Origin of the sequence: Bradyrhizobium elkanii WSM2783, assembly GCF_000472865.1 — a bacterium.
Lineage (GTDB): Bacteria > Pseudomonadota > Alphaproteobacteria > Rhizobiales > Xanthobacteraceae > Bradyrhizobium > Bradyrhizobium elkanii_A.
Genome location: NZ_AXAP01000004.1, coordinates 1 through 57671 on the forward strand (window position 1 = coordinate 1; position 57671 = coordinate 57671).

At 62.6% G+C, this 57671-nt stretch carries 46 protein-coding genes and 1 tRNA gene (1 of these 47 running past the window's edge); 28 read left to right on the forward strand and 19 right to left on the reverse strand.

What is annotated here, in order from left to right:
* Nucleotides 1-446: 446 nt before the first annotated feature.
* A complete protein-coding gene (locus YY7_RS0105395; RefSeq protein ID WP_028162328.1) occupies nucleotides 447-677 on the reverse strand; it encodes a hypothetical protein in 231 nt (76 codons plus the stop codon).
* Nucleotides 678-896: 219 nt separating this feature from the next.
* Nucleotides 897-1988: a hypothetical protein gene (locus YY7_RS0105400; protein WP_155255050.1), complete on the reverse strand. Its 1092-nt coding sequence runs from the start codon at nucleotides 1986-1988 to the stop codon at nucleotides 897-899.
* Between the two features lie 132 nt (nucleotides 1989-2120).
* Here YY7_RS0105400 and YY7_RS0105410 point away from each other — a divergent pair, with 132 nt between their 5' ends.
* Entirely contained in the window at nucleotides 2121-2567 is a 447-nt protein-coding gene (locus tag YY7_RS0105410; RefSeq protein WP_028162331.1) for a DUF2924 domain-containing protein, read from the forward strand.
* Entirely contained in the window at nucleotides 2564-3949 is a 1386-nt protein-coding gene (locus YY7_RS0105415; RefSeq protein ID WP_080663591.1) for a recombinase family protein, read from the forward strand. The genes YY7_RS0105410 and YY7_RS0105415 overlap by 4 nt, the downstream gene beginning before the upstream one ends.
* A gap of 333 nt (nucleotides 3950-4282) precedes the next feature.
* On the opposite strand, the gene YY7_RS57800 is transcribed toward YY7_RS0105415, so the two are convergent.
* The 3 genes from YY7_RS57800 to YY7_RS0105440 all read right to left on the reverse strand — a co-directional run bounded on the left by YY7_RS57800 (nucleotide 4283) and on the right by YY7_RS0105440 (nucleotide 11527).
* A complete protein-coding gene (locus YY7_RS57800) occupies nucleotides 4283-5008 on the reverse strand; it encodes a hypothetical protein (RefSeq protein ID WP_245287201.1) in 726 nt (241 codons plus the stop codon).
* A 399-nt stretch (nucleotides 5009-5407) separates the two neighbouring features.
* Nucleotides 5408-10711 carry an AAA family ATPase gene (locus tag YY7_RS0105435; protein ID WP_028162335.1) on the reverse strand — a complete coding sequence of 1768 codons (5304 nt, stop codon included), beginning with the start codon at nucleotides 10709-10711 and terminating at the stop codon, nucleotides 5408-5410.
* A 726-nt stretch (nucleotides 10712-11437) separates the two neighbouring features.
* Nucleotides 11438-11527 (reverse strand) — tRNA-Ser (locus YY7_RS0105440).
* A gap of 198 nt (nucleotides 11528-11725) precedes the next feature.
* On the opposite strand from YY7_RS0105440, the gene YY7_RS0105445 reads away from it, so the two are divergent.
* Nucleotides 11726-12061, forward strand: coding sequence for a hypothetical protein (locus tag YY7_RS0105445; protein ID WP_196237226.1), 336 nt, complete (start codon nucleotides 11726-11728; stop codon nucleotides 12059-12061).
* A 619-nt stretch (nucleotides 12062-12680) separates the two neighbouring features.
* Here YY7_RS0105445 and otsA read toward each other — a convergent pair.
* The 3 genes from otsA to YY7_RS0105460 all read right to left on the reverse strand — a co-directional run bounded on the left by otsA (nucleotide 12681) and on the right by YY7_RS0105460 (nucleotide 16679).
* A complete protein-coding gene (otsA, locus tag YY7_RS0105450) occupies nucleotides 12681-14126 on the reverse strand; it encodes an alpha,alpha-trehalose-phosphate synthase (UDP-forming) (protein ID WP_028162337.1) in 1446 nt (481 codons plus the stop codon).
* Between the two features lie 207 nt (nucleotides 14127-14333).
* Nucleotides 14334-15170, reverse strand: coding sequence for a trehalose-phosphatase (gene otsB, locus YY7_RS0105455; RefSeq protein WP_028162338.1), 837 nt, complete (start codon nucleotides 15168-15170; stop codon nucleotides 14334-14336).
* A 6-nt stretch (nucleotides 15171-15176) separates the two neighbouring features.
* Nucleotides 15177-16679 carry an MFS transporter gene (locus tag YY7_RS0105460; protein WP_028162339.1) on the reverse strand — a complete coding sequence of 501 codons (1503 nt, stop codon included), beginning with the start codon at nucleotides 16677-16679 and terminating at the stop codon, nucleotides 15177-15179.
* A 186-nt stretch (nucleotides 16680-16865) separates the two neighbouring features.
* Here YY7_RS0105460 and YY7_RS57805 point away from each other — a divergent pair, with 186 nt between their 5' ends.
* Nucleotides 16866-17252: a DUF3175 domain-containing protein gene (locus YY7_RS57805; protein WP_080663592.1), complete on the forward strand. Its 387-nt coding sequence runs from the start codon at nucleotides 16866-16868 to the stop codon at nucleotides 17250-17252.
* Between the two features lie 165 nt (nucleotides 17253-17417).
* On the opposite strand, the gene YY7_RS0105470 is transcribed toward YY7_RS57805, so the two are convergent.
* On the reverse strand, nucleotides 17418-19418 hold the full coding sequence (locus YY7_RS0105470; protein WP_245287202.1) for a methyl-accepting chemotaxis protein: 2001 nt from the start codon (nucleotides 19416-19418) through the stop codon (nucleotides 17418-17420).
* A 292-nt stretch (nucleotides 19419-19710) separates the two neighbouring features.
* Between YY7_RS0105470 and YY7_RS0105475 the strand changes: the two genes are divergently transcribed.
* The 4 genes from YY7_RS0105475 (at nucleotide 19711) to YY7_RS0105490 (ending at nucleotide 24693) form a co-directional block, all read left to right on the forward strand.
* On the forward strand, nucleotides 19711-20196 hold the full coding sequence (locus YY7_RS0105475) for a (2Fe-2S)-binding protein (RefSeq protein WP_028162342.1): 486 nt from the start codon (nucleotides 19711-19713) through the stop codon (nucleotides 20194-20196).
* Between the two features lie 84 nt (nucleotides 20197-20280).
* Nucleotides 20281-22620 carry a xanthine dehydrogenase family protein molybdopterin-binding subunit gene (locus tag YY7_RS0105480; protein ID WP_028162343.1) on the forward strand — a complete coding sequence of 780 codons (2340 nt, stop codon included), beginning with the start codon at nucleotides 20281-20283 and terminating at the stop codon, nucleotides 22618-22620.
* Between the two features lie 15 nt (nucleotides 22621-22635).
* Nucleotides 22636-23436 carry an FAD binding domain-containing protein gene (locus YY7_RS0105485; protein ID WP_028162344.1) on the forward strand — a complete coding sequence of 267 codons (801 nt, stop codon included), beginning with the start codon at nucleotides 22636-22638 and terminating at the stop codon, nucleotides 23434-23436.
* Nucleotides 23437-23586: 150 nt separating this feature from the next.
* Entirely contained in the window at nucleotides 23587-24693 is a 1107-nt protein-coding gene (locus YY7_RS0105490) for a CaiB/BaiF CoA transferase family protein (RefSeq protein WP_028162345.1), read from the forward strand.
* Nucleotides 24694-24803: 110 nt separating this feature from the next.
* On the opposite strand, the gene hppD is transcribed toward YY7_RS0105490, so the two are convergent.
* Nucleotides 24804-25919, reverse strand: a complete 1116-nt coding sequence (gene hppD, locus YY7_RS0105495; protein ID WP_028162346.1) for a 4-hydroxyphenylpyruvate dioxygenase — start codon at nucleotides 25917-25919, stop codon at nucleotides 24804-24806.
* Between the two features lie 121 nt (nucleotides 25920-26040).
* Between hppD and YY7_RS0105500 the strand changes: the two genes are divergently transcribed.
* Both YY7_RS0105500 and YY7_RS0105505 read left to right on the forward strand, forming a co-directional pair.
* Entirely contained in the window at nucleotides 26041-26517 is a 477-nt protein-coding gene (locus YY7_RS0105500) for an Lrp/AsnC family transcriptional regulator (protein WP_028162347.1), read from the forward strand.
* Nucleotides 26518-26602: 85 nt separating this feature from the next.
* Entirely contained in the window at nucleotides 26603-26914 is a 312-nt protein-coding gene (locus tag YY7_RS0105505; RefSeq protein WP_028162348.1) for a DUF1272 domain-containing protein, read from the forward strand.
* A gap of 42 nt (nucleotides 26915-26956) precedes the next feature.
* Here the strand turns inward: YY7_RS0105505 and fahA are convergent, their stop codons facing one another.
* The 5 genes from fahA to YY7_RS0105535 form a co-directional block, all read right to left on the reverse strand.
* The gene (fahA, locus tag YY7_RS0105510; protein WP_028162349.1) at nucleotides 26957-28228 is read right to left on the reverse strand and encodes a fumarylacetoacetase; all 1272 of its coding nucleotides are present in this window, start codon (nucleotides 28226-28228) and stop codon (nucleotides 26957-26959) included.
* 130 nt (nucleotides 28229-28358) lie between these two features.
* Complete coding sequence (hmgA, locus tag YY7_RS0105520; protein ID WP_028162350.1) at nucleotides 28359-29705, reverse strand: homogentisate 1,2-dioxygenase; 1347 nt, start codon at nucleotides 29703-29705, stop codon at nucleotides 28359-28361.
* A 2-nt stretch (nucleotides 29706-29707) separates the two neighbouring features.
* Entirely contained in the window at nucleotides 29708-30664 is a 957-nt protein-coding gene (locus YY7_RS0105525) for an MBL fold metallo-hydrolase (RefSeq protein ID WP_028162351.1), read from the reverse strand.
* Between the two features lie 12 nt (nucleotides 30665-30676).
* The gene (locus YY7_RS0105530; RefSeq protein ID WP_028162352.1) at nucleotides 30677-30907 is read right to left on the reverse strand and encodes a DUF2783 domain-containing protein; all 231 of its coding nucleotides are present in this window, start codon (nucleotides 30905-30907) and stop codon (nucleotides 30677-30679) included.
* Nucleotides 30908-30914: 7 nt separating this feature from the next.
* Nucleotides 30915-32528, reverse strand: a complete 1614-nt coding sequence (locus YY7_RS0105535; RefSeq protein WP_028162353.1) for an FAD-dependent oxidoreductase — start codon at nucleotides 32526-32528, stop codon at nucleotides 30915-30917.
* Nucleotides 32529-32661: 133 nt separating this feature from the next.
* Between YY7_RS0105535 and YY7_RS0105540 the strand changes: the two genes are divergently transcribed.
* Entirely contained in the window at nucleotides 32662-33195 is a 534-nt protein-coding gene (locus YY7_RS0105540) for a MarR family transcriptional regulator (RefSeq protein ID WP_028162354.1), read from the forward strand.
* Nucleotides 33196-33576: 381 nt separating this feature from the next.
* On the opposite strand, the gene YY7_RS0105545 is transcribed toward YY7_RS0105540, so the two are convergent.
* The gene (locus YY7_RS0105545) at nucleotides 33577-34383 is read right to left on the reverse strand and encodes an N-acyl homoserine lactonase family protein (protein ID WP_028162355.1); all 807 of its coding nucleotides are present in this window, start codon (nucleotides 34381-34383) and stop codon (nucleotides 33577-33579) included.
* 369 nt (nucleotides 34384-34752) lie between these two features.
* Here YY7_RS0105545 and YY7_RS0105550 point away from each other — a divergent pair, with 369 nt between their 5' ends.
* The 4 genes from YY7_RS0105550 to YY7_RS0105565 all read left to right on the forward strand — a co-directional run bounded on the left by YY7_RS0105550 (nucleotide 34753) and on the right by YY7_RS0105565 (nucleotide 41276).
* Complete coding sequence (locus tag YY7_RS0105550; protein WP_028162356.1) at nucleotides 34753-36240, forward strand: caspase family protein; 1488 nt, start codon at nucleotides 34753-34755, stop codon at nucleotides 36238-36240.
* Between the two features lie 147 nt (nucleotides 36241-36387).
* A complete protein-coding gene (locus YY7_RS0105555) occupies nucleotides 36388-37047 on the forward strand; it encodes an OmpA family protein (protein ID WP_028162357.1) in 660 nt (219 codons plus the stop codon).
* A gap of 153 nt (nucleotides 37048-37200) precedes the next feature.
* Nucleotides 37201-38133, forward strand: a complete 933-nt coding sequence (locus tag YY7_RS0105560; protein WP_028162358.1) for an efflux RND transporter periplasmic adaptor subunit — start codon at nucleotides 37201-37203, stop codon at nucleotides 38131-38133.
* Nucleotides 38133-41276 carry an efflux RND transporter permease subunit gene (locus YY7_RS0105565; protein ID WP_028162359.1) on the forward strand — a complete coding sequence of 1048 codons (3144 nt, stop codon included), beginning with the start codon at nucleotides 38133-38135 and terminating at the stop codon, nucleotides 41274-41276. The genes YY7_RS0105560 and YY7_RS0105565 overlap by 1 nt, the downstream gene beginning before the upstream one ends.
* A 2-nt stretch (nucleotides 41277-41278) precedes the next feature.
* On the opposite strand, the gene YY7_RS0105570 is transcribed toward YY7_RS0105565, so the two are convergent.
* On the reverse strand, nucleotides 41279-41953 hold the full coding sequence (locus YY7_RS0105570; protein ID WP_028162360.1) for a Crp/Fnr family transcriptional regulator: 675 nt from the start codon (nucleotides 41951-41953) through the stop codon (nucleotides 41279-41281).
* 192 nt (nucleotides 41954-42145) lie between these two features.
* Between YY7_RS0105570 and YY7_RS0105575 the strand changes: the two genes are divergently transcribed.
* Nucleotides 42146-44164 carry an AsmA family protein gene (locus YY7_RS0105575; RefSeq protein WP_028162361.1) on the forward strand — a complete coding sequence of 673 codons (2019 nt, stop codon included), beginning with the start codon at nucleotides 42146-42148 and terminating at the stop codon, nucleotides 44162-44164.
* 748 nt (nucleotides 44165-44912) lie between these two features.
* A complete protein-coding gene (locus tag YY7_RS57810) occupies nucleotides 44913-45098 on the forward strand; it encodes a hypothetical protein (RefSeq protein ID WP_080663593.1) in 186 nt (61 codons plus the stop codon).
* A gap of 77 nt (nucleotides 45099-45175) precedes the next feature.
* Here the strand turns inward: YY7_RS57810 and YY7_RS0105585 are convergent, their stop codons facing one another.
* On the reverse strand, nucleotides 45176-45607 hold the full coding sequence (locus YY7_RS0105585; RefSeq protein WP_028162363.1) for a DUF1772 domain-containing protein: 432 nt from the start codon (nucleotides 45605-45607) through the stop codon (nucleotides 45176-45178).
* A gap of 76 nt (nucleotides 45608-45683) precedes the next feature.
* Between YY7_RS0105585 and YY7_RS50850 the strand changes: the two genes are divergently transcribed.
* From YY7_RS50850 to YY7_RS0105615, 6 genes are all read left to right on the forward strand, one after another.
* Complete coding sequence (locus YY7_RS50850) at nucleotides 45684-46178, forward strand: MarR family winged helix-turn-helix transcriptional regulator (RefSeq protein WP_035689378.1); 495 nt, start codon at nucleotides 45684-45686, stop codon at nucleotides 46176-46178.
* Between the two features lie 104 nt (nucleotides 46179-46282).
* Nucleotides 46283-47287: an SGNH/GDSL hydrolase family protein gene (locus tag YY7_RS0105595; protein ID WP_155255054.1), complete on the forward strand. Its 1005-nt coding sequence runs from the start codon at nucleotides 46283-46285 to the stop codon at nucleotides 47285-47287.
* A gap of 532 nt (nucleotides 47288-47819) precedes the next feature.
* On the forward strand, nucleotides 47820-48242 hold the full coding sequence (locus tag YY7_RS0105600) for a hypothetical protein (protein WP_028162365.1): 423 nt from the start codon (nucleotides 47820-47822) through the stop codon (nucleotides 48240-48242).
* A gap of 10 nt (nucleotides 48243-48252) precedes the next feature.
* Nucleotides 48253-48402, forward strand: a complete 150-nt coding sequence (locus tag YY7_RS61795) for a DUF5989 family protein (RefSeq protein WP_165435635.1) — start codon at nucleotides 48253-48255, stop codon at nucleotides 48400-48402.
* A 10-nt stretch (nucleotides 48403-48412) separates the two neighbouring features.
* On the forward strand, nucleotides 48413-50245 hold the full coding sequence (locus tag YY7_RS0105610; RefSeq protein ID WP_028162366.1) for a carbamoyltransferase family protein: 1833 nt from the start codon (nucleotides 48413-48415) through the stop codon (nucleotides 50243-50245).
* A gap of 140 nt (nucleotides 50246-50385) precedes the next feature.
* Nucleotides 50386-51267 carry an efflux RND transporter periplasmic adaptor subunit gene (locus tag YY7_RS0105615; RefSeq protein WP_035689380.1) on the forward strand — a complete coding sequence of 294 codons (882 nt, stop codon included), beginning with the start codon at nucleotides 50386-50388 and terminating at the stop codon, nucleotides 51265-51267.
* 108 nt (nucleotides 51268-51375) lie between these two features.
* Here the strand turns inward: YY7_RS0105615 and YY7_RS0105620 are convergent, their stop codons facing one another.
* On the reverse strand, nucleotides 51376-52212 hold the full coding sequence (locus YY7_RS0105620; protein ID WP_028162368.1) for a caspase family protein: 837 nt from the start codon (nucleotides 52210-52212) through the stop codon (nucleotides 51376-51378).
* Nucleotides 52213-52596: 384 nt separating this feature from the next.
* Between YY7_RS0105620 and YY7_RS0105625 the strand changes: the two genes are divergently transcribed.
* The 5 genes from YY7_RS0105625 to YY7_RS0105645 form a co-directional block, all read left to right on the forward strand.
* Nucleotides 52597-54321: a hypothetical protein gene (locus YY7_RS0105625; protein ID WP_028162369.1), complete on the forward strand. Its 1725-nt coding sequence runs from the start codon at nucleotides 52597-52599 to the stop codon at nucleotides 54319-54321.
* 77 nt (nucleotides 54322-54398) lie between these two features.
* Nucleotides 54399-55124 (forward strand): thermonuclease family protein, encoded by a 726-nt coding sequence (locus tag YY7_RS0105630; RefSeq protein ID WP_028162370.1) that lies wholly within the window; start codon nucleotides 54399-54401, stop codon nucleotides 55122-55124.
* A 40-nt stretch (nucleotides 55125-55164) separates the two neighbouring features.
* A complete protein-coding gene (locus YY7_RS0105635; protein ID WP_433994489.1) occupies nucleotides 55165-56004 on the forward strand; it encodes an LssY C-terminal domain-containing protein in 840 nt (279 codons plus the stop codon).
* Between the two features lie 74 nt (nucleotides 56005-56078).
* The gene (locus YY7_RS0105640; protein ID WP_028162372.1) at nucleotides 56079-57263 is read left to right on the forward strand and encodes a pyridoxal-phosphate-dependent aminotransferase family protein; all 1185 of its coding nucleotides are present in this window, start codon (nucleotides 56079-56081) and stop codon (nucleotides 57261-57263) included.
* Between the two features lie 196 nt (nucleotides 57264-57459).
* Nucleotides 57460-57671: the 5' end (the start) of a S9 family peptidase gene (locus YY7_RS0105645; protein WP_028162373.1), read on the forward strand. Its footprint extends 1903 nt past the window's final position; the window shows 212 of its 2115 coding nt (coding positions 1-212); the start codon lies at nucleotides 57460-57462; its stop codon lies beyond the right edge, outside the window.

Consider the following 57671-nt stretch of genomic DNA (forward strand, 5'->3'; position numbering starts at 1 on the left):
CATCGGACGCTCGGTGACCTTGAGATGGAACAGCCGGCGGCCTTCATGCAAAGTGGTTTGGACGGTGGTCCGGCAGACGCCGGCAAGCGCGGCTATTTTGTCGATCGGCAAATCGCATACGCCGTGGTGCTTGATCTCGCCTGCGATGATGCAAAGAACAGCCCGCTGTCCTTCGGTATAACAATGCCGAAGCGTATCGGGCAGAGCGCTGGACCCACCGAGCCGCCGCCGTCGATCTCGCGAAGCTTGGCGATTGGGTGACCGCGGCCGTTGCCGCGGAACTAAACGAGAGGCTTTTAGTGGCTTCGGAGAAGCCGCAGGCGGCGCCCCCGGCTTCGTGGCTATCGAGCCCTGTTCATACGCCTGGACGATGGACTCATTCCATGGACGAGCTTTCAGCCGCTCAATGCTCGCGGCGAATTCAGGCGCGCGTGGGATATAGGAGGTCATTGCGCGCTGTCGGCCATCGTGGCCAGCGCGGCAGTGCGTTTACTGAACCTGCTGATGCGCCGCTGACCCACCTCGTGGGCCTTACGTTGCTCCCCGGCGATGCGCACGTATAGTCGGAGGCTCCCGCGTCCGATGTTGACTGAACGCTCCAGGGGCTTGAATGGGCTTTGCACGAAGCGCGACGTCGTCGCCGGCTTGTGCGACCACTTTGCAGATAACCATTTCATTGGGACGCTCGAGGAACTGCGCAGTCACAAGCGTCAGAGCGTCGCGAGAACCGATAGCGCGCACATTCCGAGGAGAGCGATAAAGAGAACTTACCTAATACGGCGAGGCGACCTCGCTCCGTCGTATGCAATGATTCACTGTCTACTGCGGACATCAACCGCTCTCCTAGAGGACAACGGCTTGCAGCCTGGGCTAACTTGATGATTCGGGCTTGCTGTCTACCCCCTGTTCTTCGTCCGAGGTTGACGTTTTGCTACACGTCCCAGGGCAGGCACGAATATCGATTCAAGTGCTTGCTTTTGCTTGCTAAACTCGCGCTGTCGCTCGCGAAGTTTAGCGCACTCTGGGTCGTCGATTGCGAGGTCGCTGATTTTCATTTCGATAGCCCAAAATCCCTCATCTGCCATCTGGTATTGATGGAGCGCCGTTATGAGAGAACGAATCTTATGGGAGAGGGCCGCGCTATCCTCGTCATGTTCGCCCGTCGCGTGTTCATAGACCCTATGAACGAACGTATGAAAAGGTGCTCCCTCAGTCGAGCTTGCGGTCCGCGGATGATATGAATCAAATAGGTCAAAAGCTTCTCGAACGAATCTTGTTTTTGCGGTCCCTAAAAAGTGTTCATCATGATTCTGCCGTCCACCACGGTCGTCGGGCAGGGTCAACAGTACACTATGGATTCTACTCGCTATTTGCGCAGCGCCCTCAGCGAACCCTCCTCGACCGAGCCCTGCGACTGGCGGTAGCAATTCGAGGTCAAACCGCGGTTCCGATGAGCTCTGAAGGTGTAGCCGTGACCAGTCGTCGAGCGAAGCGAGTTCACCGCAGATATCTAGCAGTTTGCTGCGAAGTCGCTTCAGGTTAGCCTTGATTTCTTTGCTTCTTGGCGCGAGATGCGCGCGGTTCAGCAACGAGTTCAGATACTCGGCCAAACCTTCCACGGAAGCCCTGGCTAACGTCTCTGGATCCATTGAAAGCAGTTCACTTGAATCAATGCCCGGCCGCTTTTTGGGACGATGCTTGAACGGCGCGAGCAGCGCGACAGCTTCCTCACGCGCTCGCAGCGGCCCCCGTGCACACCCTGCATGCGTAGGGGTTTCGAACGTCCACCGCTTTTTCACTTGCCTCTCCCGATGAACCCCGCGGTCAACCTCGGTTGACGAGCGGCCAGGTTGACCGCCGGACAAATTGTCCGGATCGGCTTCAGTCCTGAGCATGGCAATAGAAACCGATTCGTGGATCACTGGAAAACGCGACCCTGGGGGAAACTCCTCGCACGGCGACCAGGCGATCGTTGAAATTGCCGACATTTTGGCGGCCGGCTTCCTGCGTGTTTTGGAGCGGAAGTCCAGTCAAATCTTGCACGGCAAAGCGAATTCTCCGCTCGACTGTAGGAGCCTGTCTGAGGGTGATGTCGCCGCCACGAACCAGGACTTCGCTCCATGAAAGAGACCGTTTTGTCGCAACTGGCGGCCCTGAAAGGCGCCCCCATTACCGCTTTGAAAACCCGTTGGCGAGAGCTCTTTGACACCGAGCCCCCCGCCTACAACCGCCGATTCCTGGAGAACCGGCTAGCCTATCGGATCCAGGAGTTGGCCTATGGCGGGTTGAGCCGGGAGACCCAGGAGCGGCTGAAGGCGATGGCCAAGCAGTACGCAGACCAAAAGCCGGCGGATCGCAAGGCTCGGCCGATCCTGCGCCCTGTTGCCGGCACCAAGTTGATACGGGAGTGGGAAGGCGTGGAGCACTGTGTCACCGTCAGGCACGACGATTTCGAATACCTAGGCCGTCCCTATAAGTCACTGTCTTCGGTGGCACGGCAGATCACCGGGACAAAATGGAATGGCTGGGTCTTCTTCGGCCTGAAGAGTTCACAGGACCGGAAATGACCTCCCGTAGCCGGCCAAAGAAGGCCGACAAAGGCTTCGCCAGTCCTTTCGAGAACGGCTCTTCGGCCCGCATCCCGGCAGTCAGGAAGCTCCGGTGCGCCATCTATACACGCAAGTCCAGCGAGGAAGGCCTCGACATGGATTTCAACTCGCTGGATGCGCAGCGGGAATCTTGCGAGGCCTACGTTGTCAGCCAGAGAGCCGAAGGCTGGTCTCCGGTCTCAGATCGCTACGATGACGGGGGTTTTTCAGGGGGCACACTGGAACGGCCAGCATTGAAGCGGCTTCTGGCTGACGTCAAAGCCGGCAAGATCGATGTGATCGTCGTCTATAAGATTGATCGGCTTTCCCGCTCCATGCTCGACTTTCTCAATCTCGTCGAGCTGTTCGAACGCCACGGCGTTACCTTCGTTTCCGTCACCCAGTCATTCAACACCAAAGATGCCATGGGGCGCATGGCCCTCAACATCCTGGTGACCTTCGCGCAGTTTGAGCGGGAGCTCATCGGCGAGCGCATCCGCGACAAGGTCGCAGCCTCGCGCAAGCGCGGCAAATGGATGGGTGGCTGGACGCCACTCGGCTATGAGGTTCGTGACCGCAAGCTGATCATCCACGAAGGGGACGCGGAACGCGTCAGGGCTATCTTTCGGCGGTTCGTCCAGCTGAAGTCCGCAACCCGGTTGGCACGTGAGCTGATGGCCGCCGGCGAGACGAATCGCTATGGGCACCTCCTCGATAAGGGCGTGCTCTACAAGATGCTCAACAATCGCGTCTATATCGGCGACGCTGTCCACAAGGGAACGTCCTACCCCGGCGAACATGAGCCCATCATCGACCGTAAGCTCTGGGACGAGGTCCACGCCATTCTGAAGGAAAGCCCGCGCAAGCGAGCAAACAACACCCGCGCGCAAACTCCCGCGCTCTTAAAAGGCTTGCTTTTTGGTCCCGACGGCGCCGCGATGTCCCCGACCCACACCCGGAAATCGGGACGGCTGTACCGGTATTATATTAGCCAGAGCGCGATGAAGCGGGGGAGATCCGACTGTCCCGTCCCGCTTGCGCCGGCCGCCGAACTCGAGCGCATCGTGGTTGACCAGGTTCGCGGGCTTCTCAAGACGCCCGAAATCATCGTCCAGACCTGGCGCGCTGCTCGTAAGCAGCGCAAGGACATCCGCGAATCCGACGTGCGGAGCGCCCTTCTCGGGTTTGACGAGCTTTGGGACGAGCTATTTCCCGCAGAACAGGCCCGCATTGTCGAGCTGCTCGTCAACCGCGTCGATCTCGGCCCGGAGCAGCTTGACATCACCCTGAACATTTTAGGGTTGACCTCCCTGGTCGCGGAGCTGGGGACGCAACCGACGTTTCAAGAAGCCGCCGAATGAACAGACCGACCACCATCACCCTTGGGCCGCTTGGAAGGCCGAAACTGAGCCGCGACGGCCGGACCATGGTCGTCAGCATCCCGATTTCATTCCGTCGCCAGGGCGGCCGCAAGCGCGTCGTCACCCCGGCAGCGGCACCAACCTGGTCACCTCCGCCCCCCCGGGTTAACAATACGCTGGTGAAGGCTTTGGTGCGCGCTTATCGATGGCGCAACATGCTCGAGTCAAATCTATTTGCCTCGGTGCGCGAGCTCGCCAAAGCTGAGAAGATCAACGAGTCTTATCTCTGCCGGGTGCTACGGCTAACACTGCTATCGCCCACGCTCACTGAAGCTATCCTGAATGGCTCACAGCCAGAAGGGCTGGACCTCGCGCAGCTGCTGAAGTCCATTCCGATCGAGTGGCACGAGCAAGAAGCGATGTTTCGCACATAGGCTTAGGCCCCGCGTGCTGCCGGGGTGCTCGGCCCCGGTTCGCCCATCGAATGTTGGAAGGGCCATCCCACCGGCCCGCAGTCCAATCGCTAGATATAACGTGCATAGTCAGAACTATTTGTTCGGTCGGTCGCATATTATGAACTTCGCCGCCCGCCCTCGCAGCACGAATGGGAATGGCCAGCTTCTGGTTCATTTGGGTTGAATTCCAATTTACCTTGGTCAGCGCCAAGACTTCAGCCGCTATCTGCGCGATGGTGCTGTCGTGTCCCTTATAAGGACATAAGAGCAGTGGCCGCGGATCGTAAAGTCCGGAATACGTGCCGTAATAGGGGATGCTGCCGTTTGTGTAGAGCAAACCCTTGCCGTCCAACTCGACGAAGGTGCCACGCATCACGGGATAATTGCCATCACGCAGCACTTTGACCGAATACGACTCTTGAACCCAAACCAGATCCCGCAGCTCGGCTCCGGCTTCTTCGATCGCTGCCAAAATGCCTTCGGCTTCCTTGTCGCGAAACCGCGAAGTCTTGAGAACGATGACACGCGCGGGAAAGTTTTGATGATGCTTTTTGTAAGCAGCAAGCGCCCCAGAAATCAATTCGTGCGCATCCTCCTTCGTCATGTAGGATGCCGTTCCCGGCTCTCCTCGGCACGCTTTTTCTTCAAGATAAAGCCGCGCCCATGTTCATCGAACATTTGCGTCGCGCTGGTGACGAGCTGTTAGCCTCCCACTTCGCGGTAGAAGCTGACGCGAATATAACACGCGGTGAACTCGCCCTGCGTGGATGTCTTCCGCCACGGGATGCGCCCCGTACCCTTATAGTAAAGCGCCGTCATGAAGTCGCCGCCCCACCTGAACAGACCGGGCGAGATGAGCGACGCGCACCATTCAGGAGATCCAGAGCTGCGGACTTAAGCTACCTCTGTCCGGACTCTAGGCATTATCTTCTGCAAAAACTTTTGATCTATAATAGAACACTGTCACCGTAATTTTGGATGACCGCGCCTAAGGATACGCGGCTCAACGAACGGACCCTTGGACACGACGAAATGCCTCATCTTGTTCAAGCGCCGCGCTACGCCGGTCGCCAAGGTCGATCAGCGCGTCGAGAAGCCTTAAGAGGCCGCGTGCACGGTTAACTTCGAGGGGGTAATTCGCTTCTGCGAGGCGCTGGATGATTGCCGCGAGCCGCGCAGGCAGTGATGTCCCGACCCAACTGCCTTTTGCGTATTCGATAGAGTCCAATGCCGCCCCGGACTGATCGATAAACGCATCAAGGGCGTATGATGCCCCGGCTTTCTCGCACAGGGTCAGGTAGTTTTGCATGACGAAGGTTGACCAGCCGGTCGCTTTCATGAGCTTCGTGACGAGCGGGATGATGACCGCTATCTCACTCCAATCGCCGTTGACGAACCGCGCTGCGCCCGGACATTCGGCTTCGACGTTCACAAACAGGAGCGCCTTGATGAGAATCGGCATGTCATAGCCGTGCACTTCCCCCGCACGGTAACCGTTCGGGCTGAACGTTCTGTCGTCGATCACGCGCTGCACACAGTCGTGGAGGACAGGCAGTGCATTGGCGGGGACGTCTTTGGCATCCAAGACATGCCGTCTGACAGTGCTGTCCGCGAACTCTGCAAGCACGCGCAACGCCTCTTCGTCGTCCTGCGAGAACGGCTTAAGAAAGTGCTCGCGAATCCATTGCAGATCGAAAAACGGTAAGACGCGGGCGAACATGGTGCCTAAGGCGTGGTCCCATTCGAACAAATTCGTTTGTTTGTCACGGCGCTTCTTATCGTCCCACGATGGCATCAGCCGGTCGGCCGTCCAGCGCGCAAGATCGACGAGGAGCGGTCCGATTTTCACGCGGTAAACATCTGACCGGCACCACTCTTCAAGCGGAAAGTGCGCGAAGAGCTTGGCGGCATATTGCCCGTCAAACGAGCGCTTTGGGTCGGTCCAATAATCCCCTTCACGTCTGCTGCGCTTCGGTGCCTTCACCCATGCCGGCGGTAACGGCTCGAAGCCCGTCTCGGCTTCAACACCAAGGGCATTCAACGCTTTCGCCACAGCTGCCTTGCGTGCGTCGCGATCTTCCGTGTCATCGCGCTCAAAGGTCGTTTCGTTCTGAATGGGATCGATGTAATGCGCGAGGTCGAACGCGAAGTGCGCCGCTACCCACTTCACATGCGGGTCCGGGTCCAAAAAGAGGGCTTGGAAAGCCATGAGCTGCACATCTTCGTTCGTATGGCTCGCAAGCTCAATGAGGCTGGCTGACGCCTCCGAACGGGGCGCGCTACTCTTGCGGTCGTGGAATAGCGCGGAAATAAGATGAAAGGACGGATGCCACGGAATCTTCGAGCCCCCATAATCCCCGGGCTCGCGCATCTTCAGAACGCGGTCCATCACATTCCACGCCCATGGCCGATCCGCCGAATCTTTATCGGCATATCGGATAACGCACGCGGCGATAGCGGAGACGCCGCTTTGGACCGCGTGGGGCCCGACATCGGCGCGCTCATCGAAGAGGTCATTGCGGTCGTGCTTCTTGGCGTATTCGATTGCCTTATCTAACGACCAGCCCTCGGCAGGCTTGCCTTCATTCAAGGATTTCATGGCCCAATTCAGCACACGCGTTTGGCCCAAGGACTCTGAGGCCTTGGCGGCCTTCTGTTGCGTGGCTTCGGGCAGCGGTTTCGGCGGCTCATAGCCGATGGCGACTTGATCGCCTTGCATCTCGTAGCGCCGATAATTCTCGATATCGCCAAGGCCGGACCAAAGCTCGGCCTTCTCCTTCAATTGCTGCGCCAGCTTCGGGTGTTCGCGTTCTTCTTCGAGCTCGAACGGTAGGTTTGCCGGGAACGCCGCCAGCGCCTTCTTGAAGCGATCCCGCAGGCTCGTGTCGCTGCTGATGGCAAAATGCATCGCCAGTTCACGCACATCGTGTTTGCGGTATTCGCGGCTTTCGAGGAACGCTTTCGCCTTCGCTTTTTCACCCGTCAATTTCGTGAGAAAACCGAACCCGAAAAGGTCGACATCCTTCTGCGGCTCTTGAATGAGCCGCGCCATATCATGCTCCCACAAGCGCTGGCACGTGACGATGGGCAGCGTCGTTTCAGAAACCTCGAACGTCTCGATGGCAAGACGCAGGCAAAGGCCCAGCGTGGCATAGCACTCGCTGCCTTCGAGGATTTCCTTGATCACGTCGCTGGTGGAGCGGCCTTTCTCGATCTCCTTGAAGGCCCAATAGGCGAGCGACAGATAGGCACACTGGAGCAATTCGGAGCCCAGCATACCAAGGCCCCAGCCGAAGACGTGCCAGTCACCCCAGAACTCCTGCTTGCCCCACGGGAAGTCCAGGACGATAGGAATCGGCGTGCAGTGTTCGCGGCGGCCGAGTTTATGGATTTGACGCCAGCCGGTGGTCGCGTGGTTCGTAAGTTTCTTGATGAAGCGAAGGCCAACGGCGGGACTCTTCGCGAGCAGGCTGGCGAACGGTTCGTGCAGCGCCGATGAAGGGTGGAAATAATGATTGTGGGCGTCGAGGCCGACGTCATCCAATCGGAACTCGGACATGCTCGTCGGAAAGTGGACCGACGACAACGCCATCTGTTGATCGCGCGTGCGCTTCTCCTCCGGAATTGCCCCGATCTCTTCGCGCCACTTTGCGTGTTCAGCTTCTTCGCGGCGGAGCCGGTCACACTCGTCCTGCGGCAATTCTTGCAAGAGCTTGGCTTCAGCGACCTTTTCAACCGCCTCCGGCGCAACTTCCGCCATGACCGGCGTAAAGCCCATCAGATCGTCGAATGCGGGCCGCAGCATGTGCTCATTGTTGGCGGCGCGTTCAAAAAGCGCGACCGCGAACTCGGGATAACTTCGGGCCGATCGGAGAAGCATGTTACGCAACCCGGTGGCGAGACTCTTCTGCGCTTCGTGGCCGAGGACGTCCCATTTGCCGCGCGGGCGCGCATAGCCCTCGGCGTAGATTTTCGCTTCGAGATCGACGAGCCACGAACTGCACGTCGCCAGAATGTCCTTCGAGCGTTTGTTCTTAATGTCCGATAGCGCGTTCTGCCAAACCCCTAAAACCTCGAGCGCTTGCGGGACAAGACGCGGTGGGAGCCTGTCATGACGCGTGATGATCCAGTCAATAAGGCGTCCCCATGCTTCACCGTCCGAAGGCCATCCAAGTAGATCGGCCAAGCGAATGGAGTCCATGCCTTCAATCTTGATCGCCCCTTGCATGATGATGGGGCTCGGCACGGTGTGCTGCGCCTGAAACCACACGAACAGCTTTTCGCACAAAGCGAAGTTCTCGGCCTCGACACGCTGCGTGAACTCGTCGATGGCCTTCTCGAATGTGTTCGTGAAGGGTGGCGCCGTGAGCCATTCGCGCTTCCACTGGGCGCGCAAAGAAGAGCTTTCCAGCTGGGCCAATCCGGCGATCCAACGTCCGGGTTCGGTGAGCGCGTCTTGAGCCAGCAAACCCACCACGCGACCAAGCAATGGCGGTTCGCCGGCGGCGGAAAGCGCCGAAGGCCATGTGTCGCCGAGCTCGATGAGCAGCCGGAAGAAGACCCACTCAAAGAAGATGTCGTGCGTGAATGAAACCATCGCGCCTGCGCGCGCAAGACGAATGATGTTATCTGCCTCCAACGCAGTCAGTTGAGCGACGGTCTCCGGCTTGAGATTGCGGACCAAGATCTCCTTGCCGAGATTACGCACGCCTTTTTCAGCAAGGTCGATGAGCGCGCGCTGGCGTTGCGGCACCGTTTCGGCCATGGCGTCATGTCCGGCGCGCAGCCACCACGCGTTGATCAGATCGGCTTCGGTTTTCGGTTCGGCGTCTTGCGGAATGGCTTTGGCAAGCACGGACGCAAAAAACGGACGACGCGCGATCTGCTCCACGGCTTGGCTGGGACTGAACAGAAGGCGGCGCAGATTGGGCTTCGATTTAGCTAGTCGTTCCGCCTCGTCTTCGGAGAACCCCTTCACCGAAACGCTGCCCATGCCGTTCGCGGTGTAAAACTGCCGGGGAAACCAATTCCGGTAGGCTTCGAGACCTTGATCGCGCGAACTCGCGAGAACCTTCCAGTGCTGGAGGTTCGGGTCGGCCTCCATGGCGCGGAGGAGATCGGTGATGATGTGTTGCTGATCTGGCCGGATACGATCGATACCATCGATAAAAAGGATGGGCGTACCTGAAGCCCCGATTTCGGCGAGAAGATCGGACGCTCTGGCGTGGCGCACACCGAGCGCTGTCGCGAAAGTCGTCCAGCTCGTTCCAAGTAGCCGGTCATTCTTGAGAAAGAGGATCGGGCCCGACTTCGCGGCGTTGGCTCCGAAGTGCTTCAGAACGGCAGATTTGCCGCAACCCGGCAGGCCGCCGATGGAAACAACCCGATGCTTCTCCAGCTGCTTCGCGACTTTCTCCTGCAAACCGTCGCGCGCGACATGAACGTCATCGACCGTTTCGGACACATCGTTGAGCGCATCGAGCGAGGCGGCATTCAGCCGTTTGATGTCGTCGCTGAAGTTCGGTGTAATTTTCAGTCGCACCGAGCCCTTCAGTTGGGCGAGCAGGGACGAACGCGTCCATTTGGCGGCGTTCGCCGCGCCTTCGCGCGCGATGCGGCAGAGGCGATCGAAAAGAAGGATGTCCTGACCGTCGACATTATCCGCGACGATTTCTTGCAGACGATTGACGATCTCAAGGCGGAGCGCACCGCCATCTTCCAGCCCAGCCAGATGGAGCGCGGCGAAATTCCGGTAGAAGTTGACTTCCTCCTCCAGATTGGCCGCGCCAGTAAGGGGCAACAACGCTTCGCGCAGTCCCTTGTCGTCAGCACCCGCCGTGCCGCCCGGCGCGAAATACTGTTCGAAGTCTTTGGCGTCCGGGCTCGCTTTTGCTCTGGCGATCACCCGTGAAAGGCTGCGGAAGGTCGAGTCCGTGACATGCTCGACGACAAATCCACTCGCGTCCGAGTTTTTGATGAAGGTAGCGGTAGCTTGCGTCTTCACAGCCGCCGCGACGATCTCTTTGAATTTCTCATCGGCGCCGCTGATGGTGACGGAGCGCTTAACCTGAAGCTCAAGCGATTTATTCGTACCGGCATGGTCGAGACCGACGATAACATCATCCATGGGATGGCCGTGGCCTTGCCGCTGAACAGCGACGCTGGTGACAATGCCACGCTGGCCTGCCGCGCGCTCTTGCCGAAGCAGATGCGCGAGGTAATAGGCGACGACCGTGTCTTCATATGTAAACCCCGCGCCGCCGGTCAGTTCGGTGGAGGCCGGTTTTTGTTCAAGTGTGTCGGTCAAGGCATCCCGCCCCCGGGAATCGATTTTCTGAATTCGTTATTGTGCGAGCGAGCAATATTCGCGGCGGAAGGCCTTTATTTAGGCGGCAATTGAGGCGCGGCAAGGGATTGGTTGTGGGGATAGGATTTGAACCTATGACCTTCAGCTTATGAGCCCTGACGAGCTGTCGCAACCTAGCATCATTCCACTATCGGGCTGATAAGCTATTGTAAAAAGCTTATCAGCCCGATAACGGACTGCGTCGATCGCCACGCAGTGGCTGATCGAACCAAAGTCTCCGGCCTAAGTCTCCCAAAACGGGAGTTTTCGCGGAACTAGTCGGAGACTTCGGCAATTCACGCTCCCGGCCACGCGAATTGCGAGTGCGGAGACGGAAACGAATACGCGAAACCCGCAGTTTCCGGGCCATTTGCGCATTTGTCGGGCCAAAACTGAAGGCCGGAGTGGACAGCTGGGCAAGGAGGTATCGAACTCGCAGACGGCGGATTTTTGAGTTGGTTGAGCGAGAGAGATTCAAAACCGGCCCCCATGAGGGCCTTGTTTTTCGCCGAAATGCCGTACTGTACCAATTCCCGACGTTCTAGGATTCGGAGAAAAACGCGTTCTCCAGCCCCATTCGCGGCTCGTTTTCAGTACGACCAGCATTCTCCAGGGCAAAAAGATTCACGAAAACGGCCGAGTTTTCGGGCCCGTCTCCGTTTCGAGGTACGAAATGTCGAAGCAAAGTGGCGGAGAGAGTGGGATTCGAACCCACGGTACGGTTTCCCGCACACACGCTTTCCAAGCGTGCGCCTTAAGCCACTCGGCCATCTCTCCGGAAGCGCCCTCTCTTGAAGGGATGGGGCGGATTTTGCAAGGGAGACAGGGGGTGGAAGTGGAAATTTCCTTAAGTTTTTGGAACAGCTTGGGTTTTTGGCCGGGTTGACGGTCCGGACCGGGGCGCGGATTCGGCCTGTTGAACCCGAATCCTTGCCGCGCCGACGACTGCAAGGCAAATCAGTGGTGGAGGGCGGCGTGAAGCGGACATTTGCGATTCTCGGCGTGGTCGTGGCGGCGGCTGCCGGCGCCGGCCCGGCGCTGGCGCAGAGCTGCACCAAGGCGGGGACGGACGTGAGCTGCGACGACGGACGGCACGGGGTGCTTTCGGGCGATACCATCATCTGGAGCGACGGCACGCGCTCGAGCCTGACCTCGCCGCATCCGAGCGTGATCGTCGGCAACCGGTCATCGGTCAGGGTCGGGCCAGGCGTGTTCGTCGGCAAGGGCAGCGGCGTCGTGCCGATGGAGAATCCAAGCGACCCGCGGCGGGCGCGCTGCCCGGTGCTCGACGGCGTGCCGTACTGTTATTGATTGGATGAACTGTCGGCGCTTGTACGGACGTCGTGCCGCCTCATCCCGAGAAGCCGCGCAACTGGCGTCTCGACGGATGGACCCCGGCGGGACTCGGGCCTCATGGTTCGAGACGCGCGAAAACGCGCTCCTCACCACGAGGGTCTAAGATCGCATGCGCGGCGAGGCGAATTATGCAAGCGTTTCCAACGTGATTTGCCTCGTCCACTCCTGCAGCGAAAAACATTCCGCTTCCGTCGTCGGGCAAATCAGTGATTTAACTTCGCGCGTCTCACGGCGGATGAGGGGCGGGTCGCGATCATCACGAACGTTGCGGTGGGATGCGGTGGACGCGATGCGTGTGACTGACGAGCACGCGCAGTGCGGACGGCGAAGTCGTGTGGTCCTGGCGCCCCGACCCTGGCGCTAAGCTTCTTACGAAGTGACGGTGGCAAGAAAGCCCGGTCACCGGCCGGTCACCGGGGAGAGCACGAAGGAAGCCGTAAACGATCGCGCAGGAATACTGGATCGTCCGGTCAAGCCGGACGATGACAGCGGAGAGCTGTTTTACATCTTGAATCAGAAACGTTCCCCGTCATCCCGGCTTTCGCCGGGACGACGGAGGTGTGGTGGTAAGCGGCTAATGAATGCGCGCGCTGCGATAGGGCCAGTGCGTGGCTTCGGCTAAAGGCGGCGAGCGCTCTGGCTGTTCGTCGCCGGTGTCCTGCAGCGCCTCGACGAAATCGGCGAACCACTGCTGAATCGTATGGGTGCAGATCTTGTCCATCATCGATTCCCAGCGCAGCCGCCGTTCGGCGAGCGGCATCGACAGCGCGGTGGCAATGGTGCGCGCCATGCCGTCGACGTCGTGCGGGTTGACGATGAGGGCGGCCTCGAGCTCGTTGGCGGCGCCGGCGAATTTCGACAGCACCAGCACGCCGGGATCGGCCGGGTTCTGGGCGGCGACATATTCCTTGGCGACGAGGTTCATGCCGTCTTGCAGCGGCGTCACCACGCCGACCTGCGCCGTGCGGTAGAGGCCGGCCAGCACCGCCTGGCTGAATCCCTTGTTGAGGTATCGGATCGGCGTCCAGTCGACCTCGCCATGGATGCCGTTGACGTCGGTGACGAGCTTTGCCACCTCGCTCTGCAGATTGCCGTAGGCCTCGATGCCGCCGCGCGAAGGAGTCGCGATCTGCAGCAGCGAGATCGTGCGCTTCAGCGAGGGATGCATCGTCCACATCCGGTCGAAGGCCTTGATGCGGTTGATCAGGCCCTTCGAATAGTCGAGCCGGTCGACGCCGATCGCCAGCCGCTCGCCGTTGAGACTGCGTCGCAAGCGCGAGACGTCGGGATGGGTCGTCGCCTTGGTCGCCTGCTGCGCGAATTTCTCCGGATCGATGCCGATCGGGAAGACGGCGGCGCGGCTGCGTCCATAGCGCGAGGTCACGCTGCCATCGCGCACCACGAGGCCGAGATCGGCTTCGACATAACCGAGGAAATTCTCGCAATCCTCCTCGGTCTGGAAGCCGATGAGATCATAGGCAAGCATCGCCTCGATCAGCTCGCGATGATGCGGCACGCCCTCGATCACCGCGCGCGCCGGCCACGGCGTGTGCAGGAAGAAGCCGATCGGCTTGTCGATGCCGAGATCGCGCAGCTCCGCGCCGAGCGCGAGGAAATGGTAGTCCTGAATCCAGAACACCGAATCGTCCTTGCGGAAGCGCAGCAGAGCGCGCGCCATGAAGGCGTTCACCTCGCGATAGCTGGCATAATCCTCCTCCGAGGCGCGGATCAGGTCGGCGCGCGAATGCAGCGCCGGCCACAGCGCGGAGTTGGCAAAGCCTTCGTAGTAGCCGCCGTAATGCGCGGCCGGAAGATCGAGCATCGCCAGCGCACCGGCGCCGAGCGCTTCCACCTCCGCGAAAGGTTCCTTCTGGTTCCCATCGCGGACACGGCCGCTGGAGCCGACCCAGATCGCGCCCGACTTCTCGACGACAGGCAAAAGAGCGGCGGCGAGGCCGCCGGTCATGGGTTCATTGGGTTTTCCACGCGCTACGCGGTTCGACACGACAACGAGGTTCAAATGGTCCCCTCCCGTTGGGCATTCGCGTATTAACAACCATTCATCAATATGGTTCCTGGCCACGCTTTCTCCGAATTGAAACCAAATTCAGGCAGGCCCGCATGGAACCGGGGCGTCAACTCACAAAAAGAAAATTTTTTGCGAGCAGGCGGCCGCCCACAGCAGGAACTGCGGTTATTCCGCGCCAATTTGCGGTTGAGGTTTCGGCTAAGGCGCGGCGATTTCGCGCTCGTCGTCGAGCAGATGCGCAAGGAATTCGCGCACGTCGCTCGGCGCATCGAAATGACCGGCCACTCCCTTGGCACGACGGCCGACCGAGAAAGCGAGCCCTTCGAGCTCGGGCATGATCGCAAATACCGTCTCGTCCGTGACGTCATCGCCGATGAAGAACGGCTTGCGGCCCTTGAACGGCGGATGCTTCATCAATTCGCGCACGCCGGTGGCCTTGGTGAAGCCCGCGAGCTTGATTTCGCAGACCTGCTTGCCCGGCAGCACCTCGATCGGCGCATCGGGCAGATCGGCGCGGATCAGCGACACCGCCTCATAGATCGCCCTCTCGGCATGCGGCGCAAGGCGATAGTGCAACGCGAGCGAATAGCCCTTGTCCTCAAGCAGAATGCCCGGGCTCAATCTGGCGATGGCGGCCAGACGGCGCTTCAGCTCCTTGTCGAGCTGCAGCGCGGGGCCTGCTTCTCCATCGCCTTGCGGATCGAGGCGCATCTCCGCGCCATGACCGCCGACCGCAGGGAAGACATCGGGGGCAAAAATCAGGTCAAGATCGTTCACCGAACGGCCGCTGACCAGCGCCAGCGCGCCATTGGTGCGCTCGAGCAGGCGATGAAGCGTTTTCGCCAACCCGGGCGGCACCCAGACCTCGCGCGGCGTCGGCGCGAAGTCGAGCAAGGTGCCGTCGACGTCGAGCAGGACAGCGGTCTCGCTCAGATGCCCGACCAGCGCGCTCGGCACCGGCACGGTTTCCGGCGATGCTTCGTCTTCCGGCGAAAAGTCTTCGTCCAGCGGCATGTCAGCCAGTTCCTCAGTCATCTCATTCTACTCCACAACAGCAAGCGGCCGCGCGACAGATTCGAGCGATTTTCGCTCGGCGGCGACAGCGTAGCGCCACGCGACCAGGGCCGCGACGATCATGAGCGCCGACCCCAGGAGGTAGCCGGCAAAGACGGAATTGCGCGATCCGGTATCGATCAGCGCGCCGAACAATGCAGGCCCGATCACGCCGCCGATCCCTGTGCCGATCGCGTAGAACAGCGCAATCGCGAGCGCCCGCACCTCGAGCGGGAACGTCTCGCTCACGGTGAGATAAGCGGCGCTCGCGGCGGGCGAGGCAAAGAAGAAGATCACCATCCAGGCGATGGTCTGTCCTTGCGCGCTCAGCGCGCCGATCGAGAACAGATAGCCCGAGAGCGCCAGCAGCACGCCAGACACGCCGTAGGTCAGCGTGATCATGGTGCGGCGTCCCAGCGTATCGAACAGGCGACCGAGCACCAGCGGCCCCAGGAAGTTGCCGGCGGCGAACGGCAGGATGTACCAGCCGACATGGCTGGCGGGGATGCCGAAGAAGTCGGTCAGGATCAGCGCGAAAGTGAAGAAGATCGCGTTGTAGAAGAACGCCTGCGCGCTCATCAGCACGAGCCCGACCAGCGCGCGCTGGCGATAGGTGACAAGCAACGTATGCGCCACTTCACGCAGCGGCGTGTGGTCGCGCATCCGCAGCTTGATCTTCGGCAGTTCCTGCGAGTGCGCCGCGACATGGCCGGTCACGGAGCGCTCGATGTCGTCGACGATCCGATGCGCCTCGTCGGGACGGCCGTGGATCATCAGCCAGCGCGGGCTTTCCGGAATCCACATCCGCATCACGAACACGACGAGGCCAAGACAGGCGCCGGTGAAATAGGCAAGCCGCCAGCCGAGTTCGGGATTGATCACGGCGGGATCGAGCAGGACGATGGCGCTGACGGCGCCGATCGCGGCGCCAATCCAGAAGCTGCCGTTGATGACAAGATCGGTCCAGCCGCGATAGCGGGCCGGCACCAATTCCTGGATGGTCGAATTGATCGCGGTGTATTCGCCGCCGATGCCGGCACCGGTCAGGAAGCGAAACAGCGCATAGCTTGCGACATTCCACGACAGCGCGGTCGCGGCGGTGGCGCTGAGATAAACCGCGAGCGTGATGAAGAACAATTTCTTGCGGCCGATGCGGTCGGTGAGCCAGCCGAAGCCGATCGCACCCAGCACGGCGCCGGCAAGATAGGCGCTGTTGGCGAAGCCGACATCGAAGTTGGAGAATTGCAGCGTCGGACTCTCCTTCAGCGCCCCCGACAGCGCGCCGGCGAGCGTGACCTCGAGCCCGTCGAGAATCCAGGTGATCCCGAGCGCGAGCACCACGCGGGTGTGAAAGCCGCTCCAATAGAGATTGTCGAGACGCACGGGGATGGAGGTCTCGATAATGCGGTCATGATCCTGCGGCTGCGGCGCGTCAGCGTCACGGAGTGCAGAAGCAGTTGCAGGACTGGGTTGGATCGGCTGCAAATCCATCACGGAACCAATGAGAAATCACCCCGGAACGCAGCTTGCCCCAAGGTGCTCATCCCAAAAATTTGCGGCAAACAGATGCCCGCCGCCACGCACGACAACGTCCGCCAAGCCACCTGGTTCCCGCATCGCGACATAGGAACCCGGACATAACCGCAGATGTTGCTACCTGAAAAACAGGAGCTCGCAATGGCACCACGTCGCAAAACCAGCGCACGAAAAGCCACGGCACGAAAAGGTGCGACAAGGACAACCACGGCGCGGCGCAAGACCGGTACGCGAAAGACCGGCACGCGGAAAACGTCATCGCGGCGCTGGTCGCAACGCGTGACGCAGCGGAGCGACGCACTCGATCTCGACCGCGGCGTGTTCAAGCAGACCAGCGCGAAGAAGATCGCCGCTTCACTGAAGCGCTCCGCCGAGCGAAGCAAGCGCCGCAAGGCCGGCGCCTACCGCTCGGCGCTATCGATGCTGACCTTCTACATCAACCGCGCTGGCAAGACGCTGCCGCAGGCGCAGCGCGCGCGATTAGAACGCGCGAAGGTGGAGCTGAAGCACCAGTTCGGGAGGGAGTGAACGTGTGCCCCGTTGTCGTCTCCGCGAAGGCGGGGACCATAACCACAGGAAGCTATTATGGACCATAACCACAGGAAGCTATTATGACGCGCGCAAGCAGTTGCAGCGGAGCACACCACAAACGCCTGTAGTTATGGGTCCCGGGTCGAGCCCGGGACGACGGAGCTACGCCGCGCGGATGTTCGCCATGAAGCGATCGAGCTCGTCGCGCAGGCGCGTGCTTTCGGACGATAGCGAGCGTGCCGAGTTCAGCACCTCCTCCGACGCGGAGCCGGTCTCGGTGGCGCCCCGGTTGACGAGGGTGACGCTGGTGGCGGCTTCCTGCGTGCCCTGCGCGACATTCTGCACGCTACGGGCGATCTCCTGGGTCGCCGTGCTCTGCTGCTCGACTGCGCCGGCGATGTTGGCGGCGATCTCCGAGATCTGGCCGATGGTGCCGCCGATCTCCTTGATGGCGGCAACCGACTCCTGCGTCGCAGACTGCATGCCCGCGATGTGACTGGAAATCTCCTCGGTCGCCCGCGCGGTCTGGCTGGCGAGCGATTTCACCTCGGAGGCGACCACCGCGAAGCCGCGGCCGGCATCGCCGGCGCGTGCGGCTTCGATCGTCGCGTTCAGCGCCAAGAGGTTGGTCTGCTCGGCGATCGCGGTGATCAGCTTGACCACGTCGCCGATCTGTTGCGCCGCGAGCGAGAGCTTGCCGATGCGGGCGTCGGTCTGCTCGGCCTGACGCACCGCAGCATCGGCGATCCGGCTGGACTCTTTCACGCGGCGTCCGATCTCGTCCACGGAAGCCGACAATTCTTCAGTAGCGGAAGCCACCGACTGCATGTTGCTGGACGCCTCCTCGGAGGCACCCGCCACCTGGCTTGAAAGGTTCTGCGTGGTCTCAGCGGTCCGCGTCAGCGTGCCCGCCGCGGTCTCGAGCTGCACCGCCGAGGCCGAGACATTGGCGACGATCGAGCCGACCGCCGTCTCGAACTCGTCGGCGAAGCGGATCAATTCAGTGCGGCGTGCCGCGGCGCTCGCCTTGTTCTGCGCCTCCTGGCTTGCGGCGTCGCGCTCGGCCTTGGCGATCGCCTGGAGCTTGAATTCCTCCACCGCGCCGGCCATCTCGCCGACTTCGTCCTTGCGGCCGAGCCCCGGCAGCACAACGTCGAAATTGCCGGCCGCAAGCTCGCGCATTGCGGCGCACATCGCCCGGATCGGGCGCGAAATGCCGGTTCCGAGCAGGAAGGCGAGAACGGCGCCGAGCACGAAGCCGCCGGCGGCGAGCATCAGAATGAACCGCTCGGTCGCGCCGATCGCGGCGTCCGACTCGGTTTCCATGCGCTTCTGATCGGCAAGCAGGTCCGATTTCATCACGCCGGAGCCCTGATTGATGGCGGCCGCGGATTCCGTCATCTCGAGGGTCAGCTCGTCGATCGATTTCGCGTTCTCAATCAGCTTCGAGAGCGCCTCCCGATACTCATCGAGCATCTTGGTCAGCTCTTTGAGCGCAGCGACGACCTTCTCGTCGGTCGAAGAGACCGCCTTCAGCGAGTTCTCGACGAATTTCAGCCGCGCCAGCCCGCTGGTTGCGGTGATCTTGTCGGAATTGACCACGAAGGTATTGGCAAGCGCGCTCGCCTGCTGGAATTGCGAAGCGACCTGCTTGGCGCCCATCTCGACGGCGGACAGGCCGGCTTCGGCCGCGTTGGAGGCGAGATCGTCGAGCTTGTAGCGGAGCGAATTACCGCCGCGGGCGAGCTGATTCTGCGCGAGCAGCCCGCTCTCTCCCTTGACCTTGAGGATTTCGGCAAAGATCTTGGTGAAGGCGCGGAACTCCCGCTCGAGCTTTGTCACCTGCTCGACCCGCGCGGGGTCGGTGGTACCTTTCATCGCCTGGAGGATGGCCTCTTTGAGGCTGGCCTCGGCCGCGAGCGCCGCCTTGCCGTCCTCCTCCTTGCCGGTCGCCACATAGTAGCGCGCCAGCGAACGGTAGGAGATCAGCTCGCGGTCGATATTGCGCGCCAGATCGGCCTCCCGGACGCTCGCACGGTAGGCGGCGACGCCTGCGGAGATACGTTCAAAACCGAGATAGGCAAAGCCCATGCTGGCTGCGGTAATCGCCAGCACCGCAGCAAAGCCCAGGATGATTTTCGCACGAAATCGAAGGGTCGGCATTCGCGACCCCGCACGCCCCAGCAGTCCCACCCCAACCCCCGTCTTCATTCTGAAAACAAGCGGCGTCCGGAAATCATTGCCCAGACCCGACACGCAAAGCTAAGGCAGAATCGATAAGAGCTAGTAAATTCAGCAGACATTTCGGAGAGGTTGTGGAGTACCCCGCCGGGAGGCGCAGCTCCTCGTCCTCGCCGATGTCATGGCCGTGACAAAGGTAGGCAAAATCCTAGTTGCCAAGTTCCTCGCCGCTGTTTCTAATTGGAATAATTAAAAGCATCCGGAGGAACGACGCGTGTCTACAGTCAAGCTGACGGTGAACGGCAAAGCGGTATCCGTCGACGTCGAGGACCGAACCCTCCTCGTCCATCTCCTGCGCGAAAACCTGAACCTGACCGGCACCCATGTCGGCTGCGATACCAGCCAGTGCGGCGCCTGTGTTGTCCATATTGACGGGCGGGCGGTGAAATCCTGCACCGTGCTGGCGGGCCAGGCGGCGGGTTCGAACGTCACCACCATCGAAGGCATCGCCAAGGGCGACGAATTGCACCCGATGCAGGCGGCGTTCCGCGACAATCACGGCCTGCAGTGCGGCTACTGCACGCCGGGCATGATCATGTCGGCGATCGATATCGTGCACCGCTATGGCGGCGAGCTCGACGAGACCACCGTCCGCCACGAGCTGGAAGGCAATATCTGCCGCTGCACCGGCTACCACAACATCGTCAAGGCGGTGCTGGACGCCGCCGGGCGCATGAAGGTCGCGCAAGCGGCGGAATAGCCGCCGCCCGCCACATCTCGTCAAACGCCGCCGGGCTTCGATGGAAGCGGCGGGACATCACATCTCCGGTCGGGAGGATTCACAATGGGCATCGAAGGCATTGGCGCAAGCGTCGTCCGCAAGGAAGACCGCCGTTTTATCACGGGCAAAGGCCGTTACGTCGACGACATCAAACTGGTGGGCATGACCTATGCCCAGTTCATCCGCAGCCCCCACGCGCATGCCAAGGTCAAGAGCATCGATTCGAGCGAGGCCCTGAAGAAGCCCGGCGTGATCGCCGTGCTCACGGGCCAGGAGCTCGTCGATGACAAAATCGGCAATCTCATTTGCGGCTGGGCCATCACGTCGAAGGACGGCTCGCCAATGAAGATGGGCGCGTGGCCGGCGATGGCGCCGGAGACCGTGCGCTTCGTCGGCCAGGCGGTCGCGGTCGTGATCGCCGAGACCAAGAACCAGGCGCGCGACGCCGCGGAAGCCGTGGTGGTCGATTATGAAGAGCTGCCGGCGGTTTCTGACATCAAGGCCGCGATCAAGCCGGGCGCGCCGCAGCTTCATCCGGAAGCCTCGGGCAATGTGGTCTATGACTGGCATCTCGGTGACGAGGCCGCGGTGAAGGACGCCTTCAGCAAGGCGGCAAATGTGGTGACGCTTGAGCTCACCAACAACCGCCTGGTGCCGAACGCGATGGAGCCACGATCGGCGATTGCGGACTATGACGCGGCCGAAGAGCATTTCACGCTCTATACAACCTCGCAGAACCCGCATGTCGCCCGTCTCGTGCTGTCGGCCTTCTACAATATCGCGCCCGAGCACAAGCTGCGCGTGATCGCGCCCGACGTCGGCGGCGGCTTCGGCTCCAAGATCTACATATACCCCGAAGAGATGGTGGCGCTGTGGGCCTCCAAGAAAGTCGGCCGCCCGGTGAAGTGGACCGGCGACCGCACGGAAGCTTTCCTCACCGATGCGCATGGCCGCGACCATGTCTCGAAGGCCGAACTGGCGTTCGACAAGGACAACAAGATCCTCGGCCTCCGCGTGAAGACCCACGCCAATTTCGGCGCCTACATGTCGCTGTTCTCCTCGGCCGTGCCGACCTATCTCTATGCGACGCTGCTCTCGGGACAATACGTCATCCCGGCGATCTATGCGGAGGTGATCGGCGTCTATACCAACACCACGCCGGTCGATGCCTATCGCGGCGCGGGCCGTCCCGAGGCGAGCTACCTGATCGAGCGGATGATGGAAACCGCGGCGCGGCAGTTGAAGGTTGATCCGACGGAACTGCGGAAGAAAAACTTCATCACCCAGTTCCCGTACCAGACACCGGTGATCATGACCTATGACACCGGCGACTTCCATGCCTCGATCGACGCGGCGATGAAGGCAATCGACTATGCCGGCTTCCCGGCGCGCAAGGCGAAGGCGAAAGCGGACGGCAAGCTGCGCGGCATCGGCGTGTCCTGCTATATCGAAGCCTGCGGGATTGCGCCGTCAAAGGCGGTCGGCAGCCTCGGCGCCGGCGTCGGCCTCTGGGAATCGGCGGAGGTGCGCGTCAACCCGGTCGGCACGATCGAGATCCTCACCGGCTCGCACAGCCACGGCCAGGGTCACGAGACCACGTTCTGCCAGATCATCGCGGACCGCCTGGGCGTTCCGATCAGCCAGGTCTCGATCGTCCATGGCGATACCGACAAGGTGCAGTTCGGCATGGGCACCTACGGCTCGCGCTCGATCGCGGTCGGTGGCGCGGCCATCGTGAAGGCGATGGAAAAGGTCGAGGCCAAGGCCAAGAAGATCGCCGCGCACGCGCTGGAGGCTTCCGAGAACGACATCGTGATCGAGAATGGCGAGTTCAAGGTCACCGGCACCGACAAGTCGATCGCGCTGCCGATGGTCGCGCTCGCCGCCTATACCGCGCACAATCTGCCTGATGGCATGGAGCCGGGATTGAAGGAGACGGCGTTCTACGATCCCACCAACTTCACCTTCCCGGCCGGCGCCTATATCTGCGAACTCGAGGTCGATCCCACGACCGGCAAGACCTCGTTCGTCAACTTCGTGGCGGCCGATGATTTCGGCCGGCTGATCAACCCGATGATCGTCGCGGGCCAGGTCCATGGCGGACTCGCGCAGGGAATCGGCCAGGCGCTGCTCGAAAGCGCGGTTTACGACAGCAACGGCCAGCCGGTCACGGCATCCTTCATGGACTACACCATGCCGCGCGCCGACGACCTGCCGTCGTTCCAGATCTCGCACACCACGACGCTGTGCCCGGGCAATCCGCTCGGCGTCAAAGGCTGCGGCGAGGCTGGCGCGATCGGAGCATCGGCCGCCGTGATCAACGCGATCACGGATGCGATCGGCAGCAACAAGCTCGAAATGCCGGCGACGCCCGATCGCGTCTGGCATGCCATTCACGGTTAACGAGGAGCGTGAGCCATGTACGAGACCATTTATCATCGCGCTTCATCGGTCGACGAAGCGGCTGCCCTGTTCGCCAAAGGTGAGGAGCCGAAATATCTCGCTGGCGGTCACACGCTGATCCCCGTGATGAAGCAGCGGCTGGCCTCGCCATCTGACGTCATCGACCTCGGCAAGATCAAGGAATTGATCGGCGTGGACGCGACGGCCGACGCGCTGACGATCAAGGCGGCGACGCCGCATTGTGACGTGGCGCAGAACAGCGCGGCGCAAAAGGCGATCCCGGCAATCGCCTATCTCGCCTCGCTGATCGGCGACCCCGCGGTGCGCCATCGCGGCACGATCGGCGGCTCGCTCGCCAACAACGATCCCGCCGCGGATTACCCGGCCGCAGTGCTGGCGCTCGGCGCCACCATCAAGACCAACAAGCGCACGATCGCAGCCGATGATTTCTTCCAGGGCCTGTTCAGTACCGCCCTTGAAGACGGCGAGATCATCACGGCCGTGTCGTTCCCGATTCCGGCCAAGGCGGGCTACGCCAAATTCCCGCACCCCGCCTCGCGCTTTGCGTTGACCGGCGTGTTCGTCGCCAAGACCAAGGACGGTGACGTCCGCGTCGCCGCGACCGGCGCGTCGCAAAGCGGCGTCACGCGCGTCGGCCCGATCGAAGCGGCGCTGAAGGCGAACTGGTCGGCAGCCGCGCTCGACAGCGTGCAAATTCCGTCTGCCGGACTGCTCAGCGACATCCACGGCTCCGCCGACTACCGCGCCAACCTCATCAAGGTGATGGCGCAGCGCGCGGTGACGGCGGCGGGCTGATCCGGAGCATCCTACCTCCGCCTGTGACAACGGCGCGCAGCGATGCGCGCCGTTCCACTTTCGATCAAGGTCTTCGGAAAAAGCGCTTGCAAGGCCAGGCATATCGCCCGACAATTTAGCTAATCGCCTAATTAAAACACGGATGGAAACGTGCTCGATAAACCCGCCCCTCAGTCCGCTGTCCGCGTCTCCGGCCCGCTCGCCGGCACCCGCATCGTCGAATTCGCGGGTATCGGCCCCGGCCCATTCGCCTGCATGATGCTGGCAGATATGGGCGCCGAGGTCATCACCCTCGACCGCGTCGGCGCCGGCAAGAATCTCAAGGGCGTTTCCACGCGCGGGCGCAAGGTCGTCGAACTCGACCTCAAGGACAAGGCGGCGGTCGCGCAGGTGCTCGATCTCCTCGCCAATGCCGATGCGCTGATCGAGGGCTTTCGTCCCGGTGTGATGGAGCGGCTTGGCCTCGGTCCTGACGTCGTGCTCGCGCGCAACCCGAAGCTGGTCTACGGCCGCATGACCGGCTGGGGCCAGGACGGCCCGCTGGCGAACGCCGCCGGTCACGATATCAACTACATCTCGATCACCGGCGCGCTGGCCGCGATCGGCACCAAAGAGAAGCCGGTGCCACCGCTCAACCTCGTCGGCGATTTCGGCGGCGGCGCGCTCTATCTCGTGGTCGGCGTGCTAGCCGCGCTCTTGGAAGCATCGAAATCCGGCAAGGGCCAGGTGGTCGATACCGCGATGTGCGACGGCGCGGCGTCGCTGATGTCGATGTTCTTTGACCTGGCCGCAAGCGGCCGCTGGGTGGAGGGACGCGACCAGAACATGCTCGACGGCGGCGCGCATTTCTACGGCGTCTACGAATGCGCCTGCGGCCACTTCGTTTCGATCGGTTCGATCGAGCCGCAATTCTACGCCCTGTTGCGCAAGCACGCCGGCCTCACGGACGCCGAGTTCGACGCCCAGATGGACCGCAAGGGCTGGCCCGCGCTGAAAGACAAGCTCACCAAGATATTCAAGAGCAAGACGCGCGAGGAGTGGTGCAAGATCATGGAAGGCACCGACATCTGCTTCGCGCCGATCCTGACCATGGCGGAAGCCCCGAACCATCCGCACATGGCCGCGCGAAAGGTGTTCGTCGAACGCCATGGCGTCACGCAGCCGGCGCCCGCGCCGCGCTTCTCGCGGACACCGTCGGCGATCAGGGAGCCGGCGATAGCGGAGCTTGGCGATGTGCTGAGCGCGTGGAAGCGATAGCCGCCGCCTCTATCCGCTCGGCGTAGGGTGGGCAAAGCGCAGCCTGCCCGCCATCAAGAGCAGCGCAAGAAGAGGTGGGCACGCTGCGCTTTGCCCACCCTACGGGAGCCTTACGCTGCGTGGTCCACCTTCAGCACGCCGCGGCGGATCTGGTCTTCCTCGATCGATTCGAACAGGGCCTTGAAGTTGCCCTCGCCGAATCCGTCGTCGCCCTTGCGCTGGATGAATTCGAAGAAGATCGGTCCGATCGCATTGGCCGAGAATATCTGCAGCAGCACCTTGGTCTGGCCGCCATCGACCACGCCCTCGCCGTCGATCAGGATGCCGTTCTGCTGCAGCCGTGCGATATCCTCGCCATGGCCGGGCAGGCGCTGGTCGATCTTCTCGAAATAAGTGTCGGGCGGTGACGGCATGAACGGCAGCCCGGCCGCGCGCAGCGTCTCGATGGTCTGGTGGATATCGCGCGCGCCGCAGGCGATGTGCTGGATGCCCTCGCCGCGATAGAGGTTGAGATATTCCTCGATCTGTCCGGAATCGCCGGCGTCCTCGTTGATCGGAATCCGGATCTTGCCGTCCGGACTGGTCAGGGCGCGCGAGAACAGGCCCGAGGCGCGGCCCTCGATATCGAAGAAGCGGATCTGGCGGAAATTGAACAATCTGGCGTAGAAGCCGGTCCAGACATCCATGCGGCCGCGATGGACGTTATGGGTGAGGTGATCGATGTAATAGAGCCCCGAGCCCTCAGGCCGCGGGTTCTTCTCGCCGAGCCATTCGAACTCGAGATCATAGGCCGAGCCCTTCGCGCCATAGCGATCGACCAGATAGAGCAGGCTGCCGCCGATGCCCTTGATCGCGGGAACATCGAGCGTCTTCTGCGCGGCATTGTCGGCCGGCTCCGCGCCGAGCGACAACGCGCGCTCATAGGCACGCCTGGCATCGACCACGCGGAACGCCATCGACGGCGCGCACGGCCCATGCGCGGCGACGAAGTCATGGCCGTGGGTATCAGGCTCCTCATTGACGAGATAGTTGATGTCGCCTTGGCGATAGACCGTGATCTTCTTCGTCTTGTGGCGGGCGACCGCCACATAGCCCATCAGCTTGAACAGGCGGTGCAGCTCTTCCGGATGCGGATGGGCGTATTCGACGAACTCGAAACCATCCGTGCCCATCGGATTGTCGGCGCTGATTTCGGCCGGCGGCGCATCGTGCGGAAATGGACCCATTGGCGATTCTCCCTACTTTGGTTGACGGAATCTCCGCCGACCGGGCCGCAAGGTGCATGCAAAATGGCGCGCGATGGGCTAGCATCATGCACACTCTGTGCATCGTAACGGCAAATGGCGCATGATTCAGTTGGACACGTTCGATCTCAAGATCCTGGCCGCATTGCAGGACGACGGCCGGCTGACCAACCAACAACTCGCCGATCTCATTGGTCTGTCGGCCTCGCAATGCTCGCGGCGACGGATGCGACTGGAAGAGGAGAAAGTGATCTCGGGCTATCACGCCGACCTCGCCGGCGAGGCGCTCGGCTTCGAGCTGATCGCCTTCATCCAGATCACGCTGGCGACGCACTCGCCTGACAACGCGAAGAAGTTTCGCGAGCTGGTCAACCGTGTCGACGCGATCCAGGACGCCTATTCGCTGACCGGAGACGCCGACTATCTCTTGAAGGCCGTGCTGCGCGACCTCAAGAGCCTGTCCGACATCGTCAACAATGTCCTGATGCCGCACCAGAGCGTCGCCCATGTGCGCTCTTCGATCGTGCTGGACCGGCTCAAGGAGAGCGCGAAATTGCCGTTGAAGGCGTTAGGCACGTAACATGGCGCAAATCGAGGGAATTCCGTCATTCGAATTGCGGGCCTAGTTTGCGATGATCCGTCCCGCTTCAGCCTGAGAAACGACCATGGCGCTGCAACTGCGACCGAACTGCGAATATTGCGACAAGGATCTGCCGCCGAACGCGACGGAGGCGATGATCTGCTCCTATGAATGCACCTTCTGCGCTGATTGCGTGGAGCACAGACTGTTCAACGTCTGCCCGAACTGCGGCGGCGGCTTCGCGCCGCGGCCGATCAGGCCTTTGCAGGAATGGCGCGCCGGCGTGTGCGTGGTCAAGCAAACGCCGTCGGAGAAGCGGGTGCATTTGAAGTACAGTGTCGAGGATGTGGCGGCGCATTCGGTACGGCTACGCGATATTCCGCCGGAACAGCGGTGACTGGTCACACTCCGTGATTGCTAGCTGCCCACCCTACCAAGTTCACTCCGCCGGCAGAATCGTCCCCTCGACCTCACCGAAGCCGACGCGATAGCCGTCGCCCTGGCACCAGCCGCGCATGACGAGCGAATCGCCGTCTTCGAGGAAGGAGCGCTTGATGCCGCCTGCAAGTTCGACGGGCTCGGTGCCATTCCAGCTTATCTCGAGCAGGCTGCCGCGCTGGTCCTTCTCTGGCCCGGAGATGGTGCCACTCCCCAAGAGATCGCCGATATTCATGGCGCAGCCAGAGGAGGCGTGGTGCAGCAATTGCTGCACCGAGGACCAGTACATGTATTTGAAATTGGTGCGGCAGATCCGCGCCGGCTCGTTCATCCCGGCCGCATGCAGGCCTACGTCGAGCGTGAGATCATAATTGTTCGGCTGCGTCTGGCGCAGATACGGTAAGGGCGCGGGCTCCTGTATCGGCCCTTGCAGGCGGAACGGCTCCAGCGCCTCGCGCGTCACCACCCATGGGCAGATCGAGGTCGCAAAGGCCTTGGCCTGGAACGGACCGAGCGGAACATACTCCCATTGCTGGATGTCCCGCGCGCTCCAATCGTTCAGAATGACGAAACCGAAGATCATCTCTTCGGCCTGTTGCTCGCTCAGCATCTCGCCCATCGTTGACGGCTGGCCGACGACGGCGCCCATCTCGAGTTCGAAATCGAGCCGCTTGCACGGACCAAAGCTCGGCACCTCCACGTTTGGCGGTTTCAATTGCCCGCGTGGCCGGCGCACTTTCGTGCCGCTCACGACGACAGTCGAAGCGCGGCCGTTATAGGCGATTGGCATGTGCAGCCAGTTCGGCTGCAATGCGTTGTCCTTGCCGCGGAACATGACGCCGACATTGGTGGCGTGCTCCTTGGACGAATAGAAGTCGGTGTAGCCGGCGACCGTGATCGGCAGGTGCAGCTTCACGTCGGCCATCGGCACCAGCGCACGCTGGCGCAGGCGCTCATTGTCGCGCAGCTCGGGATGGTCGTGGCGCAAGAGTTCACTGATCCGCGCGCGGGTGCGCGACCAGACCTTTGGACCAAGCGCCATGAAGGGATTGAGCGAGGATGCGGCGAACACCGCGGGTTCGACCACATCGATGCGGCAGTCCTGCGCGAGCTGCCAGAGATCGAGCACGTAATCGCCGATGGCAACGCCGATGCGCGGAGCCAGACCGTCTTTCGCCGAGAACACGCCGTAGGGAAGATTCTGGATCGGGAAATCGGATGCGGGATCGACGTCGATGAAAGAGCGAAGTTTTGGGTCGTTGGGATGGGACAAGATGCTTCTCCGGTTTACACTTCGTCATGGCCGGGCTTGACCCGGCCATCCACGACCTTCTTTACGCGCGTCAAGACGTGGATGCCCGGGACGAGCCCGGGCATGACGTTCCCCTTGGGCAGTTGGTGCATCACGGCCTGCCCGGATCGAACCGCTTCTCCAGTCCCTTCCAGCAATCGGCGTAGTCGTCCTGCAGCGTCGCCGACTTCGCCGCGAATTGGGTGACGCGCTGCGGGAAGCGGGTTTCGAACATGAAGGCCATGGTGCCCGTTAGCTTCACCGGCTTCAACTCGCCATTGCTGGCGTGATCGAACGCCTCGCGGTCGGGGCCATGCGGCAGCATGCAGTTGTGCAGCGAGATGCCGCCGGGGACGAAGCCCTGCGGCTTGGCGTCGTAGACACCGTAGATCAGGCCCATGAACTCCGACATGATGTTCATGTGGTACCACGGCGGCCGGAACGTGTTCTCCGCCACCATCCAGCGCTCCGGGAAGATGACGAAATCGATATTCGCGGTGCCCGCGGTCTCCGACGGCGAGGTCAGGACCGTGAAGATCGAGGGATCGGGATGATCGAACGCGATCGCGCCGACCGGCGAGAAGGTGCGCAGATCGTATTTGTACGGCGCGTAATTGCCGTGCCAGGCGACCACATCGATCGGCGAATGCGGCAGCGTCGTCTTCCAAAGCGAGCCGCCCCATTTCACGTAGAGCTCGGTCGGCGTGTCCTTGTCCTCATAACTGGCGACAGGCGTCAGGAAGTCGCGCGAATTGGCCAGGCAATTGGCGCCGATCGGGCCACGCTCCGGCAGCGTGAAGGCGCCGCCGTAATTCTCGCAGAGATAGCCGCGCGCGGGGCCGTTCGGGATCTCGACGCGGAATTTCACGCCGCGCGGGATCACCACGATCTCGCCGGGCTCGGCATCGATGCGGCCGAACTCGGTGACGAGGCGAAGATTGCCCTGCTGCAGCACGAACATCATCTCGCCGTCGGCATTGTAGAAATGCTGGTCCACCATCGATTTGGTGATCAGATAGACATGCGCCGCCATGCCGGCTTGCGTGTTGGCGTCGCCGGCCGTCGTCATGGTCTGCACGCCCTGCAGGAACGTCTGTTCCTGCGACGGCATCGGCGCCGGATTCCAGCGGAGCTGCTCGATCGGCATCTCGTATTCGTGGCAGGGCGCGGTGCGCCACAGCCCGGCATCGGCTTTCTCAAACCGGCCGGAGTGTTTCACGGACGGCCGAATCCGATAGAGCCACGAGCGCTCATTGGCGCCGCGCGGCGCGGTGAAGGGCGAGCCGGAGAGCTGCTCGGCATAGAGCCCATAGGCGCAGCGCTGCGGCGAGTTGCGCCCGACCGGCAGCGCGCCGGGCAAGGCCTCGGTCTCAAAGCTGTTGCCGAAGCCGGACATGTAGCCCGGCGTGATTTGCGCGGAGCTCTTGGCGATCACATCAGGCGAGGTGTTGATGTTCATGGTCATCCTCCTCCTTGCAGCGCGGCCCACATTTCGCGGTCGCGCTTGTCGGTCCAGATCACGGGATCATCGATCCCGGACGCTTCGTCATGGGCGCGCGAGACGTTGAACGGCAGGCAATGCTCGTAGATCGCGAAGCTCGAGAATTTCGGATCCATCACCTCGCGCGTCGCCGCCATCGTCTCCTTCAGCGTGCGCCCTTTCGCCACGGAGGCCTCGGCTGCGCCGTAGAGCGTCGTGACGAAATCACGCGTCATCGCGATCGCCTCGCGCCCAGTGGCAAGGCCTTTCAACGCATCGCCACGACCGGGCGCGATCGCCTTGGGATTGAAGGCGCGGATCTCGTTCAGCGTCATCGGCCATTCGCGCAAATGCGCATCGCCGCAATAGCAGGCCGAGTGATATTCGATGAGATCTCCGGAGAACATCACCTCGGCATCCGGCACCCAGGCGACGATATCGCCGGATGTGTGGCCGGCGCCAAGCTGCATCAGCCGCACTTCGCGCTTGCCGAGATAGATCGACATCTCGCCCTCGAAGGTGAGCGTCGGCCAGGTCAGGCCGGGAATGCTCTGGGCGTCCTGGAACAGGCGCGGGAAGCGGCCATACTCCGAATCCCAATCCTGCTGGCCGCGCTCCGCGATCAGGCGATAGGTCTCCTGCGAGGCAACGATGCCTTGCGCCTTGTAGGCGGAGGCGCCGAGCACGCGCACCGCGTGATAATGGGACAGCACGACATATTTGATCGGCTTGTCGGTCACGGTGCGTACGCGCTCGATCACCTTGTTCGCCATCGCCGGCGTCGCCTGCGCGTCGAACACGAGGCAGCCGTCTTCGCCGACGATCACGGCGGTGTTGGGATCGCCCTCGGCGGTGAAGGCGTAGAGATCGGTGCCGATCTCGGAGAAGGTGATCTTCTTCTCCGCAAGATCCGTGGTGGACGCAAAGCCTTTTGCCATCGGGTGTCCTCGTTATTGTTGCTGCTGTTGTTGCTGCTGCTGGCTAGCCTCCAGCATCCGCCGCTTGGCGAGCGCGATCGCTTCGCGCAGCACGTCGATGTCGCCGATATGGTTGGCGAGCACGAGCACCAGCGCGGCATCGAGATCGGCGCTCTGCGCCTCCGTCAGGCCGCGATGTGCCTCGACGACGGCACGGAAGGCATCGTCCGGTTTTGCAAAGTTCGAGCTGGTCGACAGCGCCATGGCAACCTCAATTGAATCCCGTCGCCCGCGCCAGCGCCGCCTCTAACAGCGGCTGCGTCGGGCGACGGAAGCGTGCGGCGATATAGCCATCGGGGCGCAGCAGATAGGCGGTGCCGGGTTCGGCATCGTACCGCTTGCCGACGAGACCGGTGGCATCGGCGAAACCATCGTCGCCACCGATCCGGATCGTATTTACGCCATCCGGCGCATCCACCGCGGCGCCATTACCAAACTCCAGCAGCGTGAACCCCGTTCCCGCGCCGATAAACGCCTCGGTCAGGAACTGCGGATTGCCGCTGCGTCCAGCAATCGGCGCATCCGGCATGGACGCGCCCGGCCGTGGCCCGCCGCACCATGCGTCACCATCCGGCGTCGACAGCGGCGTGTCGTAAACCGACGGCACCGACAGCCGTCCACCATTGACCATGCGCTTGCCGAACTCGGTCTCCTTCGCCAATGCCAGCACCGCCTGGCGCAGCCGCGCCTCCTGCCGCGAGTTTGGCGCCATGAAATCGGTGGAGCGGGTGGATTCGCGGATGTTCTCATCGGCGGCGGCGCTGCGCTCGATGTGATAGCTCTCGAGGAGCGATTCTGGAGACGTCCCGCGCAGCACGCAGTCGAGTTTCCACGACAGATTCTCAGCGTCCTCGAGCCCGGAATTGGCGCCGCGCGCACCAAAGGGCGAGACCTGGTGCGCGGCGTCGCCGGCAAAGATCACGCGGCCGTGGATGAACTTGTCCATCCGCCGGCACTGGAACTTGTAGAGGGAAATCCACTCGAACTCGAACTTGTCGTGGCCGAGCATGCGCGCAATCCGCGGCCGCACATTTTCCGGCTTCCTTTCGTGCACTGGGTCGGCATCTGGATGGAGCTGCAGATCGATCCGCCAGACATCGTCCGGCTGCTTGTGCAACAGCGCCGAGCGCCCGGCATGGAACGGCGGGTCGAACCAGAACCAGCGCTCGGTCGGGAACGCCGCTGTCATCTTGACGTCGGCGATCAGGAACTGGTCCTCGAACACCTGGCCGGAAAATTCCGCGCCGACCATTTTGCGCAGCGACGAGCGTGCACCGTCGCAGGCGATCACGAAGGAAGCCCGAATCCTGTAGGCGCCCTCCGGCGTCTCGATCGTCAGCGCCACGCCATCGTTGCGGCTTTCCAGCGCAACCACCTTGTTGCGCCAGCGCAGGTCGATCGCCGGTAACTCGCGCACGCGATCGACCAGATAGGCCTCGGCATAGAATTGCTGCAGGTTGATGAAGGCCGGCCGCTTGTGACCGTCCTCCGGCAACAGGTTGAACTGATAGAGCTGGGAGGCGCCATGGAAAATCTTACCGACGCTCCACACCACGCCCTTCTCGACCATGCGGTCGCCAACGCCAAGCCGGTCCCAATATTCCAGCGAGCGCTTCGAGAAGCAGATCGCGCGCGAGCCTTCGCCGATCCGGTCGGCGTCGTCGAGCAGCACCACGGCTTGCCCGCGCTGGGCGAGATCGATTGCGAGCGACAGCCCGACGGGGCCGGCGCCAACCACCACGACTGGATATTCAGCCGCGTTAGCCGCTACCCGGTCCTGGTCGGGATGCCTCAGATAGCCGAACTGGTTGTTGGCCTGCGCCATCCGCTCAAACCCTTGCCGCTTCCCCGTGGCCCTGTTAAAGTAGTCTCACGTGCAACGATCTTAAACTCCCTGACGGCACCGCCGTCAACTCCCCCTCGGAGGCATTTTGACGAAATCGGTTTCGAGCGACGACATGGCGGCGACGCGATCCGAACCCGACTCGGTCGCGCCGCAGGAGGACGCGGCGGCCAAGAAAAGGCTCGACCTCTTCCACTTCATGCCGTTCCGCCTGAACCGATTGGCGGCGGAGGTGAGCTCGGCGCTTTCCGCCGAGTATCAGGCGCGCTACGGGCTCGACATCCCCTCATGGCGCGTGCTGGCGACGCTCGGCTTCCGCCGCGAAGCCTGCAGCGCGCAATACATCGCCGATTGCACGCGGACACATAAGTCGACCATCAGCCGCGCCGTCACCACGCTGATGGAACGGCAGATCATCGAGCGCGTCGAGAATGCCGACGACCGCCGCGAATTCCGCCTGCAGCTCACCCGCAAGGGCAAGGCGCTGTACGAGGAACTGATCCCGCGCCTGCTCCGAAGGGAGCAGGAGATTTTCTCATGCCTGTCGGCGCAGGAGAGGCGGCAACTCGGAAAACTGCTCGGCAAGATCGAGCACGGCCTTGAGCTGGTGCAGACCAGCGAAGAGGCGGACGCGAAGGAAACGTATTAGAGCATGATGTCATTTGGTTGAATCGGCGTGACCGCGGTTGTCCACCTCTCCCATAGGGAGAGGTCGGCGCAGCGCCGGGTGAGGGGTTACGGTTCCTCGATGGAGCTCATCCCCCTCACCCGGATCGCATCTCACGATGCGATCCGACCTCTCCCCGTCGGGGAGAGGTAAGGCACCTCCGACGTGGCGCCAATTCGACCTGATCTCATCATGCTCTAGGACGTACCGCTGTGAGACCCTCATGGTGAGGAGCCGCAAAGCGGCGTCACGAACCATGAGGCCCAGCCGGTGGCCTCATCCTTCGAGACGCCTGCTGCGCAGGCTCCTCAGGATGAGGGCGGCTGATGTGCTTCGTAATGACGCGCAAGGCGCCAGCAACACCTACTTCGCAAACGAGCGCGAGGGCGCGAGATGCAGCGCATACGCATCGACCTTGTCGCTCGCGCGCGGATAGATCTCGGCGACGATTGGATCATGCCCGGGGATGAAACGATCGGGATGTCCGGCGAGCCGCTCGACGGTTTCCCAGCCGATCGCCATGTCGCCGACATTGTAGACGATCGGAAACGGACTGCGCTTGTGCAGATTGGCGTAGTAATGCGCGGCATCGGATGCCAGCACCACGGGGCCGCGCGCGGTCTCGACCCGCACCACCTGCAGGCCGTCAGAATGGCCGCCGACGCGGTGCACGGTGATTCCAGGCGCGACCTCGCCATCTCCGGAGTGGAACGTGACGCGCTCGCCATAGACGTGGCGAACCATCAGCGTCACATGCTCGATCGAGAACGGGTGCCGCAGCATGCCGTTGCACATGCACCGTCCGGTCGCGTAGCTCATCTCGCGTTCCTGCAAATGGAAGCGAGCGTTCGGGAAGCGATCGAGATTGCCGGCGTGGTCGTAATGCAAGTGGGTGACGATCACGTCCCGAATCGATGCCGCCGAAACGCCAAAGCGATCCAGCGCATCGACCGGATTGAGAGTCAGCTTGCGGGCGCGCAGCTCGGCCTCCTCAGCATTGAAGCCGGTATCGACCAGAATGTCGCGGCCCGCTCCCCGAACCAGCCAGACGAAGTAATCGAGGGCCTGCGCCGCGGTCTCATGCGGATCGGGCGCAAGAAAGTTCATGTTCGGGGTGCGCGGCGACATCGTCGCATAGCGCAGAGCATAGATCTCGTAGGCGTTTCCCATTGGCGTCGCTTTTCTTGGTTGAGTGGCCGCTTGCGCGACAAGCAAGCCATTGTCATCCGCAAAGGTCAAATCCTGCAGGCCTGCTGCGGCTGCATGACAGGACCGTGCGAGCCAATGTGAGAGGGCGTCAGGGTGAGGGGTTGTCGCATTGCGGTCCGGGCGTTGTCGACGGAACCAGCGCTGCCACCGGAACAACCGCGCTTCATTCCCTGCCGGAAGCCGCTTCTTCGCGCTTAATTGTCGCAATTAACGACGAGGGCGCAAGTGGTTGACGGCCCATGGGCGCGGTTTGATAATGCCGGTTGCGTGAAGTAAGGTCGCCGCGGCGCAGACCGGGATCGGCGTCTTTTTGGCTAGACTGCGGCGATTATGCACATCTGCTTTGCTTTACTCCTCACATTGATTTTTGCCGTCGCCTCGACCGCACCCTCTTTCGCTGCGGGCGACCGCTTTGCCCTGGTGATCGGCAACGCCAAATATCCGGACGCGGATGCGCCGCTGAAGGAGCCGATCAATGACGCGCGCGACGTCGCCGACGAGCTCAAGCGCGACGGCTTCAGCGTCGACATCGGGGAAAATCTAACCGGCGAACAAATGCGGCACGCCTTCGAGCGACTCTACGGCAAGATCAAGCCGGGCTCGGTCGTCCTCTTGTTCTTCTCGGGCTATGGTATCCAGTCCAGCCGCCAGAGCTATATGATCCCGATCGATGCCCAGATCTGGAGCGAGGCCGACGTCCGCCGCGACGGTTTCAGCCTCGAGACGGTGCTCGGCGAGATCAACAGCCGCGGCGCCGGCGTCAAGATCGCGCTGATCGATGCTTCCAGGCGCAACCCGTTCGAGCGCCGATTCCGCAGCTTTTCAGCCGGCCTTGCGCCGGTGATCGCGCCGAACGGAACGCTGGTGATGTATTCGGCGGCGCTGTCGTCCGTGATCTCGGACAATGGCAGCGACCACAGCCTGTTCGTGCGGGAATTGCTCAAGGAGATCCGCACCCCCGACCTGATGGCGGAGGAGACGCTGAATCGCACCCGTGTCGGTGTCACCCGCGCCTCGCGCAGCGAGCAGGTGCCGTGGATCTCGTCTTCGCTCGCGGAAGATTTCTCTTTCGTTCCAGGTTCAGCGGCGCGGCCGCAGAGCCCGCCGCCGCCCGAACCTCCGCCGCCACCGCCGGCTCAGTCGGCGGTCGCCCCGCCGGCTCCACCTGCCCCGCCGTCGCCGCCGCCCGCGCCTCCGGTGCAGACCACCACGGCGCCGCCTCCATCCGAGCAGTTGCCATTACCACCGCCGCCGATGCCGCGGCCGGCGGACGTCGCTACACCGTCGACACCACCCGCCCCGAAGCAGGCCGACACGCTGGCCGATGATCCGACCATCAAGACCCTGACGGCACGGCTCAACGACAATCCGGATGATGCAGCAGCTCTTTACCGCCGCGGTCAGGTCTATGCCAGCAAGGGCGCCTACGAGCTCGCGATCAAGGACTTCGACAACTCGCTTCGATTAAACCCCAAGGATGTCGAAGCCTACAACAACCGCTGCTGGGCCCGCACCGTGATCGGCGACCTGCAGGCTGCGCTGAAGGATTGCAACGAGGCGCTGCGGCTGCGGCCGAATTTCGTCGACGCGCTCGACAGCCGCGGCCTTTTGAATCTGAAGAGCGGGCAGACCAAGAACGCCATTGCCGATTTCGATGCGGCGCTGAAGCTCAATCCCAGGTTGACGTCATCTCTCTACGGACGCGGGCTTGCCAAGAAGCGCAACGGCTCGGTCGCGGAAGGGGATCTGGACATCACCAACGCCAAGGCGATGGACCCGAATATCGTCAAGGAATTCGCCGATTATGGCGTGCAGTGACGATAATTTGGATAGCTGGTTCCGTCCGGCCTCGAACCTCGGACGGGATGTGCGAGACTAAGAATTTAAGATGGGCCGGGATCGAGCACCGGCAGTGATTTGGCTAATCGATTTGAAATCGCGCGCACGGCGCAACGGGGGCTGACAATGTTCGAGATCACCGCGAAGAAGAATCTTGCTGCGATGCTTTCGGTTGCGACGATCGGCGCCACGCTTGCCCTTGGCGTGGTGGCCGCCCGGGCCGGCGACAACGTCACCGAAGAGCAAATCCTGAGGGCGCTGACGCCGGAGAAGAAGCCGTTGACCCGCGGCCTGTCGATCGGGCCGAAGGTCGAGCCAGCCGCAAACGCCGCGGAGGACAAGTTCGTGCAGACGATCCGCGGCCGTTCCACCCGCTCACTGTCGTCGGCCGAGCGCGAGGAGATCGCGACCATCGTCAAGGACAAGCCCAAGATCGATCTGGAGATCAACTTCGATTACAATTCGGCGCAGATCAACGCCAAGTCGCTGCCCTCCGTGCAGGCCTTGGGCCGCGCTCTGACCAATGCCGACCTGAAGGGCTCGACCTTCGTCGTAGCCGGCCACACCGACGCCGCCGGCAGCGAGGCCTTCAACCAGGACCTCTCCGAGCGCCGCGCCGAGGCGATCAAGCGCTATCTCGTCGACAAATATGGCGTCAACGGTTCCGATCTCGTCACCGTCGGCTACGGCAAGAGCAAGCTGAAGGATCCGAGCCAGCCGCTGGCGGAAGCGAACCGCCGTGTGCAGGTCGTGAACATGGAAAACAAGGCAACCGCGTCCAAGTAATCCCGTCCGGGTAAACGGCGTAGCGCCACGTGCTATTTTAAGGGTAATATGCGTCTCGCACCCCCTGCGAGACGCATTTGTTTTAGCAATAAGACTGAAAACAATTCGAAGCGTTCCGCTTCAGCTAAACTTCAGGTCTGGATCGATCCGGCGATGAAATTCTCCGAATACCTAAAGCCTGTGCTCGGAACAGTCTTCGTCGTCGCACTCGGCGCCGGCTACTACTGGTTCGAGCACCGGCCGCGTCCGGAAGAGAAGGACACGCCGGGCCAAGCCCTCGTCGTCGTCACCAAAGCCACCAATGCCTGCTTCTCCGACATGGTGCGGGTCACCGGCCATATCGTGCCGCGGCGCGAAGCGCAGGTTGGCGTCGATCACGAGGGCTCCAAGGTCAGCGATGTCCTGGTCCGCGAGGGCGACACCGTGACCGAGAACCAGGAACTGGCGCGGCTGACCCCGCCGCCGCAGCAACAACAGCAGGCAGCCCAGGGCGGCGGACGCGCAGCATCGCTCTCCTTGCGCGCGCCGGCCGCGGGCCTGGTCACCGAGGTGCGGACCGCCGTGGGCGCCCCCGCCTCGCCGCAGGCCGGTCCGATGTTCCGCATCGCGATCAACAACGAGATCGAGCTGGAAGCCGAGGTGCCGAGCATTCACCTCTTGAAGCTCAATCCCGGCGCAACCGTGCGGATCAGCCGCGACGATGCGCCCGACATGGTCGGCAAGGTACGGCAGATCTCGCCGCAGATCGACCGCAACACCCAGCTCGGCCGTGTCAGGATATCCCTTACCAACAATCCTTCGCTGAAGGTCGGCATGTTCGCCCGCGCCAATATCGACGCCAAGCGCTCTTGCGGCGTCGCCGTTCCGCGCACCGCGATCGACCGCCTTACGTTGCAGGTCGTCAAGGGCAACACGATCGAGACACGGAAAGTGCGGGTCGGGCTGACCTCGGACACCTCAACGGAAATCCTTGAGGGCCTCGACGTCGGCGAAATCGTCGTCGCCGACGCTGGCACCTCGCTGCATGACGGCGACCAGATCAAGATCATGTTCGCCGACGAACTCGAGCGCACGCGGACACGCTAATGGCTTTGAACATCTCGGCTTGGTCGATTCGGAACCCGCTGCCGTCGATCGTCTTCTCGATCATCCTTTTGGTGCTGGGCTGGGTCTCCTTCACCAAGCTTGCGGTCACGCGGCTGCCGAGCGCCGATATCCCCGTGATCTCGGTAGCGGTGTCGCAGTTCGGCGCAGCACCGTCGGAACTGGAAGCGCAGGTCACCAAGACGATCGAAGACGGCGTCTCGGGCGTCGAGGGCGTGCGCCACATCTCCTCTTCGATCACCGACGGCCTGTCGGTGACCACGATCCAGTTCGCGCTGGAGACCAACACCGATCGCGCGCTGAACGACGTCAAGGACGCCGTCACCCGCGTCCGCGCCAACCTGCCGCAAAACGTCACCGAACCGCTGATCCAGCGCGTCGACGTCATCGGCCTGCCGATCGTCACCTATGCAGCGATTTCACCGGGCAAGACGCCGGAGCAGCTTTCCTATTTCGTCGACGACGTGGTCAAGCGCGCGCTGCAGGGCGTGCGCGGCGTCGCCCAGGTCGAGCGCATCGGCGGCGTCGAGCGCGAGATCCTGGTCTCGCTCGATCCCGACCGGCTGCAGGCGGCGGGGCTGACAGCCGTCAATGTCAGCCAGATCCTGCGCGGCACCAATGTCGACCTCGCCGGCGGCCGCGCCGAGATCGGCAAGAACGATCAGGCGATCCGCACGCTCGCCGGCGCCAAGACGCTGAACGAGCTTGCCGGCACCATGATCCCGCTGTTCGGCGGTGGCGAGGTGCGGCTCGACGATCTCGGCACGGTCACCGACACCATCGCCGATCGCCGCACCTTCGCCCGCTTCAACGGCGAGCCGGTGGTCGCGCTCGGCATCAAACGCTCCAAGGGCGCGAGTGATGTGGTGGTCGCCGCCGCGGTGCAGAAGCGGATCGATGCGCTGAAGGCCGCCTACCCCGATGTCGATCTCAAGCTGATCGACACTTCGGTCGAATTCACCAAGGGCAACTATGAGGCGGCGATCTCGACCCTGTTCGAGGGCGCGATCCTCGCCGTCATCATCGTGCTGTTGTTCCTGCGCGACCTTCGCGCCACCATCATCGCCGCGGTCTCGCTACCGCTATCGATCTTCCCGGCGTTCTGGGCGATGGACATTCTGGGCTTCTCGCTCAACCTCGTCAGCTTCCTCGCCATCACGCTCTCGACCGGCATCCTGGTCGACGACGCCATCGTCGAGATCGAGAACATCGTGCGCCACATGCGCATGGGCAAATCGCCCTATCGCGCTGCGCTGGAAGCCGCGGACGAGATCGGGCTTGCGGTGATCGCGATCTCGCTTACCATCATCGCGATCTTCGCGCCGGCAAGCTTCATGTCTGGTATCGCCGGCCAGTTCTTCAAGCAGTTCGGCATCACGGTGTCGGTTCAGGTGTTCTTCTCGCTGCTTGCAGCGCGCTTTGTCACGCCGATGCTGGCTGCCTATTTCCTCAAACATCAGGCGCACGAGGAGCCGCCGCCGGGCCGCATACTGCGGACCTATCACAGCCTGGTCACCTGGTCGGTGAAGCATCATTACATCACAGTGGTGATCGGCTTTGCCGTCTTCGCGGCATCGATCTGGAGCATCAAGCTGCTGCCGCAGGGATTCCTGCCGGCGCAGGACACCGCGCGCTCGCTGCTGGCGATGGAGCTGCCGCCGGGGTCGCAGCTTGCGCAGACCGAGAAGGTGACGGAGGAGATCGTCGCGCGCCTGCGCAAGCGGCCGGAGGTGAGAAGCATATTCGTCGACGGCGGCCGGGTTCCGCCGGGCACGCAGGAGGTGCGGCGCGCCGCGCTCATCATCAACTACACGCCAAAAAACGAGCGCAAGATCACCCAGCGCGAGCTCGAGCTCTCGATCGGCAATGAGCTCGAGAACGTCCCCGACATCCGCTACTGGTTCCTCGACGAGAACGGCCTGCGGGCGATCTCGCTGGTCGTGACCGGCGTCGACAGCAATATCGTCAACAACGTCGCAAGCGAGCTGGCGACGCAGATGAAGCGGATTCCGATCATCGCCAATGTGATCTCGGAAACCGCGCTCGATCGTCCCGAACTGCGCATCCGGCCGCGCGCCGAACTGGCGGCGCGGCTCGGCGTCTCCACCGAAAGCCTGTCGCAGACGATCCGCGTGGCAACCATCGGCGATGTCGGCCCGGCGCTGGCGAAATTCGATGCCGGCGACCGCCAGGTGCCGATCCGCGTCCAGCTCGAGGATAGCGCGCGCAGCGACCTGCAGATGCTGCAGCAATTGCGGGTGCCGCTCGGCCAGCGCGGCGAACGCGGCGGCGTGCCGCTGTCCGTTGTCGCTGACATCCAGCTCGACCAGGGCCCGACCAGCATCAACCGCTACGACCGCGAGCGGCAGGCCACCGTCGCGGCCGACCTCGTCGGCAACGCCGCGCTCGGCGATGCCACCAAGCAGATCTATGAACTGCCGGTGATGAAGAGCCTGCCGAAGGGCGTCAAGGTGAGCCCGTCGGGTGACGCCGAAAGCCTCAACGAGCTGTCGGATGGCTTCGCCACTGCAATCACCGCCGGCCTGATGATGGTCTATGCGGTGCTTGTGTTGCTGTTCGGCACCTTCCTGCAGCCGATCACCATCCTGTTCTCGCTGCCGCTTTCGATCGGCGGCGCGATCGCAGCGCTGCTGCTCACCGGCAAGCAGCTCACCACGCCGGTGTGGATCGGCATCCTGATGCTGATGGGCATCGTGACCAAGAACGCGATCATGCTGGTGGAATTCGCCATCGAGGCGATCCGCGCCGGCAAACGCCGCGAGGAAGCGATGATCGACGCCGGCATGAAGCGTGCGCGCCCGATCGTGATGACGACCGTTGCGATGGTTGCCGGCATGATGCCGAGCGCGCTGGCGGTCGGCGCCGGCGGCGAGTTCCGCTCGCCGATGGCGCTCGCCGTGATCGGCGGCCTGCTGTTCTCGACGGTGCTGTCGCTGGTGTTCGTGCCGGCGATGTTCATGGTGATGGACGACGTCGGCAACGTGATCTGGCGCTTCGGCAAGCGGCTGATCGTCTCGCACGCCGACGAGGAACCGCCCTCCGACCACCACGGCGAGCCACCGGCCAAGCAGCCGCCCACGATGGTGTCGCCCGCGGCCGAGTAGCGCTACTCGTTCCTCGCCACTGCGGTCAGCTTGGGCATGTCGTGCAGCAGGATCCGCCCGCGCTGCACGTCCAGGATACCGTCCTTGCGCCAGAGCTGGAGTTGACGGTTGACGCTTTCGCGCGCGGCGCCGACGCAGGTGCCGAGCTGTTCCTGCGAAATGTGGACTTCGGAACCGGAGTCGGAGGCCAGCGCACAGAGCCGCTTGGCGAGGCGGACCGGCAAGGGCTGCAGCGCCGACTCCTGCATCCGCTCGCTCATCCAGCGGATGCGGTGGCAGAGCAGCTCGATCAGCTTCACGGCAACCTTCGGCTCGCGCTCGAGGAAACGGTGAAAATCCTGGCGACTCAGCACGAACAATTCGGTTGCTTCGCCGGCGGTCGCGTCCAGGGTGCGGTCCTGGCCGTCGAGGACGGCAACCTCGCCGAACAGCTCACCGGGCCTCATGAAGTTGAGCGTCAGCCGGCTGCCGTCGGAGGCGCCGGTCTCGAGGCGGATCTGGCCGCGTCGCACCGCGAACAGGGCGTCACCGGCATCGCCCTTCTGGAACAGCACCTCGCCCGCCTGGAGGTGCCGGGTGTGACAAAGGCCCGCAAGCCGCTGCAATTCGTCCGCGCCCAAATCGGCGAACATCGGGTTCATCTTCAAAATGACCGCAAATTCGGCCTGTTTGCTCATTGTACTGCCTTCCACAACAATCTCCCGTGCGGCTTGCGTTGCGGCCCGGATTAACAAAATCCACCCCCCTGGAAGTGTGGCATAAGTCACATAAGTTCGCAGCTGCGGCGGATTATTTTCGGCCGCTTTGAGCGGGAAACCTGTTTCCGGGATAAACTTGCGCGTGACGCTGGCGCGGTCTGGAATGTCGAGATGAGAGCACTGAAAATCGCAGGCGCCGCGATCGGAACCGTGATCGTGGTCATCGCGCTGCTTGCCGTGATCGGCATCCCCTCCGGTTTCCTGACGTCGGCGATCCAGGATCGGGTCGAGCGCCAGACCGGCTATCGGCTCGCCATCAATGGCAGCGCCAAGATCAGCCTGTGGCCGTCGCTCAACATCACGCTGAACGACATCGCGCTGCAGGATCCGAAGGACCGCGAGATCAACAACCGCCTGACCGCGAGCAGCATCCGGGCTGACGTCACATTGGCGAGCCTGTGGTCGGGCCAGCCGCACGTCACCGACCTCCTGATCGTGCGGCCGGTCCTGACCATGCCGCTGCAGCGCGTGCGCGAGCCAAATCCGCCCGCAAGGAACAGCGCCGCCGGCACCGGCGAGGCCAAATTCGGCATCGAGCATGTCAGCGTCACCGGCGGCACGATCGTGTTCTCCAATGTGCGCGACCGCGTCGAAGGCCGCATCGAGGCTGTCAACGCGGATATGGCCGTCGGCAGCGACCGCAAGATCGTCATCAGCGGCAATGGGCGCGGCGGCGGCCAGCCGCTGAAATTCGAGATCAAGGCGACCGCTCCGGCGGCGCCGATCGAGCGGCAGAACATCCCGACCGAAATCGCCTTTGAGGCGCCCGGCCTGTTGCAGGCGCCGCTGTCGGCGCGCACCGAGGTGCGGCTGAGCGGCGCGGTGGTGATGTTCAACGGCGTCAGCGGCACGCTCGGCGACGGCGGGTTCAACGGCTGGGCCTCCGTCGATGTCGCCAGCAACAAGCCGCTGGTGAAGCTCGATATCGACTTCCAGAAGCTCTCGCTGGCGATGGAGCGCGGCCAGGCGGGGACGGCGGCGCAACCTTGGAGCAGTGCCACGTTCGACCTGATCGGGCTGAACTATGTCGACGCGCAGGCGAAGATTTCCGCCGCCGAGCTCAACATCGGCGATGGCCGTTTCGCGCCGGCGGCGATCGAGGCGACGCTGATGAGCGGCGTGTTGAAGGCGCGCCTCGCCAATCTCGGCGCCTATGAGGGCAACGCCAATGGCGATCTCGCCATCGACGTTACCACCAGCAATCAGACTTACGCGCTCGGCGCCGACCTCAACAATGTGCGGGCGCTGCCGCTGCTGCGCAGCCTTGCCGATTTCGACAAACTCGACGGCAGGATGCAGGCGAAGATCGCGGTGCGCTCCTCCGGCAACAGCCAGCGCGCGATCATGGGAAATATGAGCGGCACGGCCTTCGCCGTATTCCGGGACGGCGCGATCCGCGGTCTCAATGTCGCGCAGATGATCCGTTCGCTGACGACGAGCCCGCTCTCCGGCTGGCAGGAGGGCGATCAGCTCGCGACCGATCTGAGCCAGCTCTCGGCCTCCTTCAAGATCGACAAGGGCCAGGCGGTGACCACCGACCTCAATCTGGTCGGCCCGCTGGTGAAGATGACGGGCGTCGGCACCATCGATCTCGGCACCAAGATGATCGGCTTCCGCGTCGAGCCGAAGCTGGTGCTGACCACCGAGGGCCAGGGCCGCACCAGCGATCCGGTCGGCCTCGGCATCCCCGTGATGATCGAGGGGCCGTGGAATGGCCCGCGCATCTATCCGGAGATGCAGGGCATGCTCGACAATCCCGAGGCCGCCTATGCCAAGCTGCGCGAGATGGGCAAGGGCCTGTTCGGGCCGAACGGCGCGCTCGGCGGCCTCCTCGGCGGCGGCCAGGGCGGAGCCGACGCGCAGGGCGGCAGCACCAACGGCCAAGGCCAATCCGGCCAAGGTGGCGGGCTGCTCGGCGGCCAGCTTGGCGAGACCATCGGCAATTTGATCCAGCAGGGCCTGAACGGCGCAGCGCAGCCGCCGCGCCCGAGCCGCAGCATCCCGCCAGCACAGCCCCAACAGCCCGAGCCGCAGCCCCAATCCGCCCCGCCTTCGCCGCCGAGCGATAACGGCGACACGCAGGACAGCCAGGCGATGAACGAAGTGCTGCGCCAGCTCTTCAAGCGCTGAGGCGCCCCGAGACTCCCCGCCTGAGTTAAGGGAAGATGGGGAGGCTCGCACCACCGTCATTGCGAGGAGCGATAGCGACGAAGCAATCCAGGCCTCCGCAAGCGACGACATGGATTGCTTCGCTTCGCTCGCAATGACGACAAGATGGCGCCTGATTCGTATTCGATTTTCAAACATCAGAGGGATGTACGTCCGCATTCTCGCGGCACGAACTGCCCGAGCTTTGCGTCCGTTTCACCCGTCTCGAGAAAGAGAGGGCGCAGGGAAGGCCGGGTGCCGATTGCACCCGTGGGCCCCGTGCAACAAAAAGCACGGGGGTAGGACCACAGGTGAACCGGAGCAACGCCGGCCTTCCCTGCGCAATGGTTTTAACGGTTTCCTTCGCGCTCTCCCCGGTGACCGGGCTTTCTTGCCACCGTCATCCCTTAAGGATGTTTCCATCCCGCAAGGACTTAGCGCCAGCGTCGGGGCGCCAGGACCACACGACTTCGCCGTCCGCGCTGGCCAGGCGTTCGTCGTTCGCCAGCCATCGCGTCCACCGCATCCCGCCGCGCGTTCGTGACGATCGCGATCCGCCCCTCTTGCCGGGCGGGACGGCGGATTTATAGGGGTGATTTGGGGTGAAACCGAAGCGGTTTATTTTCCGCAGCCCGCCTGGACGAGCCAAATCATATTGATTTAATTGGGATAATTCGCCTCGCCGCGCAACGCGAAGGGAACCTTTAGTCGCCTCGCGCGTTGAAGCTGCATGTCTGATTCATACACACCCCGTGAAAAGCCAACGCCGGAGCAGCGCAAGGCCAGGGAGGCCCAGCGACGGCACGATGCGGAGCAGGCCATGCGAGAGCATCAGCTCGCGCAAGAGGCCTTTCATAAAAACCGCGAACGGCTGAAAGCCGAGCGACTGGCGCGCGAGGCAGCGGCCGGAAAGTAGCGTTTTATTTGGAGCATGATCTCCGCGCAAACGCTCCGCGTTTGTCGCGAGGGAAAACCGGTTTCCACTTTTCCGGATCATGCTCTGACCGCCAGCGCCAGATAGATCGCGGTTGCAGCCAGACCCAGTGCCGTGCGCACCGCATGCATCCAGCCCCAGGAGACGACAAGCGCACGCGACTCGCTATTCGCCTGTTCGGGCGGCCATGCTTCGATCCGCTTGTTGGTCGGCAGCATCACCAGCAGCGTATAGGGCCAGTTCGCCAGCATCAGCACCGCCGCGACCGACCACCGCCAATCCTGCAACTGCCAGCTCGCGAGAAACCCTGATAGCGCCGAGATGACGGCAAGGCTCGCCTGCATCGCAAAACCGCGCGCATAACTCGGCTTCCACTGCCGCAGCAGATTCGCATCATCGAGCAAGAGCCGCGCCGGCTGCTCGGCGACGTTGATATAGAACGCTGCTCCGGCAAACGCCGCCGCGGTGACGAGGGCGAACAGTCCGGGCACCATTGCTCCCTCCACAGCAAAGCCGATACGCCCTCTCCAAATTGACAATATATTGTCAATTTGGAACTATGTTGACATGCAACAAAGCCCCTCAGCCGACCGCGAAACCGACGCGCTGACGCAACTGATCCTGGAAGTGTTCCGCCTGAACGGCAGCCTGATCGCGGCCGGCGACCGCCTCGTCGCTGACCTCGGCCTGACCAGCGCCCGCTGGCAGGTGCTGGGCGCCATCGCGTTGTCACCGACGGCCGAGCCCGTCGCCCGCCTCGCCCGCTCCCTGGGCCTGCACCGCCAGGGCGTGCAGCGCATCGTCAACGAACTCGTAGCAGAAGGCATCGTCACCCTCGACGACAACCCCCACCATCGCCGCGCCAAACTGGTGCGCCTAACGAAAAAGGGCGAGGCGCTTTATCGCACCGCCGAGCGAAGGCAGAGGCCGTGGGCGAGGAAGCTGGCGAGGGGGATTGGAGTGAAGGCTGCCGTCTCAGCGCATGCGGTGCTCAAGGTGGTGCGAGAGCGATTGGAGATTGAGCCGCAGATGAAAATAGAAGAACGCAATACGAAGCTCTGAGCCACGCGGTTAGCCACACCACTTCAAACCCTGTCCGAAAGCCGATAGCTTACCGAGTAATCATTCGTTGATTATGATGCTTTGGATAGCAGAGAAACGCAAAGATGAAACATTTGACGAAACGAAACTGGGTCCGGAATGTATTTGTATCGGCTTGTCTGTCGTTGGGTATTACGCTCGCGACCCTCGCCGTATTGGAAGTTTTTCTTCGCCTTCTCGACTTTCGGGAACTGAGAGAAACCTTGAGCGAACTGTCACTCAACTACGGCTATGACGCCGAGCTCGGCTGGGCGCCGGCGCCAAATTCTTCAGGCGCCATCACGACTTTTCGCACGACACACTATAGGCACAATAGCCTTCGTCTGCGTGACGAGGAGTTCAGCCTCGACACAAAGCCCACGATCATGTTCTTGGGGGACTCCTTTGTCTGGGGCCTCGATTCCGAAGCCAACGAACGCTTCACCGAGCTGTTGAAGCCAAAGATCCCCGACTACAAGATTCTGGCGGCAGGAGTTGCGGGCTATGGAACCGATCAGGAGTATCTGCTGCTGAAGCGATTGTGGTCGAAGGTTAAGCCGGCTGTCGTCGTGCTGATCTTTTGCGCGGATAACGACCGGTCGGATAACAGTACAAATCTCCGCGCCTATAACTACTATAAACCTTACTTCGCGACCCAACCGGATGGGTCGCTGATGCTGACGGGACAGCCAGTCCCGAAATCGCATCTGCTCTACTTCAAGGATGAGTGGCTGGTGAGAAACCTTTGGCTGGCGCGGCTGGCAGTGGATGTCTATATGCGGCTTAGGTATCCGCCATTGGTTGTGCCGGACCCGACCGAAAAACTGGTGGGGAAGATCCGCGAATTCGTGGAAGGGAATGGCGCCAAATTCCTGGTTGGGATCCAAGGCCGCGACGAAAAGATGGTCGGCTACCTAGAGGAGAACCGAATCGCGTTCGCGAAACTCGAAGGTGCCGCGTTCTATAAAGAAGCCGTAGGGTTCGGCCCTCATTGGACGCCCGATGGTCATGAATTCGCGGCTGAGCGCATTCTGGGCCTCCTGTCCATGAACAACATCGGTCACCATGACGCCGCCGCGCAAAGGAATTAGTGCACCGCCAATCCCAAGCGGAGTAGCGTCAGAACGATCTCGCGACGTCCGCGCAATTGGCCCGACTCGGACGCTTAAAGCGTGATGACTTTTCGTCGAATCGTCATCCCGCTTTAGCACCTTGTTTGAGCATGATCTCCGCGCAAACGCTTCACGTTTGTCGCGAGGGAAAACCGGTAGCCACTTTTCCGGATCATGCTTTAGTAGAGGCTTCGCGCCGCCAACATGCCGGATCTCACTCGGCAATCTCAGGCACTCCCCGATCTAATCCCGGACTCGTCTGCTGCGGTAAAGCGGAATTGTCGTGCTCACCGGCAGCTGTTCCGAGCGTGACCTAACTGCGACATCGACTCGTCGCGGTCCCTTCGCAGCATATGACCAACACCGAGCCGCCTATGGCTTGTCGAGTCGGCCGGCCAAGGAGAGCCAAGAGAAGCAAATGTACAAATCACAGCTTTAAATAGTGCTGGCGCACTGCGAGAGCACTTAGTAGAAGTGATCACGTTTCGTCTAAACTGGCCGAGAGCGCCTGATGCAGTTATTGAATTTCGAACATGACGAGGTCGTGGTCGGACCGAGCGACCGCAGCTTCGGGGGCACGATGGCTGCAGTCTTTGCCCTGATCGGTCTCGTTGGATTATACAGCGGCTCGTCCCACGCTCCGGTCTGGCTTTGCATCGCGATCGTTTTCGCAGGACTGACGCTTTGGCGCCCGCAGTCCTTGGGCCTTGCCAACCGTGCATGGCTAAAGCTGGGGCTTTTGATGTACCGCATAGTCAATCCCGTTGTCATGGCCATCCTCTTCTTCGGTGCGATCATGCCGATCGGATTGGCCATGCGCCTATTCGGCAAGGATTTCCTCCGGCTCGCACGTGACGCTTCGTCGCCAACTTCTTATTGGCTCCCGCGCTCCGATCCGCGGCCGCCGTCTGAATCCATGCAGCAGCAATTCTAAGGCAGGCCAGATGTCGTTCATGCGTGAGCTGTTTGCGTTTATTCGGGCTCGGCGCAAGTTTTGGCTGATCCCGATTTTCGCCGTGATGCTTGTTCTTGGCGGACTATTGGTGCTGACCAAAGGATCGGCGCTGGCGCCGTTCGTCTACACGCTGTTCTAAGCGGGGCCTCGTGCGCATCCTCGGCATTTCAGCGTTCTACCATGACAGCGCAGCGGCTCTCCTGGTCGACGGCAAGATCGTCGCCGCCGCCCAGGAAGAGCGCTTCACACGACGGAAACACGACCCACGCTTTCCCGCGCGCGCCAGCCGCTACTGCCTTGCAGAGGCAAAAATCAAAGCGAGCGAAATCGATTATGTTGTGTTCTACGAAAAGCCGTTCCTGAAATTCGAACGATTGCTCGAAACCTACCTCGCCTTCGTTCCGCGCGGCTTTCAGTCGTTCCGTAAAGCGATCCCGGTCTGGCTCAAGGAAAAGCTGTTTCAAAAAAGCGTGCTTCGCAACCATCTGCGGGAAATCGACAGCACTGTCGATTGGGAAGCAAAGCTGCTGTTTGCCGATCATCACCAGAGCCACGCGGCATCCGCGTTCTTTGCCTCACCCTTCAGCGAGGCTGCCATTCTTACTCTTGATGGCGTCGGTGAGTGGACGACAACGTCTGCCGGCTACGGTAGAGACAACACGCTCGACCTGCGGCGCGAAATCAACTTCCCGCACTCGATTGGATTGCTGTATTCCGCCTTTACCTATTACACCGGCTTTAAAGTCAATTCCGGTGAGTACAAGGTGATGGGGCTCGCTCCCTATGGCCAGCCGAAATACGCCGACCTGATCCTCGAACATCTCGTCGATCTCAGGGATGACGGCAGTTTCCGACTTGATCTCGACTATTTCGATTATTGCACCGGCCTTACCATGATCAACGGCCGGTTCGAAGCGTTGTTCGGCGGCAAGCCGCGCGATCCCTCGGAACGGCTGGAACAGCGCCATATGGATCTGGCTGCCTCGGTCCAGCAGGTGACCGAAGAAATCGTGCTACGGCTCACGCGCAGTCTGGCTCGCGAGGGACTGTCGCAAAATCTCTGCCTTGCCGGCGGGGTGGCGCTCAATTGCGTCGCCAACGGCAAAATTCTGCGCGACCGCACGTTTGAGAATATCTGGGTGCAGCCGGCGGCGGGTGATGCCGGAGGCGCCGTCGGCGCGGCGCTGGCTGCCTACCATCAGTTCGCAGGTCGGCCACGGACGGCACCCGCGCGTGACGCCATGGCCGGCGGGTATCTAGGGCCATCCTTCTCGCAATTCGAGATCAGGGACCGTCTTGGGCAGGCCGGTGCCGCGTTCACAGAGCTTGACGACGACGCAATCATTCAAAGCACGGTCAAGGCACTGGTTGCGGAGAAAGCGGTTGGCTGGTTTCAGGGGCGAATGGAATTTGGCCCGCGGGCATTGGGCGCGCGCTCCATTCTCGGCGATCCCCGATCGCCCTCTATGCAGAGTTCGCTCAATCTGCGGGTCAAGTTTCGCGAAAGCTTCCGCCCGTTCGCGCCAGCTGTGCTGCGCGAGGACGTGGCCGACTGGTTCGATCTCGACGGCGACAGTCCCTACATGCAGATCGTCGCTGACGTGGTGCACAGACGCCGGCGGCCCGCCAACCCAGGCGACCACGAGCTGTTCGGCATCGATCGCCTCAATATCCCGCGATCTGAAATCCCGGCCGTGACTCATGTCGACTATTCGGCGCGGATACAAACTGTCCATGCCGATACCAATAAGCGATTTCATGATTTGTTGACTGCGTTCAAGGCTGAGACGGGGTGTCCAGTGCTGGTCAACACTAGCTTCAACGTTCGTGGAGAGCCGATCGTATGCACGCCGGAAGATGCGTTCCGCTGCTTTATGGGCACCGATATCGAGGTGCTGGTCGTCGGGAATTGCTTCCTGAATAAGGAAGACCAGCCCCCCTCGCTAAAGCTCGACTACAAAAATGCATTCGAGCTCGACTGATGAACTGAGAGACGAGCGCGCTCGTGCCAGCGGTTTCGCGCAGAGATGCTTGCCTTAGACGCTTGTCCCACCCTGCTTTGCTCTTTGCGGTCGCTCTGGTATCCATAGATTCTGAAACTTGAGGCTAAGCGACGATACCCATGCCTGCAGCGCGCGACCTCTCTCTCACCATCCTCACCGCCCTCCTCACCGCGGCCGCCATCTCCCCCACCCTCGGCGCCGAGGAGCCCGAGTCCCCCAAAGGCGCCACCGTCACCGTCCTCAAAGCCTCGAAAACCTGCTTCGGCAATATCGTCGAGGTCTCCGGGATCATCATGCCGCGGGAGGAGACGCAGGTGCGCCCCGAACGGTTCGGGCTGAAGGTGGGGGAGGTGATGGCGGATCCGGGGGATAACGTTACCGCGGGGCAGATGCTGGCGCGGCTGAACCTCCCCGAAGGCGGGCAGCTCAACATCACCGCGCCGGTGGCAGGGACGATCTCGGCCTCGAGCGCGATCGTCGGCACGATCGCCGGCGGCAAGGGCGAGGCGCTGTTCTCGATCATCGCGCGCAACGAGTTCGACCTGATCGGCATGGTGCCGACGCGGGATCTCGGCAAGCTGCAGGCGAACCAGACGGCATCGATCAAGGTGATCGGCGCCGGCGAGATGGACGGCAAGGTGCGGCGGGTGGCGCCGACGGTGGAGCCGAACAGCCAGCTCGGCCAGGTCGTCGTCGGCATCAACGCGCCGCGGCGGCTATTGGTGAATTCATCCGGCCGCGCGCAGATCAAGACCGGGCAGAGCTGCGGCGTCGCGGTGCCGCTGACCGCGATCCTCTATGGCACCGCCGGCACCGTGGTGCAGGTGGTCAAGCGCGACCGCGTCGAGACGCGGCGGGTGGAGACCGGGCTGATGCAGGCCGGACAGGTCGAGATCCGCGAGGGCGTGCAGGAAGGCGACATCGTGGTGGCGCGCGCGGGGGCCTTGCTGCGCGAGGGCGACCCGGTGCGGCCGGTGATGGCGAGCGCGGAGGGGAAATAGGGGCTAGCCGTCATTGCCGGGCTCGACCCGGCAATCCATCGCAACTTGAAGAGCCGCTTTGCTGGATGGATGCCCGGGTCAAGCCCGGGCATGACGAATGAGTTTTTCTCAGCCGCCGAGGCGGATGTCTTCGAGCAGCGAGGAGGAGACGGAGGGCACCTGCTCGCCTTCGCTGGCGCGGGAGATCGAGACGCGGGTCTTGTTGAAGGCGGACTCGATGCCGCCCTGGGTCTTGAGGTTATTCAGGAGTTCGGAGACCAGCACGCTGTTGGTGGCCTTGGATTCCTCGGTGACCTTGCCGGGCGTCGCCGATGATATCACCAGCGTGTTCTCGGGCGGGCTGATCGGGGCGAGGCCGTGGCTGTAGGAGCGGAAGCGGCGCTCATAGGGGTTGCGGCGGGAGGCATCCAGCACTACGAGCTTGGCCTTGGCGCCCTTCTCGTCCATCGCGGCCAGCACGTGCTCGACGCTGAGGCCATCGCGGCGGACATCGCCTTCCTTCCAGATCGCAGCATCGACCGGCAGCATGAAGCTCTCGCGGCCGGCCTGCACGCCGAAGCCGCCGAAGAACAGCATCACCACGGTATCCGGCCCGACCTTGGCCTTCAGGCGCTCGACGGCGCGGCTCATATCGTCCTTGGTCGCGTCCTCGACGACGTCGACATCGAAGCCGTTTTGGCGCAGCGCCGCGCCCAACTCACGGGCGTCGTTGATCGGCTGCTGCAGCGGGTGGTTGGCGTCGGGATAATGGCCGTTGCCGATGATCAGCGCGACGCGGGACGCCTGCACGGGCACGACGCCCTGCTCGGTCGCGACCATCTTGGGCGCTTCCAGCGGCCGCTTGTTCAGCGCGGCATGCGCACCAATCGCCAGCGACACCATCGCAACATAGGCGGCGAAGACGGTGAGCGTGCGGCGGGAAAGGGAGAGCTGCCTGAGCTTCATGCGTTTCGGATCCCAATCGTTGACCAAGGCGCGACTGCATAGTCGCGTCAAAAGCCGTCTGTGGTTTTAGGGGTTGCCTGATCGAGTGCCGTCAGATTGTGCGCAATTTGCGGCACCGCAACACAGAAACCCTTAACCTGCGAAGCCTTCCGGGGCAACCTGATTCGGCCTTTGGGCCTTATCCGTAATGCGCCGGGGTCAAACTTGTGCCAAAACGCGGCGGCGTATGTGATATCGGTCACATTTGTGTTTCCCGCGATTTTGTGCTGCGATTCAAAGGTTTGCAGGGGGCTTCTGGGTGGGGCCTCCTTGGATTGCGCAGGATTTTTCGGCCGCAGCCGGGTTCCCGGCTGTTCCGGATCGTGCGTGCCAGAAAGGGGTGGCATGGGTTTTCATGACATTGCCGGGGCGGTCTGCCGATCGCTCACGGTCCGTAAGGACGGGCCGTCGCTTTACGACGTCTGCGATCCGCTGCTGCTGAAATATCGCGGTGGGGATGCGCATTTGGGAAAATTCTACCGGACCGCGATCGGCAATCCCGCGCTGCGCGGCCTGCTCCGGCGCACCGGCCTGCCGGCCTTGCGCGATAACGCGCGGCTCGGCGCGCTGCAGACGGCCTTGAAGGAGGCGCGCGATGCCGAGGCGCCGGACTGGGCCGCGATCGGCGCGCCTGTGGCTGCGCTGATGGAAGGTATCGACGTGCGGCATCCGCTGCCCACGGCGGCGGCGCCTGCGCGCGCGCCCGCGGCGGCCGAGATCGAGCGCGTGATCCGGGCCTGTGGCGCGCATCTGTTGCGCGCTTACGCGAAGAACGGCTTCATCCCGACCTATGCGGCGTTCAACCTGATCGGCGATGCCGACATGGGCGGGCGCGAACTCCTGATGGCGCTGACCGGGCTGAACTCGCGCGGCTACAAGAACTCGACTTTGCTGTTCAACCTCGCGCGCATCTACATCGCGCATTCGCCGGCGCGCGCGCTGATCAACCCGCCCTGGCGCGGGATCGCCGAGCCGATGTGGCAGCCGATGCAGATCCGCCACCGCTCGGCCTATTACGATGCGTTCTTCACCGAGGCGCTGCTCAGCTTCGTCGAGACCGGGCTCGCGTCCGGCGCGGAGACCAGCGCCGCGCGCGGGGCGATCGCCGACATGGTCGACTTCTGCTTGCGGATCAGCGCCGAGGAGGTGCCCTCGCATGACGGCTCGACGGTGAACGTGATCACCGCGCTGGCGCCATTGCCGCATCCGCGCTTCTCGCGCTTCTTCGCCCACATCAAGCAGGATCTCGGCTTCGGCATCTATGTGCCTGATTGCGACACCACCGCCTGCTCGTTCTCCGCGGCGACGCAGGCCGGCAGCGAGCATCCGATCCTCAAGCAGCCGCTTTTGGATTTCTACCGCGGCTACCAGGTGCGGAGCGGGGCGAACGAGCCGCGCGTCACCGTGCCGCTCAACGACAATATCGATTACGAAGGCGGAGTCGTGACCTGGATCGACAATCTCGCCGGTGATCGTCCCTACGGCAACGATCTCGATCCGACGCTCAATCTCGACATCCTCGAGGTCAGCTTCCGCAACCTCAAGCGCTGGCGGATTCTGGAGACGCCGCAGCGATTGGAGACGGTGCACCGCATCATCGATTTCCAGCGGCGGCTGGTGGAAAGCGGCGCGTTCAGGAAGCCGCGCTCGCATATCTATTATCTGCCGGAGCTTTACTGCGCCTATTTCGGCCGCTGCTACGCCGCGTTCATCGCGCTTCCCTCGGCGGCGCAGCGCGTGATCGATCCAAGCGGGGTGTTCGCAATGATCCGCGCGCAGGTGCTGCTCTACGTCCAGCAGGAATTGATCGCCTATGAGATGAACGCGTTCGACGCCGCGCTGGCGCTGATGGCGCTGGCGCATCTCGGCGCCGAGGTCGCGACCTTCACGCCGGCGCTGCACTGCATCGTCGCGAGCTTCGGCGAAGGCGGCCGGCGTTCCCCATACAAGGCCTATGAGTGGAACAAGATGAAGACGCCGACGCGGATCCTGGTCGGCGGCCCCGAGGTGACCTCGGCCTTCGTGCTGATGGCGCTGGCGCTGGCGCGGCGGGCAATGACGCGAAGTTGAAAAGGCTGCGGCGTTCGCGCTACTGGTTTGCCTGCCCGAATCTCCGCACAATTGCTCGCTAATCCGTGAACCTGCCGATGCGATCGCTGCTCCTCACCGCCGCCCTCCTGCTGTTGCCCGCGCTGGCGCAGGCCGCAGACATCACCGGCGTGCCGAAAATCCGCGAGGGCGACCAGATCCAGATCGGCTCCGCCCGCATGCGTCTCGGTAGCATCGACGCGCCCTCCACCGACCAGCTCTGCCTCAACACCATGGGCGAGCGTTGGACCTGCGGGATCGCCGCGCGCGACGAACTGATCAAGCATGCCGGCGGCAAGAGCTGGACCTGCCATACCCGCGGCACGACCGACCGCCGCGGCCGCACCCTGGCGCGCTGCGAGGTCGAGGGGCAGGACATCCAGAGATGGCTGGTCGCCAACGGCTGGGCGCTGGCCTATACGCGCGCGTCGCACGAGTACGAGGCCGACGAGAAGGCCGCGCGTGACGCCAAGGCCGGCATGTGGCAGGGCGCCTTCATCGCACCCTGGGACTGGCGCATCCGCAACAAGAAGACGCCAATCCTGGGCGCCGTGAAGCCGCCGGAGAACGCGCGCAACATCCTGCTGGCGTCCGCGTCCGGGCCGGTCGCGCCCTCGCCCGACTGCACCATCAAGGGCAACGTCAACACCTCGGGCGAATGCATCTATCACACGCCGCAAAGCCGCTGGTACGCCAAGATCCAGATGAAGATCGCCAAGGGCACGCGCTGGTTCTGCTCGGTCGAGGAGGCCGAAGCCGCCGGCTGCCGCGAGACAAGACGGTGAGCAGGCTCTAAACTGGCTGCGCAACTCGGTTCGAGAGCGCATCACGGTGACAGAGTTCGACGACAAGGCGCAACCTTCGGCGCGGCGGCGACGGGTCCGCCGCATCCAATTGCTGCTGGTCTTCATACTCGCAGTCTACGGCCTCGCCGCCTATCTGCTGCTGCCGGCATTGTGGACCCATCACGAGCACCAGAAGGGCCTCGCCAACCTGCCGATGGTGACGCGCACCGCGCAGGGAATTCCCGGCGATCCCCTGAATATCGGATTGATCGGCGACAAGTATGACGTGGTCTGCGCCATGCACGCTGCCGGCTGGTATCCCGCCGATCCGATCACGCTGAAATCATCGATCGAGATCGTCGGCAGCGTGCTGCTCGATCGCCCCTATCGCGACGCGCCGGTCAGCAATCTCTTCTATCTCGGGCGCCGCGAGGACCTCGCCTTCGAGAAGCCGATCGGAAACAGCGCCGATCGCCGCAACCATGTCCGCTACTGGCAGGTGCTCGACAAGGGCGAGGAGGGCCGCCCGGTGTGGCTCGGCGCCGCCACGCAAGATCGCAGCGTCGGCGTCAGCCATTACACCGGCGCGATCACGCATCACATCGGTCCCGACCTCGATGCCGAGCGGGCCCTGCTCACGGCCGACCTGGAAAACGCCCGCATGGTCACCGCGAAATATCAGGTCACCGGCATCGGCCCGACGATCGCGGGCCGCAATGGCGGCGGCGACCTCTATTACACCGATGGCGAGATCTGGATCCTGCGGCTGGTGGAAGCATGCAAGCCGCGCGATGGCCCGGCAACGACGATCCCGAGCCCGCCCGCGATCGAGATCAAGGATCAGATCTGGCATGCCGTCGCCGACGCGATCGGAAAATAACGCCTCTGTGGGTTGAAATTTTCAGCCAATCCCTGCATCCACGTGTGCGAGGCAGATCAAGCAGGAACCGAACAATGACCGTTCGCGCGGGCCGGGAATTTCTGGCCATCCCCGGACCGACCACGATGCCCGATGAGGTGCTGCAGGCGATGCATCGCCCGGCGCTCGATATCTATTCGGCGGAGATGGTCGAACTGACCGAGAGTCTCTTGCGCGATCTCTCAAAACTGTTCGCCACCAAAGGCAAATCCTACATCTATATCGCCAACGGCCATGGCGCCTGGGAGGCGACGCTCTCCAACGTGCTGTCGCGCGGTGACAAGGTGCTGGTGCTCGAGAGCGGGCGCTTCGCCATCGGCTGGGGCCAAGCCGCGTCCGCAATGGGCGCCGAGGTCGAAGTGTTGAGGGGCGACTGGCGCCGCGCGATCCGGCCGGCGGAAGTGGAAGAGCGGCTGCGGCGCGACAGGGAGCACACGATCAAGGCGATCCTCGCGGTGCAGGTCGACACCGCCTCCGGCGCCTATAACGACATCGAGGCGATCGGCAAGGCGATCAAGGCGAGCGGCCATCCAGCGCTGTTCATGGTCGATACCGTGGCCTCGCTCGGCTGCATGCCGTTCGAGATGGACGCCTGGGGCATCGACGTCGCGATGTCCGGCTCGCAGAAGGGCCTGATGACGCCGCCGGGTCTCGGCTTCGTCGCGGCGAATGCGCGCGCGCAAGAGGTGCACAAGCGCGCCGATTTGCGCACGCCCTATTGGGACTGGACCGAACGCGAGGGCACCGAGCACTATCGCAAATATGCCGGCACCGCGCCGGTGCATCTGTTGTTCGCGCTGCGCAAGGCGATCGACATGCTGGCGGCCGAGGGACTGCAGAATGCGCATCTGCGCCATCGCCTGCTTGCCGAAGCGGTGCGGCGTGCCGTTGCGGTATGGGCAGAGGGCCAGGTGCTCGGCTTCAACATCACCGAGGCTGCCGAGCGCTCCAACACGGTGACCACAGTCACCATGAACGGCCACGACCCGGCGGCGCTGCAGCGCTATTGCAAAGAGAAATGCGGCGTCGTGCTCGGCACCGGCATTGGCGATCTGCAGGGCCAGGCCTTCCGGATCGCCCATATGGGCCATGTGAACGCGCCGATGATCCTGGGCACACTCGGCGTGGTCGAGGTCGCGCTCAACGCGCTCGGCATTCCCCACGGCAAGGGTGGAACCGAGGCCGCGATTGAATGGCTCGGTGAAAGCGTGCGCGCCTGACCGCATCTGGCAATCCACCCATTCGAACCGATATATGTCTCGATGACATCTCGTTCCGACGGTGGTCGTCATTGCCGGGCTCGACCCGGCAATCCATCATCTTGCGAAAAACGCCTTTCTTTGATGGATGCGCGGGTCAAGCCCGCGCATGACGAGCGAACAAGACCACGGAACCGAAAGACCGTACGAGGACCGAGTGGACCAATCCGCCACCAAGAAACCTGCCCACCCCGCGCCCGTCGCGCCGCGACGGCCGCATTCCTTCACGCGGCATGGCATCACCGTGACCGATAACTATGCCTGGCTGAAGGACCCAAAATGGCAGGAGGTGCTGCGCGATCCCTCGATCCTCGATCCTGATATCAGGAGCTATCTCGAAGCCGAGAACAGCTATACCGAGAGCCTGCT

What these genes read in the sequence shown, in the direction of transcription:
- YY7_RS0105395 (WP_028162328.1), bottom strand. Translation starts at nt 677, where the DNA reads ATGAAATGGTTATCTGCAAAGTGGTCGCACAAGCCGGCGACGACGTCG.
- YY7_RS0105400 (WP_155255050.1), bottom strand. Translation starts at nt 1,988, where the DNA reads ATGTCGGCAATTTCAACGATCGCCTGGTCGCCGTGCGAGGAGTTTCCC.
- YY7_RS0105410 (WP_028162331.1), top strand. Translation starts at nt 2,121, where the DNA reads ATGAAAGAGACCGTTTTGTCGCAACTGGCGGCCCTGAAAGGCGCCCCC.
- YY7_RS0105415 (WP_080663591.1), top strand. Translation starts at nt 2,564, where the DNA reads ATGACCTCCCGTAGCCGGCCAAAGAAGGCCGACAAAGGCTTCGCCAGT.
- YY7_RS57800 (WP_245287201.1), bottom strand. Translation starts at nt 5,008, where the DNA reads ATGACGAAGGAGGATGCGCACGAATTGATTTCTGGGGCGCTTGCTGCT.
- otsB (WP_028162338.1), bottom strand. Translation starts at nt 15,170, where the DNA reads ATGACTGAGGAACTGGCTGACATGCCGCTGGACGAAGACTTTTCGCCG.
- YY7_RS0105460 (WP_028162339.1), bottom strand. Translation starts at nt 16,679, where the DNA reads ATGGATTTGCAGCCGATCCAACCCAGTCCTGCAACTGCTTCTGCACTC.
- YY7_RS57805 (WP_080663592.1), top strand. Translation starts at nt 16,866, where the DNA reads ATGGCACCACGTCGCAAAACCAGCGCACGAAAAGCCACGGCACGAAAA.
- YY7_RS0105470 (WP_245287202.1), bottom strand. Translation starts at nt 19,418, where the DNA reads ATGCCGACCCTTCGATTTCGTGCGAAAATCATCCTGGGCTTTGCTGCG.
- YY7_RS0105480 (WP_028162343.1), top strand. Translation starts at nt 20,281, where the DNA reads ATGGGCATCGAAGGCATTGGCGCAAGCGTCGTCCGCAAGGAAGACCGC.
- YY7_RS0105485 (WP_028162344.1), top strand. Translation starts at nt 22,636, where the DNA reads ATGTACGAGACCATTTATCATCGCGCTTCATCGGTCGACGAAGCGGCT.
- hppD (WP_028162346.1), bottom strand. Translation starts at nt 25,919, where the DNA reads ATGGGTCCATTTCCGCACGATGCGCCGCCGGCCGAAATCAGCGCCGAC.
- YY7_RS0105500 (WP_028162347.1), top strand. Translation starts at nt 26,041, where the DNA reads ATGATTCAGTTGGACACGTTCGATCTCAAGATCCTGGCCGCATTGCAG.
- YY7_RS0105505 (WP_028162348.1), top strand. Translation starts at nt 26,603, where the DNA reads ATGGCGCTGCAACTGCGACCGAACTGCGAATATTGCGACAAGGATCTG.
- hmgA (WP_028162350.1), bottom strand. Translation starts at nt 29,705, where the DNA reads ATGAACATCAACACCTCGCCTGATGTGATCGCCAAGAGCTCCGCGCAA.
- YY7_RS0105525 (WP_028162351.1), bottom strand. Translation starts at nt 30,664, where the DNA reads ATGGCAAAAGGCTTTGCGTCCACCACGGATCTTGCGGAGAAGAAGATC.
- YY7_RS0105530 (WP_028162352.1), bottom strand. Translation starts at nt 30,907, where the DNA reads ATGGCGCTGTCGACCAGCTCGAACTTTGCAAAACCGGACGATGCCTTC.
- YY7_RS0105535 (WP_028162353.1), bottom strand. Translation starts at nt 32,528, where the DNA reads ATGGCGCAGGCCAACAACCAGTTCGGCTATCTGAGGCATCCCGACCAG.
- YY7_RS0105540 (WP_028162354.1), top strand. Translation starts at nt 32,662, where the DNA reads ATGGCGGCGACGCGATCCGAACCCGACTCGGTCGCGCCGCAGGAGGAC.
- YY7_RS0105545 (WP_028162355.1), bottom strand. Translation starts at nt 34,383, where the DNA reads ATGGGAAACGCCTACGAGATCTATGCTCTGCGCTATGCGACGATGTCG.
- YY7_RS0105550 (WP_028162356.1), top strand. Translation starts at nt 34,753, where the DNA reads ATGCACATCTGCTTTGCTTTACTCCTCACATTGATTTTTGCCGTCGCC.
- YY7_RS0105555 (WP_028162357.1), top strand. Translation starts at nt 36,388, where the DNA reads ATGTTCGAGATCACCGCGAAGAAGAATCTTGCTGCGATGCTTTCGGTT.
- YY7_RS0105560 (WP_028162358.1), top strand. Translation starts at nt 37,201, where the DNA reads ATGAAATTCTCCGAATACCTAAAGCCTGTGCTCGGAACAGTCTTCGTC.
- YY7_RS0105565 (WP_028162359.1), top strand. Translation starts at nt 38,133, where the DNA reads ATGGCTTTGAACATCTCGGCTTGGTCGATTCGGAACCCGCTGCCGTCG.
- YY7_RS0105570 (WP_028162360.1), bottom strand. Translation starts at nt 41,953, where the DNA reads ATGAGCAAACAGGCCGAATTTGCGGTCATTTTGAAGATGAACCCGATG.
- YY7_RS0105575 (WP_028162361.1), top strand. Translation starts at nt 42,146, where the DNA reads ATGAGAGCACTGAAAATCGCAGGCGCCGCGATCGGAACCGTGATCGTG.
- YY7_RS57810 (WP_080663593.1), top strand. Translation starts at nt 44,913, where the DNA reads ATGTCTGATTCATACACACCCCGTGAAAAGCCAACGCCGGAGCAGCGC.
- YY7_RS50850 (WP_035689378.1), top strand. Translation starts at nt 45,684, where the DNA reads ATGCAACAAAGCCCCTCAGCCGACCGCGAAACCGACGCGCTGACGCAA.
- YY7_RS0105595 (WP_155255054.1), top strand. Translation starts at nt 46,283, where the DNA reads ATGAAACATTTGACGAAACGAAACTGGGTCCGGAATGTATTTGTATCG.
- YY7_RS0105600 (WP_028162365.1), top strand. Translation starts at nt 47,820, where the DNA reads ATGCAGTTATTGAATTTCGAACATGACGAGGTCGTGGTCGGACCGAGC.
- YY7_RS61795 (WP_165435635.1), top strand. Translation starts at nt 48,253, where the DNA reads ATGTCGTTCATGCGTGAGCTGTTTGCGTTTATTCGGGCTCGGCGCAAG.
- YY7_RS0105615 (WP_035689380.1), top strand. Translation starts at nt 50,386, where the DNA reads ATGCCTGCAGCGCGCGACCTCTCTCTCACCATCCTCACCGCCCTCCTC.
- YY7_RS0105620 (WP_028162368.1), bottom strand. Translation starts at nt 52,212, where the DNA reads ATGAAGCTCAGGCAGCTCTCCCTTTCCCGCCGCACGCTCACCGTCTTC.
- YY7_RS0105625 (WP_028162369.1), top strand. Translation starts at nt 52,597, where the DNA reads ATGGGTTTTCATGACATTGCCGGGGCGGTCTGCCGATCGCTCACGGTC.
- YY7_RS0105630 (WP_028162370.1), top strand. Translation starts at nt 54,399, where the DNA reads ATGCGATCGCTGCTCCTCACCGCCGCCCTCCTGCTGTTGCCCGCGCTG.
- YY7_RS0105640 (WP_028162372.1), top strand. Translation starts at nt 56,079, where the DNA reads ATGACCGTTCGCGCGGGCCGGGAATTTCTGGCCATCCCCGGACCGACC.